This is a genomic window from Streptomyces sp. NRRL S-1813 (assembly GCF_000719605.1).
Lineage (GTDB): Bacteria > Actinomycetota > Actinomycetes > Streptomycetales > Streptomycetaceae > Streptomyces > Streptomyces decoyicus.
Window position 1 is genome coordinate 1 of record NZ_JOHB01000019.1, and the last position, 57,079, is coordinate 57,079.

The window sequence follows — 57,079 nt, forward strand, 5'->3', positions numbered from 1 at the left end:
TCATGATGCCGCCCTTGGTCTCGATACCGAGGGACAGCGGGGTGACGTCCAGCAGGAGGACGTCCTTGACCTCACCCTTGAGCACACCGGCCTGGAGGGCGGCACCGACGGCGACGACCTCGTCCGGGTTGACGCCCTTGTGCGGATCCTTGCCGGTCAGCTCCTTGACCAGTTCGGTCACCGCGGGCATACGGGTCGAGCCGCCGACCAGGATCACATGATCGATGTCCGAGACCTTGATCCCGGCGTCCTTCACCGCGTTGTGGAACGGGGTCTTGCACCGTTCCAGGAGGTCGGCGGTCAGCTGCTCGAACTGCGAGCGGGTGAGCTTCTCGTCCAGGTGCAGCGGCCCGTCGGCCGATGCGCTCAGATACGGGAGATTGATCGTGGTCTCGGTCGCCGCCGACAGTTCGATCTTCGCCTTCTCGGCGGCCTCGCGCAGGCGCTGGGTGGCCATCTTGTCCTGGGACAGGTCGATGCCGTAGGCGTTCTTGAACTGCTTGGTCAGGTAGTCCACGATCCGCTGGTCCCAGTCGTCGCCGCCCAGGTGGGTGTCGCCGTTGGTGGCCTTCACCTCGACGACGCCGTCGCCGATGTCCAGCAGCGAGACGTCGAAGGTGCCACCGCCGAGGTCGAACACCAGGATGGTCTGGTCGTTCTCCTTGTCGAGGCCGTAGGCCAGGGCCGCGGCGGTCGGCTCGTTGACGATCCGCAGTACGTTCAGGCCGGCGATCTCACCGGCCTCCTTGGTCGCGGTGCGCTGGGCGTCGTTGAAGTACGCAGGAACGGTGACGACGGCATCCGTCACATCCTCGCCCAGGTATTCCTCGGCATCGCGCTTGAGCTTCTGAAGCACCCGCGCGGCGATCTCCTGAGCGGTGTACTGCTTGCCGTCGATGTCGCCGCTCTCCGGGAAGCGCCACTGCGCCTCGCCCATGTGGCGCTTGACCGACCGCGCGGTGCGGTCGACGTTCGTCACGGCCTGCCGTTTGGCGATCTCACCCACCAGCACATCGCCGCCCTTGGCGAAGCCGACCACCGACGGGGTGGTCCGGGCGCCCTCGGCGTTGCTGATGACCGTGGGCTCACCGCCCTCCAGCACGCTGACCACCGAGTTCGTCGTACCAAGGTCAATACCCACTGCACGTGCCATGGTCTTCTCCTCGTCTTGCGGCCGACTCCCGGAGCGGCACCGCCCGGCACCGGCACCCGACGCCACGCCCGCAGGCCCCCTGGCGGAGGCCGGACCGGGTGCCCGGGTGGCCCCGAGTCTCGCCCCGTTGGCCCTCTCACCTGCTGTTATGGAGAGTGAGCCGGTCTGCGTCGCCGGTATACAACGTGCATAAAACGTGCCGACACATCTGTCAAGATATTCCTTTTCACGGCATATACACCGTATGCACCAACCGCGGTCGCGTTCCCGCTGGCCGTTGCAGTCGGGTGGCCCTGCCGGGAGAGCGAACCCCGCTCGGTGCGCCCGGCGGTTCACCGCGGACGCACCGAGCGGGGCGAGTCAGGCCGCTGTCACACGGGAGTTGAGGTCCAGGTGCCGAGGGCCATCTCGGCGGTGATGCCGGGGCCGAAGCCGGCCAGCAGACCGCGCTGGCCGTCGAGGGCCGACGCTTCGTCGAACATGCGCGCCAGCGCGTCGAGCACCACCGCACTGGCGATGTTGCCGTACTCGGTCAGTGTCGCGCGGCTGAACCGGAAGGCCTCCGGAGGCACGTCGAGGAAGCGGCACAGGTCGTCCAGGATGCGCGGACCGCCCGCGTGGACGATGTAGAAGTCCAGTTGGCTCGCGTCCCATTGGTGCTGCTCGGCGACGGCGCGCAAGGCGGGGGCGAGCGGTTCCATGGTCCCGGGGACGCGCTTGTCCAACTGGAAGTGGAAGCCCGTGGACCGGATCGCGTAGGAGATCCAGTCCTCCGTGTTCGGGATGAGGTACGAGCTGTTGCGTTCCAGCTGGACACCGGTGCCGCCGCTGCCGCGGACCACGGCGGAGGCCACCGCGTCACCGAAGAGCCCGTTCGACAGCAGCGACCCCACACCCAGGTCCGTGGGCTGGTAGCACAGCGAGCAGAACTCACACGCGACGATCAGCACGTTGGCTTCGGGGTACGCCCGGCAGAAGTCGTGTGCCCGGTTGATGGCGGCGCCCCCCGCGGCACAGCCGAGCTGGGCTATCGGTATCTGCCGTGTCTCCGACCGGAAGCCCAGGGTGTTGATGAGCCAGGCGGTCAGCGCCGGCATCATGAATCCGGTGCAGGACACGTAGACGATGAGGTCGATCTGCCGGGGTTCCAGTTCGGCCTGGTCGAGCGCCTTGCGGACCACGGCGGGGACGCGGGCCTTGGATTCCTCCTCGTAGACCGCGCTACGGGCGTCCAGCCCCGGATGCTTGAGCACCTTGTCGATCGGCTGTATCAGATGTCGTTTGAGTACACCCGTGTTCTCGATCAGCCGCAGTATCAGTCTCAGCTGCGAATGATCCTTGTGCAGCCGTCGCGCGAGTTCGAGGGTGTCGTCCTGGGTGATGACGTATTCAGGGACCGCGATTGCAGGTTTGCACAGAACCGCCATGGGATGCACTCCTTGCAGACTGTGGCCCGCCCAGTGAATTCCCTGTTCTGAAATTCGAGTCGCTATCGGCCGACGGTATCCGTCGCGGTGATTCGCCCGGTCAGTACGGGCAAGAAAACCAGGAGCGGATCCGGCGGCGAAATTGACGACTCCGGGAGGGAATCGAGCGGGCCAGCCGTCGAAGAATGAACTCTCCCCGTGCTGGTGGAACGATCTTTCCGAGTAGTAACCGTACGCCAGGCAGGTGCAATCGGCATGTCGCTGCCGTGACCCACGGTCACCAAGTGACGGGCAGCTCCAGGGGATAGCGCCAGATCGAGTTGGTGTTCCAGCGGATCTCCTCGGCCGGCTGTGCCAGCTTCAGGTCCGGGAAGCGCTCCAGGAGGGTTCCGAGGGCGACTTCCAGCTCCGTGAAGGCGAGCGGGGCACCCAGGCAGTGGTGTCCGCCCCAGCCGAAGGTCATGTGCGAGGTGCGGTCCTCGCGCTCCAGATCCAGCTCGTCGGGCCGGTCGAACTTCCGGCTGTCCCGGTTGGCCGTCAGATAGGAGACGTGCACGATGTCCCCGGCGTGGATCATCACCCCGCTCAACTCCACGTCCTCGGTGGCGACTCGGGGGATGCCGACGCCCTTGCGGAAGGGGATGAACCGCAGCATTTCCTCCATCGCCTGCGGGAGCATCTCGGGGCGGGAGCGCAGCATCGCGAGATCCTTGGGCCGAGTGAGCAGGGTGTAGGCGAGGTTGCCGATCTCGTAGGTGGTGGTGTCCTGGCCGGTGATGAGCAGGACCATGGCCATGACGGTGAGTTCCTGGTCGTTGAGGATCTCGTCCCCGTCGCGAGCGGTGGCCAGGGCGCTGATCAGGTCGTCGCCCGGGTGCTGGCGACGCTTCGCCGTCAGGGTCTTGAAGTAGTCGCGCATATCGGCCTTGGCCTGCACGGCGCGGTCCCGGTTCTCGACGGTGACGTTCATCATCGTCCGGGCGTGCCCGCGCAGCTGGGCGCGGTCGGACTCGGGGATGTCGAGGACCTCGCAGATCGTGGTCAGCGGCAGGGGGGACGCCAGGCTCTCCATCAGGTCGGCGGGGGAGCCGTGCTCGGTCATCCGGTCCAGCAGTTCGTCCACGACATGCTGGGTGCGGGTCCGCATCCGCTCCACGTGCCGCGGAGCGAACGCCTTGGAGACCAGGCTCCGCAAGCGGCTGCTGGCGGGCGGGTCCATCACGTTGATCGCCTCGTCCTGGACGATCGGCTCGGGGGTCATGCGGGGGAAGTCCCGGCCGATGACGGCGCTGCGGCTGAAGCGCCGGTCCGTCGTCACCGTGCGTACGTCGTCGTACTTGGTGACGAGCCATGCCTCGCCTTCTCCGTGGGGCAGCCGGATGCGGGCGACCGGTTCTTCGGTCAGCAGGCGCTTGAGAGTCGGATCGAATTCCAGGCCCTCGGCATAGTCGAATGGACAGTTCCAGACTTTAGAGCCGGATTCCATGGTGAGCTCCCGAAGTGAGATGTGACGAGCGGATGCACCGCCTGCGAAGTGAAGAACTCAAGCGCACGCATGCGGTCGTACCGGTTACCAGGCCGTCAGCAGGAAAGGCGCTCATTTATTTCCGGTCACCGTCGACGCGGAGATGTGGAGGTCCTTTTCTGCCCCGTTCGGCCGACGGACCGGCGGGGGTGGTTGCCCTGAGGTCCACAGTGACTTACGGATATCGGTGAGTGGTCGGTGAGATGCGCCGATCGGGTGATCTCTCGGCCGGGTTCAGAGGTGCCGTACCGCGTATTTCCCTAGGGAGAGCCGGGCCGCGGCTCATCGGAATCCGGAGAGCGAAGGCCCGCCCCGGCCCGCTTGACAAAAGTTGTTGCCAGGACGGCAAATAGAGCCATGGTGGACGATGACATTCCCGGCGTGCTGAACGCGGTCGGCCCGCGGCTGCGGGCGCTGCGGCGACAGCGCGGAGCGACCCTGGCGCAGCTGAGCGAGGTCACCGGCATCTCGCTCAGCACCCTCTCGCGTCTGGAGTCCGGGCAGCGCAAACCGACCCTCGAACTCCTGCTTCCGCTGGCCAAGGCCCATGGGGTGCAGCTGGACGAGCTGGTCGGGGCACCGGCCACCGGCGACCCGCGTGTCCATCCGCGCCCCTTCACCCGCGACGGGCAGACCTTTGTGCCGCTGACCCGGCACCTCGGCGGGCTGCACGCCTACAAGCAAATCCTCCCCGCCAGGAAAGCCACCGGCACTCGCCCCGAGGTGCGTACCCACGAGGGCTATGAGTGGCTCTACGTCCTTTCCGGCCGGCTGTGGCTGGCACTCGGTGAGCACGATCTCGTTCTCACCTCCGGGGAGGCCGCCGAATTCGACACCCACATCCCGCACGGCTTCGCCAATGCCGGCCCGCATCCCGTCGAGTTCCTCAGCCTCTTCGGGGCGCAGGGCGAGCGGATGCACGTCCGCGCCTCGCCACCGGCGCCGCACCCCGGCCAGGCCTGACCCTCAGCGCGGGCAGCGCAGGCCGATAAAGAATTGCCTTGCACGACGCGGCAGTTGAGGATCGTCGGCAGTAAAGGGGACGGTCCTGCGTACCGGCACGTTGCGCAGAACCGTGGCCGACGTACCACCACGTGAGGACACCCATGCGAGCAGCGGACCCGGACTTCGTCACTCCCACCGGAGAGGTATTCACCAGAACGCATGTGGGCGTGCCACAGGTGGACGCCGCGACCTGGTCGCTGACGGTGGAAGGGCTCGTCGCACATCCGCTGCGACTGGACCTGGAAACGCTGCACGCACTCCCGGCGACGCCCCTCACCGCCTTCCACGAGTGTTTCGGCAGCCCGTTCGCCCCTGATGTCCCGGTGCGTGCAGTGGCGAACGTGCGATGGCTCGGCGTCCCCCTCGCGCGCCTGCTGGACGACGCGGCGCCGCACGCCGGCGCCGCGCACCTCTGGTTCGAGGGCGCGGACCACGGCACCTTCCACGGCACACCGGATGTCAGATACCTCAAGGACCTGCCGCTGGAGACCGCCTACCGTGACGTCCTGCTCGCCTACGCGATGAACAGCGCACCGCTGGAGCCTGTACACGGCTTCCCGGTGCGCGCTGTGGTGCCGCGGATGTTCGGCACCAATTCGGTGAAATGGCTCCGCCGCATCGTCGTCTCGGACACCAGGCCCGATCACCTCTTCACCACCCAGCTCTACAACCGGCGGCAGCCCGGCAGCGAGCGCCTGCAACCGGTCCGGGACGTGGATGTCAACAGCGTCCTCGTCGCACCACGCGAAGAGGCTGAACTGGCGGCGGGGGTGCTGGAGGTGCGTGGCCGGGCGTGGAGCGTGACCGAGGTCGTTGCCGTGGAGATCGCCGTGGACGAGGGCCCGTGGGAGACCGCGCGGCTCGATGCACGGGGGCCGGAACCCACCTGGCAGCGCTTCACCCTGTCCCGGCGCTTCGTACCGGGGCGGCACCGGATCAGATGCCGGGCCCATGACCGCGCGGGCCGCGTGCAGCCTGGACCGGGCTCACGCAACTCGGTCCAGGAGATCGTCGTGCAGGTCCGCGCCTAGGTTCGCGCCTGGGCCCCGCGGCAGCGGGCACGGACCGATGCCGGCCCCGCTGATCACCTACGACGGGCGTACGAGGTGGGCGGTCGGCTGTCAGGTGTCAGGCGAGCCAGCTGTACGGCAGGCGGAGGAGGGCGGCGACACGTGCGGCAACGACCGACGCGTGCGGCGGAGCGCCGCCGTCGGCCAGGCCGCGGGTCAGATGGAGATGCAGGGACTGAAGCGTGGCAAAGGTGTTGAAGGCCCAGGGCGGGACGGGGCCGGGGCCTCCACCGTCGAGGGCGTCCGCCACCACGTTCAGCCAGCCGGTGGCCTGCTCGGCCGTCAGGCCGGGAGCGAGCAGAATGCGGCTGAAGGCATGGGCCAGGCGCGCATCCTCCAGCTGTGCGTAGCGGTAGTCGGCGTGTGCGGCCGTCATCCGGTGGGCACACAGCTCCAGCAGTGCGGCGCGGCGGGCGGGCAGCGCCCGGGCGAACGCCGCAGCCGCGTCGGCGCCATGGGCGACGGCGTGGAGCCAGCCCAGCGAGTCGTCCCAGCCGCGGGTGTCGCGCTCGGACGGGTACCAGGAGGAGAAAGCGGCGTACCAGCGCTCCGCGGCCGCGCCCGGGACGGCGTCGGGGACGGCATGCCCCCGCGTCAGCACACACCGGAGAACGAGCGGAGCGAAGGTGCGGGCCTGAATCTCCGGATGGGTGAATCGTTCCGCGGCAGTGTCACCGAGGTCCTCCAGGACCTCGTCGAGGTGCCCTTCCCGTATCCAGCGCGCGGTGGCGGTATAGGCCTGCTCGTCACGGACCTCGGGGTCGGGAGACACCAGCATGGCCGACAGCTCGTCCCGGAGCCGGGAAGCCGGTACGGCGTCAGGGAAGGGAAAACCCTGGGCGGCGATCGTCGGCCAGCGGACAAGATCGGTACTCATTGCGGCAGCTTTCCATGCGCCGCGGGGAGCGACAAGAGGCTCCCGAAGGCCGGAACCTGCCTGGCAGCCGCACTGCGCGCGGCGAGGGAAGCCCCGGCAGGGGAGACCCGGTAAGGGAAGCCCCGCCGTAACGAAACGTGACGGGGGGGGCTGCGTTCCGCGTCCGGGGAGGGGCGGCGGACAACGGGTCGGTGCCCGACCGGCCCCTGTCGCACCGGGGCTGAGATGCGGATGATCCCGTCGGCCCTCAGGCTGGACGTGGGGGAGTCTTCGGCCCATGGGTCATGGCGGCATGGGCATGGCGCATGGGTCGGAGACGTGCAGGAAGCGAGGGCTTGCCGCCCACTGCGCAGGTTTGTCGGAAACCTCGCAGGAGGGCGCAAGCCGGCGCCACCGCCCGGTGGGGCCAACAAGGGAGCAGACATGACAAAGGACCGGAAGTCTTCGCACCCGAAGATGGGCGAGGGCCCCAGCACGCACAAGGGAACGGAGCAACACGGCTGGTCGCCCGATGTCGACCAGACCGAGCAGCAGAAGAACGAGAGTGCGCACAGGTCGTTCCACCCCGAGCGCTACGCGCCGGAGAAGGACAGCAGCAAGGAGTCGGCCGAGCGGCAGGAGAAGGTGCCGCCGGCGAGCGAGGTGAAGAGCGAGACGCGCAGCGGCGAAAAGCACGCCGCCGAGGCCGATGAGAAGGGCATGCGGGACATGGGGCCGAAGGGGCCTTCACGCCGGCCCAGCGGGGGCAGGGACGCCGAAGCGCACACCGGGGTCGACCCGCAGAACCCTTGAGCGTGAACGCCGTGAGCGCCGTGCGCCGCACCACCGCAACAGCTTCGAGGCCTTCGCCGTAACCGTTCCTGAATGCCGCGCGGGCCGGGCACCCGAAAGAGGGACCCGGCCCGCGGCCCGTCGACTGCTCGCCCAGGTTGCCTGCGGGGTGTCCTGCGGGCGACGAGGAAGTGCAGGGGTGCCCGCTGTGAGTGGTTCGGCCGGGGCCAACTGGGCGGCGGCGCACGGGGGTCACGCCGTATCGCGGGGTGGGGCGAGGGCAAGGGGACCCGTGCGAGAGCCGTACGGGTGTCAGGAGAGCGTTACGGGGCGCCTGTTCGCTGCCGGGTGTGGTGCCGAGGGCCGGTCGCAGCAGTAAAGTCTGCTCCCATGTCGAAGCCCGACGCGCTGCTTGTCGACATCGCCACCATGGTGGAGTCGGAGCAGAGCAATCAGATGTCTCTCACTGTTGTTGTCCAAGGCGCTGTCCTCACAGGACGGTTGGCGCCCGAGGGCGTGTGGCGGCAACGCGTGGCCGAGGTCTTGCAGGAGTCGGAGCGGCTGGGCCCGTTTTCCGCGCTCTTCTCCTCGGCCGGCCCGGATTCCCGCTCGCCCGGCCGGAGCGGTCCACCCACGCATCTGCACTTCCACGTGGCGAGGATCCTCCAGGGAAGCATCGGCCTTCCCGAGACCGGCGGGATGTACCGCGTGGCGATCGAGGATGTGGGCGCCTGGACGGTGGGCGACTTCCGCTACTCCGACCGCTGAGCCCCGGCCCCGGCCCCGGTACGATCCACCGCCGCCGCTCGCGCCCTTGCCGTAGCGGCGCGACGATGATCACTCCGGTGCCCGGACAGTACGCCTGAACAGGGGTGTGGGCTCCGACCGCGGCGGTCGGAGCCCACACCCCTGTCAGGTTTCAGCTCTCGGGATCCCACTCAGGGGCCGCCGGCGCCTGAAGCATGGCCGACGCCTCTTCGAGCGGGGTGCGGGTTGCGGGGGGCGCGGAGCGGCAGGTGAATCCGAGCCGGGTCAGCGCCCGGGTCACCTCGCCGGCGCTGAAGTCACGGCGGTCCTGCCGGGTGATGATCTCCCCGACCTGCTTGACGGGGTAGTGACGGCTGCCGATGAGCACGGACTCACCCGTAATGGGTTCGGGTTTGATGCCCTTCATCGCATCCTGCACCTCGGTCTTGATCAGGTCGAAGGGGAAGCGGGCGATGACGACGCGCATAGTGCCTCTACAGGGTCGAAGAGAAGCCGGAAACGGATGGGTGACGCGGACGGTTCAGCATGCGAGGGAGATCACTCCCAAAGTGTGCCCGTCCTCGTCCACCACGGGCGAGGCGCGCAGCGCGCGACCTCGCATGGCGTGTTCCGCGTCGTGCACCGACGTCACGGACGACGTGAACGGTCCCCGGTCGTAGACGATGTCCCGCAACCGGGTTTCCTCTGTGTACCAGGAATCGCGCTGGTGGGCGGTCAGCTGGGCCCGGGTGATCAGGCCCGTGCACCGGCCGTCCTCGTCACGGACGAGGAGGTGGTCGGCGCGTGCACCGTTGAGGACGGACAGGGCCAGGTCGACGATCATGTCGTCGCCGACCTGCGGTCCCGGCGGGGTCATGGCGTTGCCGACCGTCCTGTCGGAGCGGTGCGGATGCCAGGGGCGGAGCTGAAGCAGCGTCAACGGAATCCTCCGTGGTGTGGTGATCCAGCGAGCCGGGCTGCCCGTGGGCGCCGGATCAGGACGCCTTGCCGACGGAGCGCTGCCGCTGCGACGTCCCGGTCGCGGTCCGGGGGGTTCCGCCGGACCGACGGGCCTGGGCGGAGCGGCTGCGACGGCCGCGCGTGGAGGACCCGCTGCGCTTGGGACGCTCGACGACCGGCGCGGCGATGGTGACGGGAATGCCGGAGGGCGTCTGGGCGCCGGTGATCCGGTTCAGGTCGGCCTCGCCGGCGCGGACCTGGGTGGACTGCGGGGTGATGCCCGCGTCGGCCATCAGGCGGTCCATCTCGCGGCGCTGGCTGGGCAGGACGAGGGTGACGACGCTGCCCGACTCGCCCGCACGGGCGGTGCGACCGCCGCGGTGCAGGTAGTCCTTGTGGTCCGTGGGCGGGTCGACATTGACGACGAGGTCGAGGTTGTCGACGTGGATACCGCGGGCCGCGACGTTGGTGGCCACCAGGACGGTGACATCGCCGGTCTTGAACTGGGCCAGGGTGCGCGTGCGCTGGGGCTGGGACTTGCCGCCGTGCAGGGCCGCGGCGCGCACGCCGCTGCTCAGCAGGTGCTTGGTGAGCTTGTCCACGGCGCGCTTGGTGTCCAGGAACATGATCGACCGGCCTTCGCGGGCGGCGATCTCCGTGGTGGTGGCGTGCTTGTCGGCGTCGCGGACATGCAGCAGGTGGTGCTCCATCGTGGTCACGGCGCCCGCCGAGGGGTCGACCGAGTGGACCACGGGGTCCGTCAGATAGCGCCGGACCAGCAGGTCGACGTTGCGGTCCAGGGTGGCCGAGAAGAGCATCCGCTGCCCCTCGGGACGGACCTGGTCGAGCAGGGCGGTGACCTGGGGCATGAAGCCCATGTCCGCCATACCGCCGACGACGGTTGCCAACCGCAGGGACAGCGACCGGGCGTAGGGCGTGAGCGCGTCGGTGACCTGCTGGGCCAGCTCCCGCGTGGGGACCAGGACCAGGGCCAGCGGCTGGCGGGGCTCGGCGCGCTGGCCGGCGGTACGGGCCAGCAGGGCCAGACCGAAGGCGAGCGTCTTGCCCGAGCCGGTGCGCCCGCGGCCCAGGACGTCACGTCCGGCCAGCGAGTTCGGCAGCGTGGCGGCCTGGATCGGGAACGGGGCCGTCATCCCTTCCGCGGTCAGCGAGGCCAACACCGCGGACGGCATGTCCAGTTCCGCGAAGGTCTCGGCCGCGGGCAGGGCGGGAGTGTGCGTGACGGGCAGCGCGAACTCGGCGGGCCGGGCGGCGGGACGACGTCCCTTGCCACCGGAGCGGTTCGACGACTGCGAGCGATAGCCGCCGCGGCCGGAGCCGGAGGAACCGGCGGAACGGGTGCGGGAGGAGCGGTCGTTCGGGCGAGCTGTGCGGTTCATGGAGAACCTTCCTCGATGCGGTACGTCGAAGAATTCCCGGCAGCTTTCAGCCACACAAAAGAATCGCAGAACGGACCGGAGAAAACAGATGGAACGTGGCGGGGCGGAATCGACCGCCGGCGCGTGAAGAAATGTCGCCGCAAAGGGAGGCGAGCACGGTGCCGGAGCAGAGAGCTGGGCGGACTGCCGTTCTGCCGCAGCACGCTGCGGTTCGGCACCGAACAGGCTGCCCCTTGTCGCCGGTGCGGCCGTGAGGGCACGCACAGCGCATTCCGCAAAGGGCAACGCGCTGGGGCCCGCACCCAAGGTGCGGGCCCCAGCTGCAGTCTGACGCGTCAGTGTCAGGCGGGGACGATGTTCTCGGCCTGCGGGCCCTTCTGGCCCTGCGTGACGTCGAAGGTCACCTTCTGGCCTTCCTGGAGCTCGCGGAAGCCCTGGGTGGCAATGTTCGAGTAGTGGGCGAAGACGTCCGCGCCGCCACCCTCCTGCTCGATGAAGCCGAAGCCCTTTTCCGCGTTGAACCACTTCACGGTGCCATTAGCCATGTCATATCTCCTTCGGGGCAGTGCCCGGGGCCGCACTGTGCGGACCCCGCGTCGCCGCGATGATTGCCCCTCCGGAAAACCCGGAAATACAAAAGCACTCCAACCGGCCTGGAAAGCCGATGAGGTAGCGAGAAGTCTTTGGGAACCACAACTGCAACTGAGATCGACAGTAGCACGGCACCAGCTGGCCTGCGCCGCCGTTGCTCCCGCCATTTCGGGGGCGCAAAAACCCCTACCGACGTGGCAGGTATTTCTGTAGTTGCGGCGCGAGATATTCACTACCGGAGCACCGACCATCCGGCCGGGAAACGTGGCTCGCGGCCCGCTTCGGCCCTGACGCCGCCCGCACTCCGGCGGTCTGCTCGCCGTGCTGCCGCACGTCCGCCCGCCCGCCGCCGGGCAAGCTGCCTGACCCTGTCGGGGCGAAGGTGCGGGGAGGGGGCGGCCCAGGCCCCTGCCTCGACCTCCCGCCGGGTCCATCTCACCGTCCCGCCTCGATCGATGCGACGCAAGAAATCTATTCCGAGGATGATAGATATTCGGGCTTAGTAGACCCGAGATTTTGCTCCTCATCGGCAAGATTTCAGATCGCCGCGCCGGGTCACCCGTAACCGCCGCCGGACCGCACGCATGGCCGGTTCTGGGCTGTCTCCGACTACGGTCACGACGGCGGTCGGCGCCATGTCCGGAGCGGTGTCGCGTGCCCCTGAGGGCTGTCCCGTACGGCATGGCAGGCTCATGCGATCGGGGCCACGATGGGGGCAGTGGAGCGGAGGCGTCGTACCCGGTCGGAGGGGCGGCATGAGCGACGCAGCCGGGTGCTCACCGCAGCGGCAGATCCGGGTGTATCTGCTCGATGATCATGAGGTCGTCCGGCGCGGTGTGGTGGAGCTGCCCGATGCCGAGCCCGATCCGGTCTCTTTCTGCGACCCGAAGCCGGTCCCCTTCTCCTACCCCGAAGGGAGAACGCCATGGAGCCGGAAGTCATCACCGTCGGGCTCGACGGCTCGCCGGAGAGTTTGGCAGCCGCGCTATGGGCCGCCGACGAAGCGGACCGGCGGCAGTCGGTGCTGCGACTTCTCCATGCGTGGATACTGCTGACCGCCGAGGCGCCGGACACACCCCCGGACCGGGACCAGAACGCCGGCGCCCGGCGGATCGTGCACCGGGCCCTGGAAGAGGTACGGGAACGTCACCCGCGTCTTTTGATCATCGAGGACCTGGTGGGGGCGGAGGCCGAACCGGCACTGCTGGGCGCGGCGGCCGAGGCGCAGATGATCGTGCTCGGATCGCGGGCCCTCGCGCCGTGGGAGAGCTATGTGCTCGGCGATGTGAGCCTGAATGTCGTGGGCCGGGCCAAGGGGCCGGTCGTGCTCGTCCGCCGGGACGGGCGCGCGAAGGCGCCGCGCCACGAACCGCCGGACAACCCGCCGCCCGCCCCCGACGCGCGGGTCGTCGCCGGCCTCAGCCTCAACGGCCCGTGCGATCGGCTGCTCGACTTCGCCTTCGACGCCGCGGCGAGCCGGGGTGTTCCGCTTCAGGCCGTGCACGGGCGTCCGCTCCCCGTGCACGCTTACACCCCGTGGGGCCTGGATCCCGATGCCGCGACGGAACTCACCAAGGAAGCGGCCGTCGAGCTGGGGGACGCCCTCCTCCCGTGGTGTGAGCGGTTCCCCGACGTGCCGGTACAGCAGACCGTTGTGTCGGAGACCCCGACCCGGGCCCTGGTCCAGGCGGTCTTCGGGGCCGAGCTTCTGGTGGTCGGCCGCAAGCTGCACCGTCCGCCGCTCGCGCCACGCGTCGGCCCGGTGGCGCATGCCGCCATCCACCATGTGGCCTGCCCGGTGGCTGTGATTCCGCACGAATGATGAGCAGGCAGGGGGAGGATGCGCCCGGACCCGCCCGTCCCTGCGCAGGAACCGCGGGCGCGAGGCAGGCTGGTCGGTACCGGATCCCCGCCCATGAGGCGGTTGAGATCCGGCACCTGCACACCCGGAGGGACTGGCCGAAGATGAGCCACCGCAGCGTTGCCGACCTGATGACGCCCCACGCCGTCGTCGTCCAACGGGGCACTCCGTTCAAGGAGATCGCGCACCTGCTCGACGAGTACGACATCACCGCCGTCCCGGTCCTCGACGAGGACGAGCGGCCGGTGGGAGTGGTGTCCGAGGCCGATCTGCTGCGCCGGCAGATCGCCAAGCTCGGAGCGAGCACCGCCGAAGGGATCATGACGAGCCCCGTGGTGGTGGCACGGCCCGAGTGGAGCGTCGTCGAAGCAGCCAAGACGATGGAGAAGCACAAGGTCAAGCGGCTGCCCGTGGTCGACGACACCGGCCGTCTCATCGGCGTGATCAGCCGCAGCGACCTGGTGCGGCTGTTCCTGCGCCGCGACCGCGCCATTCAGGAGGAGGTGCTGGAAGAGGTGCTGACGCGGACGCTCGGCGTGACACCGTCCGCGGTCACGGTCGAGGTCGCCGACGGCACCGTGACGCTCACCGGCACCGTGGAGCACGCAAGCCTTGCCCCGATTGCGGTGCGGCTGTGTGAAAGCGTCGACGGGGTGGTCGGGGTGGTCGACCGGCTCACCTGCCCGAGGGGCGGCGCCTCCACGCCCGGGCAGGAAGCGCCGGAGTAGCACGCACACGGCAAGCTGCGCCGCCGGACAACCGGCGCAAGGGCATGGTGTTGGTGTGCGCTAAATGCCCCCATTCCCGCATATCTTGGCCCTGAGCGGCGGGCCGAGCCGCACCGGACGCGGCGGAGGGACGCCATGGAGCCGAGCGACCACGACCAGGGGGACGGGCCGCGCCGCCCCACGCCCGGCCGTCGTCCCGACAAGGCGGCCGCCGCCGGTTCATCCCGGCTGGAACGCCCGGCGAAGCCATCCGCGGGCAAAGCCACCCGCCGGCACGCTGACGCCTCCTCACGGCCGGCCCGTGACCGACGCGGCCTTCGCCTCCCCGGCGGTCCGCCACCCGGTCCGGCTCGTCCCGGGTTCTGGCGCAGTCCCCTGCGGGGGCCGTGGCTGACCTCGGCGTTCGGGCTGATCCTGCTCGTCGGCATCACGGCGCTCTTCGTGACCGGGCTGCTGTCCTACGCCGCCTACAACCCCGATCTGGCTCCGGGCAACGACCGGACACCGGACAAGGGATGGCTGGGCTTCTACCTCTTCTCCTGGCCGACCAGCCCCTATTGGCTCTACCGCCTCACCCAGGGCATCCATGTGACGCTCGGTGTGGTGCTGATCCCCGTGCTGCTGGCGAAGCTGTGGTCGGTCATCCCGAAGCTGTTCTCCTGGCCGCCGCTGCGCTCACCGAGCCATGCGCTGGAACGGCTTTCGTTGCTGCTCCTGGTGGGCGGGGCGCTGTTCGAGTTCGTCACCGGCGTGCTGAACATCCAGCTGCACTACATCTTCCCGGGCTCCTTCTACACCCTGCATTTCTACGGAGCATGGGTGTTCATCGGTGCGTTCCTCGTCCATATCGCGTTCCGTATCCCCGTGATGGCAAAGGCCCTGCGCGGCCGCCGATTGCGCACCGAACTGCGCACGCCGCTCTCCCGGACGGTGAGTGAACCGGCCGACGACACCGGGCTGGTGGCACCTGACCCGGCGCCTCCCACCATGTCGCGGCGTGGCGCGCTCGGCCTGGTGGGTGCGGGGTCGGTGGGCCTGCTCCTCGTCACGGCGGGGCAGAGCATCGGCGGCTCCCTCCGCAGGACCGCGCTGCTGGCCCCGCGCGGGCAGGACCCGGGGGAGGGGCCCAACGGCTTCCAGATCAACAAGACCGCGGCGAGCGTGGGGATCAGGGCCCGCGATATCGGCCCCGACTGGCGGCTGGTCGTACGGGGCGACGGCCGCGAGCGGACCTGCACCCGCGCACAGCTCCTCACCCTTCCCCAGCACACGGCGGCCCTGCCCATTGCCTGTGTCGAGGGCTGGTCCACCGACGACCAGCACTGGAGCGGCGTCCGGCTGGCGGACCTCGCTGCCCTGGTCGGACTGCGTCACAACCCGCCGGGCATCTTCGTCGAGTCCGCACAGCGCGCCGGCTCCTTCCGCTCGGCGCATCTGCGCGACAACCAAGTACGCGATCCCAGATCGCTGCTGGCCCTCCGGGTCAACGGCGCCGCTCTCTCCCCGGACCACGGATATCCGGCGCGCATCATCGTCCCCGCCAACCCCGGTGTGCACAACACGAAATGGGTCACCCGCCTCACCTTCGGGAGCACCCCGTGAAGGGCCCCCGCGCACGCTACGGGGCGTCCCCTCTGCACCTCCTGCTGGTGCTGTGCTCCTTCTTTCTGGCCGTGTACGCGGGTGTCCGACTGCTCACAGGGGACACCCTCGGCGTCCTCATCTGGTTCGTCGGCGCGGCCCTCCTGCACGACCTGGTGTTCCTGCCCCTGTACACCGCCACCGACCGCGTGGTGCAACGCCTCTTCCGGCACCGGCACCGGCACCGGCGGCGCACACCGAACCCTTCCGCCCCGGTGGTGGCAGGCGGGATCAACTACGTCCGGGTGCCCGCTTTCGTCGCGCTCCTGCTGCTCCTGGTGTGGTACCCGCTCATCCTCCAGCGCGTCCAGGGATTCTCCCTGTACACCGGTCTGCCGTCGGGTCAGTTCTGGGACCACTGGCTACTGATCACCGCGGCGCTCTTCGCGGCCTCGGCGGTGTGTCTGCTGGTGGCCCTGTGGCGCACACACAGGGCCCGTCCACGCTCTGAAGATCCCCCGTCTCCCCCGTCTCCGCCGGAGGCACCTTAGGCAGCCGGCCCGCCGGTGGATGTGGTCACCAGCCGGTCAGCAACAGGTGGTTGACCAGCAGCGCGAGGAGGGCCTGCGCGGCCAGCCACCAGGAGTGAAAGCGGCGTGGCAGCAGGGCACCTGCGGGCAGCGTCCACACCGCGAAGGACAGCCAGATCCGTTCGGTCTCCGCCTTGCTCATCCCGGAGACATCCGCGAGCAGCATCATGCACAGCCCTGCCGCGACCAGCACGGCAAGCGCGCCCCGTCCGCTCGGTGGCTCGCGTCGCATCCTCCGCACCGCATGCCACAGCGGACCGGCGGCGCGGCGCAGCCCGGCGACGGTGGCCAGGCCCACGGTCAGTACCTGGGCCGCCAGGTTCGCCCAGAGGAAGTAGCTGTAGGGGCGTACTTTCGCGGCGCCCTGGTAGTAACGCTCGACCAGCGTCGTATAGCCGTCCAGCCACCAGAACCCGGCCCAGGTGAAGGCCGCCGCCCAGACCAGCGCGCCCAGCAGCACATACGGCAACGGGCGGACCGAGCGCGCGAGCAGCAGTACGGCGGCGCCGAGGACGACGAGAACGGTCAGCCCGTAGGAGAGATACCAGGCCCAGCCGAGCAGCAGCCCCGCACCCAGGGCGGCGAGACGCGGCCTGCGCGTACTGCGGGTGGCCGCCAGGGCCAGCAGGGCGACGGCCCAGGCGGCCACCCCCGCGAAGTAGCCGTCGGCGCTGACCCCGATCCATACCGCCGCCGGGGCCAGTACGAGGAACGAGGCGGCCCGGCGGGCCAGTTCCTCACCGCACAGTGCGCGGACGGTCACCATGACGGCCGCGGTGAGCGAGCTTCCGACGGTGATGCACCAGACGGCGGCCCAGGCGCCGCCGCCCAGCCCGATCCGGTCCAGCCCGACGAACGTCAGCAGAGCGCCGGGCGGATGACCGGCCACATGTGCCGGCCAGATGCCGGGCGAGCCGACCAGAATGTGGTGCGTGAAGTCGCGCAGGAAAGCGCCCACGTCGTGCACGTCGTCGACGGATTGCAGGTACTCCAGGCTGGTGGTCAGCCGCTCGGCGACGCCACGGCCCCACCCGTCCACGAGTGCCAGCGACCACGTCCAGGCCATCGCCGAGGCCCACACGGCCGGCACCAGCACCCGCCACGACAGACGCTGAGCGGTCGACGGACCGTAGGCCACCACCACCGCCGCGACGGCCACCGCCGCCGGGGTGCCGGGGCCGACATGCGGCAGCCACCAGGCGTGCAACGGCGGCCACCCCAGCCGCAGGATTCCCTCGGAACCGTAAACGGTCCGGTTGATGACGCGCCCGACGACTGCTGCCAGGACGAACAGTGCCACCGCACCCGCAGCCGCCCACAGGTCGCGGTGGCACTCCCGCTTCCGCACGCTCGCTGTCACCCGGCCACGGTAGGCCAGGCCGGCAGCCGGAGTGCTGACCGCCACCACTACGGCCGCGGGGAGTGGCGGCGTGCCGCCCGGGTGCCCCGCCCGATGCTCCGGGGGGTTACTTGGGGTGGATGTCGGCGGTGACGATCACGCCGTCCTCCACGGTGTAGGTGCCGGTGAAGTGGCGGTGGGTTTCGTCGGTCAGCAGCTGGTCGAGCTCGACCTCGACCTTGTTGCCGTCCACCGCTTTGATGGTGACGTCGTACTTGTTCGTGGTGTTGAAGGACTGCACGAAGGCGTCGAACGTGTTCCCCGCGATGTGCTGCTTCCCGCCCAGCGCCCAAGCGGCAATGTAGTCACCCTCGTTGACGGCACTGAAATACGTTTGGACCACGTCCGCGGGATCCGGCGTGGATGACTGCGTCGGCGAGGCCTGGGGGCGGGCGTGGACGGCTTGTGTCCAGGTGTGGCCGAGCGAGGGGCTGACTGCCCACCCCGCGACGCGGGTGGAGACCATAGCCGTTCCGGACCCAGGGCTGTTCGCCCGGGCCGGGCCGAAGAACGCGCCGGCACCGGTGAGGGCCACGACAAGGGCCATGACGAAGGACACCCGCACACCGGTCACACCAGGAAGGCGGTGTGGGTGGTCGAGTGGTGCGGTTCCCGTCGGCGCCCGCGCCGAGCGGTCCTGCGGTAGACGGCGGCCGTTCGCACGGTGAAGTCCTGCATGTTCTGTCATCGGTCACCCCGAAGCAGTTCGAGGATCTGGATCTTCTTATGTCCCATCGTGCGTGACGCATCTCCCGGATGCATCCGCTGGTCGAGTTGCGGGCTGTTCCCTTCGGGGCTACAGGCGGACGACGACCAGGGCGATGTCGTCGCTGGCGCCGGCGCTGACGCCGAGGCGTGCCAGCAGCGCGTCGGCGAGGCGTTGCGGGCTGAACCTGCTGTAGCGGGAGAGGGCGTCGGTGAGGCGGGCGAGGCTGGCGTCGATGTCTTCGTCGCGGCGTTCGATGAGCCCGTCGGTGTAGAGGACGAGGGTGTCGCCGGGGGTGTAGGCAAGGCGGGCCTGGGGGCGTGGCTCATGTTCGGGGTGGGCGCCCAGGGGCGGGTCGGTGGCCTGGTCCAGGAGCGCGTGGGTGCCGTCGGCGTGCAGCAGGACGGGGGGCGGGTGACCGGCGCTGCTGTAGGTCACCTCGTGACGGGCGGTGTCGATCAGTGCCTGGATGACGGTGGTGGCCAGCGCCTTCTCGACGGAGCGGGCGTACAGGCCCAGCACCTTCAGCGCCTGGGCGGGTCCCACGACCGAGCGTGCGGCGGCGCTGAGGGCGCTGCGGAGCATGCCCATGACGGCGGCGGCCTCCAGCCCGTGGCCGACGACATCTCCGACCGCGACGGCGAATGCCTCCCCCGGGAGGTCGACGATGTCGTACCAGTCGCCGCAGATGTTCAGTGAGCCGATGGCCGGGAGGTAGCGCACCGCGATGTCGCGGTGCCGGGCGAGGTCGGGGGAGTGGAGCATGGCCTCCTGGAGGGTGAGCGCGACCTGGCGTTCGCGGGCATGGGCCCGGCGCAGTTCCTCGTTGAGGTGTTGCAGCGCACGCGCCCGGACGTACAGCTCGGCCTCCATCGCCTCCTCGCGCTCGCTCAGCTGCCCGCCCGGCATCTGACGGGCCCGGCGGGAGTGCACGAACGCCGTCACGTCCTCCACCCGGTGGATGATCCAGGCCACCGTGCCGCCCGGACCGATGACGGGAGTGTTGATGGTGGACCACCAGCGCTCCTCGAACAGGCCCGGCTGGTCGGCCACGGGGATGTCGTACCGCTGGACCGCCATCGTGTCCGGCTCCCCGGAAGCCAGCACCCGGTTCAGCGAGGGATGCAGGTTCTGTACGCCTTCGGCGTCGGGGTCCGCGGGGTTGTCGGGGAAGGCGTCGAAGACGTACTGCCCGAGCAGATCGTCCCGGGTCCGCCCGGTTGCCTGGAGATACGCCTGGTTGACGTCCACGATCACCAGGTCCGGGTCAAGGACCAGGCAAGCGCTCGGTGTCGCTGCGAACAGCGCCGCATGATCGAGCTCCGGTCTCCGCACGCGCTCCCTGCCCATCCTCCTCCGGCTCACGGCCCCGCCCGTGCCAATCTATGAGGCGCCCGGCGCCCGCGCCCGCCGGGACACCTCCGCACCGCGCCGCGGCCCGTGCGGTGTCCTCCCCGCACGGGCCCCGGAGGCAGGGGGCACGGCGGCGGCCGGGCCCGGCCCGTCCTCGCCGTTCACCCGAATGGCTCGCGTGCTCCCGGGGCGGCGCCCGGCACCCTTCGTCCGCGCCTGCCCCCCCGGGGCCCGGCGGGGGAGGGGTCTCCTCGGCCGGTGGGAGTGCGGTGAGCGTGCCCGCCCCCTACGCCACCGGGCCGGCCTTCGGCGAACTCGGGAATTCGCCCGCTACGCGCCATCGGCACGTAGCGTCGGGGGCATGCGTGCCTTCATCGTCGATGCGTTCACCGACCGGCCGTTCGCCGGGAATCCCGCCGGGGTGTGTCTGCTGGAAGAACCTGCCGCCGCCGCCTGGATGCAGCGGGTCGCCGCCGAATTCAACTTGCCGGAAACCGCCTTTGTGCACCCCGTGGCGGAAAACACCTACGGGCTACGGTGGTTCACACCGACCGTGGAGGTCGATCTGTGCGGTCATGCCACCCTGGCCACCGCGCACGTCCTCCACGCGGCACAGGGCATCCCGTCCGGCGCTGCCCTGCGGTTCGACACCCTGAGCGGTGTGCTGACCGCCCGTCGGCACAGTCAGGGAGCATTCACGCTGGACTTCCCCGCGGATCAGCCGACCGCCGCCCCCGCGCCGGAGGGACTCGCCAAGGCGCTCGGGACCGAGCCGCGGTGGACGGGCAGCGCCCGGCACGATCTGCTCGTGGAGCTGCCGGAGGCGTCGGCGGTGCGTGATCTGGCCCCGGACATCGCCGCACTGGCCGAGTTCAGCGGCCGGGCGGTCATCGTGACCGCGCGTGCCGCCGCCGGTGCCGACCACGATTTCGTCTCCCGGGTCTTCGCGCCCGCCGCCGGCATTCCCGAGGACCCGGTCACCGGCGCCGCCCACTGCGTCCTCGCACCCCACTGGGCGGGCCGACTGGGGCGTACGGAGCTGACCGGTGTGCAACTGTCCGCGCGCGGCGGGCGGGTGGGCGTCGAGCTGCACGGTGACCGGGTCACCCTGCTGGGACAGGCGGTCACCGTGTTCGACGGCGAGCTGACGCCCTGAGGCGCGTAGGCGGCCGGAGTGCTCGTGAGCCCCGCCTCCCGGTGCGACCGGGGGCGGGGCTCACGAACGACACCGTGCTGCGCCGGTCTGACCGGCCGTCTCAGGCCGTGGACACGGCCTGCTGTGCCGTGAACTTGGTGCGGAGGCTTGCGCTGTAGCGGCGCAGGAGCAGGATGGCGGTGGCGGCGAGGCCGGTGAGCAGGCCGAGCCAGATGCCGAGGGTGTGGAGCCCGGCGGCGTAGCCCAGCAGCCATGCGGCGGGCAGGCCGATGGCCCAGTAGCCGACGAGGGTGATGCGGAATCCGCTCTTGGTGTCGTCGAGGCCGCGCAGGAGTCCGACGCCGATGTTCTGGGCGCAGTCGAAGAACTGCAACACCATGATCACCAGGAGCAGGTGGGTGGCGATCGACACCGCCTGTGCGTCGCGGGCGCTGCTGGTGTCGAAGAAGGGGCTGAGTACCAGGTCGGGCAGGGTGATGTAGACGACGCCCACCACGACCATGACGGCTCCGGCGCAGGCCAGAGCGGTGTTCTTGATGCGGAGTGCGGCCTCGGTGCGGCCGAGGGCGAGTTCCCGGCTGACGTTGATGGACGCGGCGTGGGAGAGGCCGACGGCGACCTGGAAGACGATGTAGACGAGCTGGTTGACGGCGGTGTGCGCGGCCAGGGCGGCGCTGCCGAACGAACCGGCCATCAGGGCGGTGACGGAGAAGAAACCGGCCTCGGAACCGTAGGTCGCCGCGATGGGTACGCCGAGCTGGACCAGGCGGCGGACGGTGGCGCGGTCGGCCTTGGCGATGTTGAGGCTGAGGAGGAGGCCGAGGACCGGGTCCTTCTTCGCCGACAGGTAGAGGGCCAGGAAGGACAGCAGGTAGACCAGGGTGGTGGCCACACCGACACCGGGCAGGCCGAGCTTCGGCAGGCCCCAGGTGCCGTGGATGAGGACCCAGTTGATGCCGGCGTTGACGGCGACGGAGGCGATGGTGATCTGGAGCAGCGCCTGCGGACGGCGCATACCGACGGTGAACTGGCGGATGGCCTGGAACCAGAGGCAGGGCACCAGACCGGGCGCGAGGGCCGGCAGCATGGTCTGCGCGCGGTCGACGACGTCGGCCTCCTGTCCCAGGAGGGTCAGCGCCTGCCCGATGAGCAGCATGAGCACCGCGCCGGCGATACCGGCGAGGGTGGCCACGGCGAGGCTGGCGCGGACGATCTCGCGCACCTCGTCGTCACTCTCGCCCTGCGCGGTGCCCGGCCCGGCGTCCTGGGCCGACTCCGCGCGTGCGGAGGCGGCGGCGATCTGGTTGCCGACGGAGGTGACGAGGCCGACGCCCATGGTGCGCAGCTGGTTGAAGAGGACGATGGCCAGTCCCCCCGCCGCGAGGTCGGCCGTGCCGAGCATCCCCATCATCACGGTGTCGGTGGTGGTCAGCGCGACCTGTGCGAGCTGCGTGAGGATGAGCGGGACGGCGAGGGTGGCCAGGGCGCGACTGTCGCGGAGGAGGGTGGTCAGCTGCATGGCGGGCATCAAATCCTGCGGAGTTTGGTGATCTTCTCGTCGGTCTCCTGCTCCAGGGCGGGATCGATGAGGTTGCGGGCGTTCATCCAGTCGTCGTTGAAGACGGTGTCCATGTACTTTTCGCCGCCGTCATTGATCAGGGCGACCATAGTGCTGCCCGGCGGGAGCGAGGGCAGGCGGATCAGTGCCTCGTGGACGACTCCGCCGGCCGAGCCGCCGATGAGCAGTCCCGTGCGGGCGAGCGCGCGAGCGGTGGCGAAGGCTTCGATGTCCCCGACCTTGACGCCCTCGTCGATCAGGTCGAAGTCGACGAGTGCACCGATCTCGGCGCCTTCGGGTGTGCCGGTGCCGGACTGGTAGTAGTCGTGCGCGGGTCCGCCGAAGGCGATCGACCCCTTCGGCTCGACGCCGATGGTGGTGAAGTCGGGTAGGAGCTTGCGCAGTTCACGGGTGGTGCCGCAGAGCATGCCGCCGGTTCCGACCGCGCCGATCACGACGTCGATCTTCCCGTCGAGGGCCTGGTGGAGTTCGTGGGCGACGGGGAAGTAGCCGATGCCGTTGGCCGGGTTGTTGTGCTGCTCGGTGAAGATGGTGTTGTCCTGGCCGCGGGCCATGTCTTCGGCGAGCTCTTCGCGGGCGGCGGTGGCCAGTTCCTCGGTGCCGTCGTCGACGACGTAGACGAGTTCGGTGCCCAGGGCTTTCATGCCGCGCAGTTTGTCGGCGGCGGCGTGGTTGTCGACGACGGCGGTGAAGGTGTAGCCGCGCTCGGCGGCGATGACGGCCAGGCCCAGGCCGGTGTTGCCGGAGGTGGATTCGATGATGCGGCCGCCTGGGCGCAGTGTGCCGTCCTGCTCGGCGGCGTCGACCATGGCCCGGGCCATGCGGATCTTGGCGCTGCCGGTGGGGTTGTACATCTCCAGCTTGAGCAGGAGGCGGCTGCCCGTTTCGGTGCGGCACAGCTCCAGCAGCGGGGTGTATCCGATGAGGTCGGATATGCGGGAGACCACGGCGGGGCGCGCGAGGGCCTCGTTCATGGGAACACTCCTGGGCGGGTCGAAGGTCAGTATGCGGGGCGGCGGTCCAGGCGCCAGCGCGGGCGGTTGCCCAGGCGGTCCAGCACGACCTTGGGCGGCAGCGGCAGGTCGTGGAAGGGGGACTCGTTGGAGTCCATCTGGTAGCCGGCCGTGTTCGGGTAGACGAGCAGGTCGCCGGCCCGCGGGCGGGCGGGGAGGGGGACCTTGCGCCAGGTGACCATGTCCGACTCCAGGCACGAGGCTCCGCCCACACACGCGGGGTGCGGCTCGCCGCCGGCCGGCCGGCCGGTGGGGGTCACCAGCTGCGGGTCGGGGAGGTATTCGCTGTTGAACCACTGCTCGGACAGGCTCAGGCTGGTGCCGTCGACGGTGAGAATCTGGTATCCGTCACGTTCCTTGATGCCCTGGACGCTGAAGACCGTGGCGCCCGCTCCGTCCAGCAGCGCGCGGCCGGGCTCCATCATCAGCAGCGTCCCGGTCTCCTTGAGGAGTTCGGCCAGGCTGGTCCGCCCGCCCTCGGGGACGGCGGCCAGGATGGTGCGCAGTGCGCCGGCTCCGGCGACGGGGGAGTGGTAGGGGTAGAAGTCGCCTGTCTGGAATGTCTTCTTCGCGTGGTAGTGCTCTGGCTTCTGCGCAGCGAGGAAGGTGTGCCAGTGGTCGGCGGGGCTGTAGTCGACGGCGAAGCCGCCGCCGATGCTGATCCGGTCGGCCTGAAGCCCCAGCACCCGGGCCTTCAGACACAGGTCGACGAGTTCGCCGGCGAGGTCGGCGCGCGGCTGGGTGGCATAGCCGGACAGATGGAAGCTGAAGCCCTCCATCCGTACCGCCTCCCCGGCCCGCACGCACCGGTCCAGCGCGGTCTCGATCTCGGCGGCGTCCATGCCGAAGCGGCTGTGCGGCTGGGCGGGCGGCAGCCGGCGCAGCAGCAGCCGGGCCGGGCGCCCCGTACCGGTCAGCGCGAGGGTGACCAGCAGGTCCAGTTCGTCGAGCGCGTCCACGGCGATCAGGCAGCCCTGGAGGAGGGCCAGCCGCAGCAGCTCGTCGCTCTTGGCCGGTCCGGTGACGACGATGTTCTCGCCGCGCACCCCGTGGCCGAGGGCCTCGCGCAGCTCCCCGACGCCGGCCACGTCGACGCCTGCCTGGTGGGCGGCGCAGCGCTCCATCCACACGGCCGCCTTGTTGGCCTTCTTCGCGTAGTACACCCGCCCCTCGGCCCCGGCGTCGCTCAGTGCGCTGCGGAAGGCGGCGAGGTTGGCGTCGAAGCGGTGCGGGAGCAGGAAGTGGAAGGGACCCCCGAAGGCGTAGGACAGCTCGTGCAGCAGACCGCTGTCCAGCACCCGGTCGGTGTCCGGGTCGGTGTGGGCGGGCAGGGTCGGCACCGGCGCGGTGGAGAGGCCGTTCACTGCCACACCGGCACCTGCACTCCCAGGCCCTGGTCGAGGGCGAGTTGGGCGAAGCGGTGCCCCAGCGCGATGTCGGTGACGACGAGTCCGCTGTTGTAGGCGAAGATGCGTTCCTGATCCGAGCGGCGGCCCGCAGTGATACCGGCGACGACGGGCGGGAACTCGGTGTCGACGGCCGGGAATTCACCGTTGTCGTCGGCCATGTCGGTGCCGGTGACCTTCATCTGCGCCTCGCTGGTCGCCACGATCCGGTCGGCGCGGTGCAGGGTGGAGGGCGCCAGCCCGTGACCCACGAGGATGGACAGCGCGCCGGGCTTGAGCCAGCCGGCCTCGACGGCTGCCGGGGTGTGCGCGCCGGCGGTGGCGACGACGATGTCGGCGTCGGCCGCCGCGGCCCGCAGATCGGTCACGAGCTCCACGTCGTGGTCCGGGAAGTGCGCGCGCAACTCCTCGCGTACGGCGTCGATGCCCTCGGGGTGGGTGCCGAAGAGCATCAGACGGTCCAGCTCCGGCAGGGTCGTCAGCAGGAACGGCAGGGCCAGCCGGCCTTGGGTGCCGGTGCCGATGACCAGGGCGCTGCGGGCGCCGGGCCGGGCGCACTCCCGGGCCAGGAGGGCGGAGACGGCGGGGGTGCGCAGCGAGCCGATGCGGCCGCAGTCCATCATCGCGACGGGCAGGCCGGTGATGTCGTCGTAGAGGGTGAGCGCGGTGTAGTAGTGCTGGTCGTCGCGGCCCTTGTCGAGTCCGTGCTTGTAGGAGGTCTTGATGGCGACGACATTGCGGGAACCGTCCCGGCCGAGCATCGCGTAGGAGACCGAGTGCCCGTCGTCGGGCTTGACGGTGAGTTTGCGGGGGTTGTCCGACTGGCCCGCTTGCAGCGTGCGGTAGGCGCCTTCGACGGTCGCGACGACGTCGGCCAGGGATATGTCGATCCCGGCGAGGTCCGTAGTCGACAGGATGCGCAGGTTCTTGTCGTCGGCGGGTATGGAGTGGGCTTCGCTGGCCACGGTGGTCTCGGTCATGTCCGTCCTTGGTGGGGCGTGGGGGCGGTCAGGCGGCGTGGGCTTCGATGGCGGCTTGACCGTAACCGTGCTCGTCCTGCTCGGCCACGGGGCGTGTCCGGCGCGCGGGGACACGGACGGAGGCGCGCTTGAGCCAGCGGTCGGTGCCGTCGTAGCGGGCCTGGAAGGCGACGCGGCCGTGCACGACGAGGTCGTTGTCGACGACCAGGACCTCACCGGGGCTCAGGCTCACGGCGCCCGAGACGCGGGCGAGTTCGGCCGACAGGTGCTCGTACGCGGCCCGGTGGGCGGGGGTCGCGTCGTCGAGCGGGGTGTAGGCCGGGTCGAAGCGGAGGGTGAGGCCGTCCACGGTGTGGAAGAGCGTGGGCACGCCGGCCGGCTTCCCGCCGTCGAAGCTCTGGGCCTCGGTGTAGGCGTCGTCCGGGAGGATCGGCAGCCGCGGGCGGGTCAGCAGCGCGATGTCCGCCTCGGAGAGCCGGACGTTGCGGATGCTGGCGGCGGTGGTGGCGATGTGGTCGTGGTTGCGCATGCAGCCGAGCATCAGCAGGTGGGCGCGCCCTGGGTGGAAGGCGTCCTCGGTGTGCGGGCTGAGCAGGACGGTGCTGCTGGCGCCGGTCTGTTCGTTCTCGTGCCCGGGGGCGGGGACGATGTTGTGCACGAATCGGCCGTCCTGCTGGCCTTCCCAGGCGATCGGGTTGCCCATGACGGTGGCGAGCAGCAGCAGGACGATGTCGTAGAGGGCGGCGCTGGCGCCGGCCGTGGCCCAGCTCGAAGGGGTGGGGCCTATCTCGGTGTCGTCGACCTCCAGCCCGCGCAGGACGAACAGGCCCGCGTCGGTGTCGACGGGGCGCAGCTCGTGGCGGGTGGACTCGCTCAGTTCGGCGGCGAATTCGGCGACGCGGGCGAGGAGTTCGGGGGAGGTGGCAGAGGTGCCGAATTCGGCGAGGATCTTCTCGGCGACCTGGCGCAATTCACCGACGCCGGTGGCGTCGAGCTGACGGACGGGTGCGGCTCCCGTGGTCATGTCGAGGTGGTCCGTTCCGTTGCGGGTGGGGACTGCGGGCCGGCTGACGGCGTGCGGATGTGGCGCAGCACTCGACAGCCCGGAAAAGCAGGGCGACTTGACGGTGGCCGCCCGGCCCGGAGTCCAGCGGACGCTGACGAAACTACCGAGGAGCATCAGGTAAGGCAAACCTAACTAAAGATTGGGTGCTCTGCGGTGTTTTGCTCAACTCGCTCCGGATAAAGCCCTGTTGACGCCAGTCAATCGATGTTTTCGGCGCCGCGCGCCCTTGCGGGAACGGCTGTCATTAGGGTAGGCAAACCTAAGCAAACGACCCTGAGTGGAACGAGGCAACGTGAACTGGAACAGGCGTCAGGTGCTCTGGGCCGGCGGGGGTATGGGTGCGGCGGCGTTGCTCGCCGCATGTGGAGGCGGCAACGACGCGGCGTCCTCCGGCTCCGGTGGCAAACCGAGAAAGGGCGGCACTCTCCGCATCGGCGCGCTCGGCCGGTCCTCGGCCATCGTCCGCGATCCGCACGGTGTCCAGGGCAACGAGAGCGACTACCTCGTCATCGCCCTCGTCCACGACACCCTCACCGCACCGGGCCTCAAGGACAACACCGTCGGCCGCCTCGCCTCCTCGTGGAAGCCGTCGAAGGACCTCAAGACCTGGCGTTTCACCCTCGCCGCGGGCGCGACCTTCCACGACGGGACGCCGGTCACCGCCGACGACGTGGTGTGGTCGCTGCGCCGCCTGCGCAACACCCCCGCCGGCGCGGCCCGACTGCCCGGCATCAAGCCGGACCACATCACGGCCGACGGCAAGGACACCGTCGCCCTCGTCTCCGACTACGCCAACGCCGAACTCCCCTCGATCACCCGCCTGTCGACGTTCATCGTCAAGAAGAACACCTCCGGCAAGGACATGGCCAAGGCCCCCGGAGCCGGTCCCTTCAAGCTCGACTGGTACCGGGGCGGCAACGCCCGCCTGTTGCGCAACGAGCACTGGCACGGCGGCCAGGTCTACCTCGACGCCATCGAGGTGGCCATGTTCGAGAGCCCGCAGGCGATGGCGAACGCCATGATGTCCGGTCAGATCGACGTGGCCTCCAACGCCGGTGCCGTCGCCGCCCGTACCGCCGACGCACGCAAGGACATCCAGATCATCCGGCGCCCCAACGACATGGCGATGCCGGTCGTGATGCGCACCTCCGGCGGCCCGTTCGCCGACCCCAAGGCCCGCGAGGCGATGAAGCTCATCGTGGACCGCGAGGCGATGGTCAAGCAGGTCCTGTCCGGATACGGCACGGTCGCCAACGACATCCTGGGCACCGCCGACCCCGACTACGCCAAGAGCATCCCGCAGCGCCACCGCGACCTGACCAAGGCCAAGAAGCTGCTCAAGGAAGCCAAGTTCGACCTCTCCCGGACCTACGAGCTGGTCACCACCGAGGACGTCCCCGGACTCGCGGAGTCCGCCACGCTGTTCGCCTCCCAGGCCCGCGAGGCCGGCGTCAAAATCAAGGTCGTCAAGCAGGAATCCGGCACCTTCTACCAGAAGACCTGGCTCAAGGGCGACTTCTACACCAACTACTGGGGCACCAACGACTCCCTGGTCTTCTTCGCCTCCAAGACCATGACCACCGGATCGGGCGAGAACGAAGCCGACTGGTCCGACAAGGACTTCGACGCCGCCTATCACAAGGCCATCGCCGCGGCCCGGCCCGCGGCACGCACGGCCGCGCTGCGCGCACTCCAGCAGATCGAACACGACGCCTCCGGCTACCTGCTGTGGGGCATGGCCGACGGCATCGACCTGGCCGCCCCCAAGGTCCACGGCCTGCCCAAGCTCCCCGGCTACGGACGAGTCCAGCTCGAAAACGTCTGGCTGGCCACGTGACCGACACGACCACGCGCCCGGCCGAAGCCGTCACCCGGCCCGTGGCGGCCTCGGCCGCGCGCCGCGCCGGCGTCCTCGGCCTGCGGGCCACCGCCCTCGTGGGCAAACGCCTCATGATGCTGCTGGTGCTGCTCGCCGTGGTGTTCGCCGCGATCGAGCTGCTGCCCGGCGACGCGGCCTCGGCCACCTCCGAACGCGGCGAGGGCGCCGCGGGCGTCGCCGCCCGCCGGCATCTGCTCGGTCTGGACCGGCCGGTGTGGGAACGCTTCTGGGACTGGATCACCGCCCTGCCCACCGGCGACCTCGGCACCTCGGCCCGCGGCGAGCGCGTCACCGACCTGCTCGCCGACCCCCTGCCCAACACCGTCCTGCTGGGCGGCACGGCATTCGTCCTGACCGCTCTCGGCGCGCTCGCCCTCGGGCTGTGGGCCGCCGCCCGCCCCCGGGGCACCGTGGACCGCATCGTGGACCTCACCTCCACCGCCGCCTTCGCACTGCCCGAATTCGTGGTCTCCATCGGCCTGTTGCTGGCCCTGTCCCTGTGGACGGGCTGGCTGCCGGCCGCCACGGTCACCAGCGCCGACGGCTCTCCCGCGAGCTGGACCATGCTGGTGATGCCGGTGCTGGCCCTGACCATCCCGCAGACCGGCTGGAACACCCGGATCGTGCGGGCCGCGCTCGCCGACCAGGCCGCGACACCACACGTGGAGGCCGCCCACCTCGATGGCCTGCCCACCCGGCGGGTCCTGCTGCGCCACGCCCTGCCCGGCGCCTGGCCCGCCATCGCCACCGGAGTGGCCACCGCCACCGGCCCCCTGCTCGGCGGCACGGTCGTGGTGGAGACCCTCTTCAACTACCCCGGCATCGGGGCCGTGCTGGCCGGTGCCGTCGCCGACCGCGACACCCCCGTCATCGCCGGCGTCGTCGCCTGCGCGGCCGCGCTGATCACCGTCATCCTCCTCCTCGCCGACCTTGTCCGCGCCCGCACCCTGGGAGCCCGCCCATGACCGTCACCGCGGTCCGCCACCCGGCGGCGCCCGCCCGCCGCAGCCGGCCACGGATCCTCGCCCCGATGGCGCCCGCCGCCCTGCTGGTCCTGGTGGCGGTGACGGGCCCGCTGCTTGCCGCCCACCCCCTCGACAAACCCGTCACCGAGCCCTACGCCGAAGCCGGCGGTGCAGCCCTCCTGGGCGGTGACCAGCTCGGCCGCGACGTCCTCAGCCGGCTGCTGCACGGCGGCAGCGCGCTGATCGGCAACGCCCTGATCGTGGCCGTCACCATCACGCTGGTGGCCACGCTGCTGGGCTGCTTCGCCGTCCTCAGCCCCCGCCTGGGACGACTCGTCGAACGCATCGCGGACACCGCGATCCTGCTGCCGCCCGTACTGGGCATCATGCTGCTCGCCCTCGCCTGGCCCGGCGGGGGCCGCCTCGCCATCACCGTGGTGGCGATCTTCCTGGGCATCCCCTACGCCGTCCGCATCGTCGCCAGCGCAGCCGCTCCGCTCGCCACCACGGGATTCATCGAAGCGGCCACCGCGAGCGGCGAACGCATCGGGCAGCTGGCCCTGCGGGAAATCCTGCCCAATCTCCGCGCCACCGTCCTGGCCCTGTTCGGCCTGCGCTTCGTCGACGCCGTCTATGTCATCTCCATGGCCGGCTTCCTCCAGCTCGGCCCGCAACCCCCCGAAGCCGACTGGGCACTGATGATCCGTGAGAACGGGCCCGGCATCCTCCTCAATCCCTGGGCCGTCGTCGCCCCCGGACTCGCCATCGGCCTGCTCGCCATCAGCGTCAACCTCGCCGCCAACGCGCTGGCACCCGCCACCGCCCGAAGGGCCGCCCTGCGATGACCACCACCGGGCGTTCCGCGCCCACACCCCAGGACACCTCCCCGGCCATGACCGACTCCCCGCCGCCCGTGACGGTGACCGACCTCGCCATCGGGCTCCCCGACGGCCCGGCCCTGCTCCGGAACACCGGCCTCAGCCTGCGAACCGGCCGGGTCACCGCGCTCACCGGCCCTTCGGGCTCGGGAAAGACCACTCTCCTCCGTGCCCTCATCGGAGACCTCCCCTCAGGGGCCCAGGTCACCTCCGGCTCCGTCGAGGTTCTCGGCCAGGACGTATTCACCCTCGCGCCCGACGCCCTGCGCGCCCTGCGCCGCCACCGCATCGCCTACGTCGGACAGGACCCCGGCTCCGCACTCAACCCCCGGATGACCGCCGGACAGCTGATCGCCGAAGTCGCCACCGACCCCGCGCCCCAAGCCGTCGCGGCCCTGATGACCGAGTGCCGGCTGCCCGCCGGACTCGCCCACCACCGCCCCGGCGCCCTGTCCGGCGGGCAGCAACGCCGGCTCGCGCTGGCCCGCGCCCTGGCCCGGCACCCCGATGTGCTGCTGCTGGACGAACCCACGGCCGGCCTCGACGCGGCCCTGCGCGACGAGATCGTCGCCCTGCTGCGCAGGCTCGCCACCGACCGTGGCATCGCCGTCATCCTGGCCTGCCACGATCCGCAGGTCGTCGCGGCCTGCGCGGACGCCGTCATCACCCTCCGCGCTCCCGTCACGGCCCCCACGGCCCCCGGGGCCCCGGTCCGCAAGCCCGGCCGCTCCCGCACCCCCGGGCCACCGGCCGCCCCGGACGACGGCCTGCGCGCCGCACGTCTGGACGTCGCCTTCACCCACCGGGGCCATACGTACCAGGCCCTGAAGGAGGCCGACTTCCACGCCCCGCCCGGCTCGGCCACCGGCCTCATAGGTCCCTCCGGATCCGGCAAGACCACACTGCTGCGGACCCTGGCCGGCCTCCAGAAACCCGATGCCGGCACCCTCACCTGGAACGGCCGGCCGCTGCCCGCCACCGCCCGCAAACGCAACCGTGACCAGCAACGGCGCATCCAGCTCGTCCCGCAGAACCCCCTGGGCGCCCTCAACCCCGCCCGCACCATCGGCGCGTCCCTCACCCGCCCCCTGCAACTCCACCGCACCGTCAGCAGGTCCGAGATGCCGGCCCGCGTCGGCGAACTCCTGGACGACGTAGGCCTCCCCGCCGGCTTCGCCCGGCGCTACCCCCATGAGCTGTCCGGCGGCCAGCGCCAACGGGCCTCCATCGCCCGCGCCCTGGCCACCGAACCCGACCTGCTGCTCTGCGACGAAGTCACCTCGGCGCTCGACCCGACGACGGCCATCGCGGTCATGGAACTCCTCACCCGCCTGCGTGCCGAACGTGGGCTGACCCTCGTCCTCGTCAGCCACGAAATCGACCTCGTCACCGCCTGCACCGACAGCCTCCACATGCTCCGCGAAGGACGCGTACACCTGGCGGGCGAGGGCGAGGGCGAGGGCGAGGGCGAGGGCGAGGGCGAGGGCGAGGGCGAGGGCGAGGGCGAGGGTGAGAACCAGGGCATTGCCGCGCAGCGGGCGTGACGCTGCCGCACGCCCCGGGCCCGCCGCCCGTCAGTGCAGGTCAGGCCAGTGCAGGCAGGTCGCGGATCATGTCCGCCGCCTTCTCCGCGATCATGATCGTGGGGGCGTTGGTGTTGCCCCGCACCACGGTGGGCATCACCGAGGCATCCACCACCCGCAGGCCGTTCACCCCGTGCACCCTGAGCCGGGAGTCGACCACCGGGCCGATCGAGCAGGTGCCCGCCGGGTGGTACAGGGTCTGGAGCTCACGACGGGCGAACTCCAGCAGCCCGGCATCGTCCGTGGAGCGGGGAACGCGGTGGTCGCCGCGGCGGTGCTTGCGCAGACTGGGCCGGTCGGCGATGTCCAGCAGCATCCTCAGTGCCCGCACCATCGTCGCGCGGTCGTCCTCCGTGGCCAGATAGTTGTGCAGGATGTGCGGTGCGGCACTGGGGATCGCCGACCGCAGCGAGACCTTGCCCCGGCTGGTGGGGGCGAGCAGGACCGCGCCGAACATGAAGGCGTGGTCGGTGACGGGGCTGATGCCCTCCTCGTGGAACATCACCGGGGCGGCGTGTACCTGGATGTCCGGCGCGTCCAGCCCCTCGCGGGTCCGGTGGAAGCCGCCGACCTCGCCGACGTTGGACGTGAGCGGGCCGCGGGCCTCGGTCTCCAGCAGGCGGACATTGTCCGGCGTCTCGGCGGTCAACAGGGTGGCGGTGTCGGTCAGATAGGACAGACCGACATGCGGGTGGTCCTGAAGGTTCCCGCCCACCGGGAGGTCCACCAGAGGCGTGATACCGCAGCCCGTCAGTTCCTCGGCCACGCCGATACCGGAAAGCATCAGCAGCTGCGGGGAGTTGTACGCACCGGCCGACAGCACCACCTCCCGCTCGGCACGCCGTTGCAGCAGCTCCCCGCCCTGCTCCAGCTCGACGCCCATGGCGCGGTCGCCGTCGAACAGGATGCGGGTGCACTGCGCGCCGGTGAGCACTTCGAGGTTCGGCCGGGTCAGCGCCGGCCGCAGATAGGCGACGGCCGTGCTACAGCGCAGGCCGTCGCGCTGGGTGAGGTGGTAGTAGCCGACGCCGTCCTGTTCCGGGCCGTTGAAGTCGGCGGTGAAGGGGTGGCCGGCCTCCTGGGCGGCCGCCACCCAAGCAGCCATCAGCGGATGCCGGGAGCGGCCTTCGCTGACGGTCAGCGGCCCGCCGGCGGCGTGCCACGGAGGCAGCTCGCCCTGGAAGTCCTCGGCGCGCAGGAAGTAGGGGAGAACGTCGTCCCAGCCCCACCGTTCGGCGCCGGCCGCGGCCCAGGCGTCGTAGTCGCGCCGGTTTCCGCGGATGTAGATCATCGCGTTCATCGACGACGAACCGCCGAGCATCCGGCCCCGGGGCAGAAAGCGCCGCCGGCCGTCGAGGCCCGGTTCGCATGCGCTGAGGTAGCTCCAGTCGTACTTCGTCTGGAACAGCTTGCTGAAGGCGGCCGGAACGTGGATTTCCTGGGCATCGTCCACCGGCCCGGCCTCGATGAGCAGAACCCGGGTGTTCTCGTCCTCACTGAGCCGGGCGGCCAGCACGCACCCCGCCGACCCGGCACCCACGATGATGTAGTCGTACACGTACACCCGTCCCTCTCAACCGGCCCGTTTCCCGACCCTGTTCACCCAACCTTCAGGGACAGGCCGCACCACACCGGGAAACAAGCCATTGTCACCGGGCGCCGGACTGCCGGGATCACGCGCGGGAGCGCGCGCCGCCGACGAGGACGAAGGCGCCGCACTCACCGTGATTCTTCGCAAACCAACACTGTCCGTTTTTGTCTGTGGTTTCGTGATACCTTCCTCCCGCTTCTTATGCTGCCGTTACATTCCTGGGCGGACCGCGGATGCGCCGTCGCCCTTCCCGGAAGGACCCCCGGTGACATCCCGTTCCCGCAGTCGGTTACGTGCTGTTGGAACAGACTGCCGTGCCCGGGCCCACGCCGAGAACGGCCAGGTGGCCTCGGCGGCCCCCGGCGTCCAGGCCCTGAAGACCGCGCGGCACGCCGTCAGTGCCGGCCGCGCCCACGCTGACGGCACGACCGATAACGCCAAGGTCTTCGGGCGCGGTCCCCGGGAACGGCCACCCGAGCGCCGGCGCTGACGGCGCCGACGACACCCCGGCCCTGCCGGTGAAGCTCCGCGTCAGGACCTGACGCGGCCACATCGATGTCACTTCTTCCATAGACAGGCTCATGAAACGAATAACCTGGGGGCGCGCCGCCGCCATCGGCGTCTGCGCCTCGATCGTTCCCGCCGTGCCGGCCGTCGCCGCTCACCCCTCGGCTCCGGCCGACGGGGGTGCGATCACGTACCACGGTGCCTACCGGTCGCTGCCGGGCGACCGGCCGTCGTCGGACTCCACCGCCGCCGCGGCGACTCCCGCACCGGACGACACGGCGAAGCCTTCCCAGGGCGTGACGCCGGAGGAGATACGCAAGGCCCAGGAGGCCGAGCGCTACTGGACACCCGAGCGCATCCGTGCCGCCGTCCCCGTGGACGCGGTGCGGGACGCCGGGAAGCTCCCGGACGGGCAGCGTCGCGCCGGTGCGGCGGCGGGCAACCGGTCGTCGGCCCAGCCGAGCCATCCGGCGAACGCCGGAGTCGCCACGGTCGGGGTGTTCCTGATCCGCAACGACGACGGATCGCCCACCCCCAACCAGTTCTGCACCGCCAGTGCCGTGACCTCGTCGACCAAGAGCCTGGTCCTCACCGCGGCGCACTGCCTGAAGAGCGACAGGCCTCCCCGCAATGTCGCGTTCGTGCCCGGCTACCGCACCGGCGCCTCACAGGCCGGTGAGTCCGGGGAGACCCCGTACGGCATCTTCCCGATGGAGCAGGGCAAGGTCTGGATCGACAGCCGGTACCTGGCCAAGACCCCCAGCGACGATGTGGACTTCGCCTTCCTGCGCGTCGGTCCCAACTCCCAGGGGCAGCTGCTGGAGGACGCCGTCGGCCGCGGCAACAGCCTCACCTCCGTCCCCGCTACCCAGCTGGCCCGCCGTGATGTCACGGTCATCGGCTACCCCGGCGGTCAGAAGACGCCGTTGCAGTGCACGAACGACACCAAGGCCTTCCAGGGCCGGTTCATGGAAATCACGTGTGCCGGCTACCGTTCCGGCGTCAGCGGCGGTCCGTTCCTGGAGAGCTTCGACGGCAGCCGCGGCAACCTCGTCGGCGCCATCGGCGGCTACAAGACCGGCGGAGTCAGCGACGACGTCTCGTACACCTCGCAGTTCGACAACGACGTCTTCCGTCTCTACCACCAGGCGGTCGACGACGCGGCGCCGGACACCGTCAACCCGCTGGGAAGCGCGTCCACTTGGCAGCACGCCACGGGCCTGACCACCGGCCGGTTCCACACCGACTCGGTGCGCATCGGCACCGGTGACCTGATCGTGCGCTGGTCCGACGGAGAGGTCTCGCTCTACCCCGGCAACCGCCGGTACGGCTTCGCCAAGGACATCCAGCTCGCCAAGAAGGACGGGCCCTGGAAGCAGGCGAAGGCCGTCACCGCGGGCGAATTCACCGGCAACACCACCGACGACCTCCTCGTCCGCTGGGCCAACGGCACGCTGACCCTCTACAAGGACGTCAACGAGACCAACAAGCTCACCCAAGCGGTCCAGCTCAAGGGACCCAACGACACCTGGACGCATGCCTCCGGCCTCACCGCCGGCCGCTTCGGCGGCGGCAACACCCGGCGCGACGACCTGGTGGTGCGCTGGTCCGACGGCGAGGTGACCCTCTACACCAACGTCGACGGCAAGGGCCTGCATGCGGAGAAGCGGCTCGAAAAGCGCAACACGACGTGGCCGCACGCCCGCGACATCGCCGCCGGCAACTTCGCCACCGAGTCCGGCGACCAGGACCTGTTCGTCGCGTGGTCCGACGGTGAAGTCACCGTCTACGAGAACACCGGGGCCAAAGGCCTCACCGCCGCCGCGGAACGCCGGCTCCGGCCCGCGAAGTCCGCGTGGCGCAACACCAGCCTTGTCGTCTCCGGTGCCTTCGGCGGCGGTACCCGCCAGGACGATCTGATCGCCCGCTGGCCCGGCGGACAGCTCGTCATGTACGGCGACACCACGACCAAGTCGCTGGGCCGTGAAAACGTCCTCGTTCCCCCGCAGATCAGCTGAACCACCACGTCTCGCGCCAAGAATGCCTTCCGGTTCTGCCCACAGAACCGGAAGGCATTTCGCTTTCCCCGCGGGTCTCGGCTGTCGCCGCCGGTCCTCTCGTGCCGTCGTCGTCCGCCGGCTCGCATCATTTGGCTCCGTTGAAGATGCACAGGTCACGAGGGCGACGAGACTTGGTGTATGGCAGAACAATCCCGAACGCGGGTTCGGTCGTCCTCGGCTGCCCGGAAAGACAAGAAGAAGCCGACGAACGATCCCGGTGCGGTGGCTCGCCGGGCCGCTGAAATGTTGCAGAGCCTGATCAGCCACCGGGTGGAAGGTGTCACGGCGGTACGGCGCACCGACGACGGCTGGTGTGTCGCGGTGGACGTGCTGGAGCTGGCGCGGATTCCGGACACCACGAGCCTTCTCGCGACCTACGAGGTGAAGCTCGACGAAGACGGCGAGCTGCTCGAGTACTACCGGACCCACCGCTACCGACGTGGTGCGGCCGACCAGTGAACGCACCGCGCTGACCAGCTGAAAGGGCACCCCAGATGGCCACCACGACTTATTCAGGCATGTCCGGCGAGGTCATTCCCTGCCCGCCGAGAGCCGGAACGCTCTACGACGTGATGGAACTCATCCTGGACCGGGGGATGGTCATCGATGTGTTCATACGGGTGTCCCTGGTCGGGATCGAGATCCTCAAGATCGATGCCCGCATCGTGGTGGCCAGCGTCGATACGTATCTGCGTTTTGCGGAGGCGTGCAATCGACTGGATCTGGAGCGCGATTCGGGCAGCGTGACCGTCCCCGAGCTCTTCAGCGGCCAGGCCGCCAAGAGCATCGGAAAGCGCAAGGCGGAAAAGGCGGCCTCGTCAATTGGCGACACCGTCCGCTCGGTGGTAGGTGGGGGCGACGACTCGGATGACGATTCCGAGGAGGAGGAAGCGCAGCCGAAGAAGAAGCGGCGCAGCAACTCCGCCCGGTCCGGAGCCGCTTCCCGCCGGCGGCAGTCAGAGGAGGAGTGACCAGTGACGGACGACGGCATCTACGTCTACGGCATCGTCCGGGCCGAGCACCCGCTGCCCTCGCACCCGGGCGGAGTGGGGGAGCCCCCGGGGGCCGTGGAGCGCCTCGTCGAGGGGCGCGTCGCCGCAGTCGTGAGCCAGGCGCCGCCGAAGCTGCGCGCCCGTCGCCGCGACCTCATGGCGCACCAGGAACTGCTGCTGGCCCTGGCCGAACACGGGCCGGTGCTGCCCATGCGTTTCGGCATGGTCGCGCCGGACGAAGCAGTGGTCCGCCGACAGCTTTCGGACGCCGAGGAGCGTCATCTGGCCGCCCTGGCGGACCTCGCGGGCCGGGTCGAGATCAACGTCAAGGCGATGCCGGCCGACGACTCGCTCGCCGCGCTGGTCACAGGCGACGCCACCATCCGCGGGCTGCGGGAAGCGGTGCGCCGGCAACCGAGCTACGAGGCGAACATGCGTCTCGGCGAGGCGGTGGCCACCGCGCTGTCGCGCCGGGCCGCCGAAGCGGGTCACGACATCGTGCGAGCGCTGACGTCCCGGGCGCACGCGGTCTCCGCCGGGCCGGAGGTTTCCGGGTGCCAGGTCAATATGTCCTTCCTGGTGGACCGGAGCGACAGCGCCGACTTCGTCGCGGAGGCGGAGCGTCTCGCCGGGCACCACCGCGATCGCGTCGCACTGCGGGTGGTGGGCCCGCTGCCCTGCTACAGCTTCCTCGAACCACGCGCGCTCGCGGGCCGGGCCGGAGGCTGAGATGGGGCTGATCAGCGGTGTGCTCACCCTGCCGCTCGCCCCCGTGCGGGGCGTGGTCTGGGTGGCCGACCAACTCGCCCAGGCGGCCGACCGTGAGCTGCACGACCCGTCCGTGATCCGCGCCCGGCTCGCCGCTCTGAACCATGAATTCGAGTCCGGGCACCTCAGCAAAGAGGCCTTCGAATACGAAGAGGAGCAGCTGCTCGACCTGCTGTACGAGAGCTGACCGGCCGCCGGGGAGAGGTGTCACGCCCTGGGCGACCGACGAGCGGGAGCCCGGCCGGCAGCCGCCCTGGCCGGCGGTCACCTGCCGCACGCGACCACGACGAAGAGGAAGGAGGGACCACGTGACCGACATCGATGAGCGATGGGGCGCTCCTCCTGCCAACGGCCCGACCACCTCGAACCTCGCCGACATCCTCGAACGCGTCCTCGACAAGGGGATCGTCATCGCCGGTGACATCAAGATCGACCTTCTCGACATCGAGCTCCTCACCATCCGGCTGCGCCTGTTCGTCTCGTCCGTGGAGACGGCCAGGAAGGCCGGTATCGACTGGTGGGAGACCGACCCCGCGCTCAGTTCCAAGGCGGCGCGGAACGAGCTGCGGGAGGAGAACCGCCGGTTGCGCGAGCGTGTGGACGCACTGGAGTCCGGCGACGGTGACGGCGACGGCTCGCCCGCTCACCGGTCGAAGGACACGGAAGGGGCGGGGACATGACGGCGGAGCGGCTTGATACCCCCACGAACGCCACCGCGACCTACGTCTTTGCCGTCTGCCGGCAGCTCGATCCGGGGGCCCTCACCGGACTCGCCGGCCTGGCGGACGGTTTCCCCGTGCGCGGTCTGCGGTTCGGGTCCCTCACGGCTGTCGTCCAGCACGTACCCGCTGCCGCGTTCACCGAGGACGCATGGCAGCAGCGGCTGTCGGACCGGGAAGAACTGGAGCACTGTGCCCGCGCCCACCACGACGTGGTGACCGCGGCCGCCGCCTGCGGGGCCACGGCGCCGCTGGCGCTGGCCACGCTCTACCGGGGCGACGAGCGGGCGCGGCAGGCCCTGGCGGCGGATGCCGACCGGTTCGCCGCAGTGCTGGCACGCATCGAAGGCCATGCCGAATGGGGGGTGAAGGTCTATCTGCCCGCGGCAGCTCCCGGGCCCGCCGCGGCCGCACCCCCCGGACCTCACGTGAGCGGCGGCGGGGCGGCAGGCGGAGCGGGCCGCGCCTACCTGGAACGGAAGCGGGGGCTGCACCAGGCACAAGAGCAGCACCATGACCGCGCGCTGCGGACCGCCGAGGACATCGACACCGCCCTGAGCCGCCTGGCCACCGCGACCCGCCGGCTGCGCCCGCACGGTCCGGAGCTCACGGGGGAGAAGCACCGCCTGCAGATCCTCAACGCCACCTACCTGGTGTCATCCGTGCGCGTCAGGAGACTGCTGGAGGCGGTGGCGGGCCTGCGACACCGCACCGGAGCGGACGTCGAGGTGTCCGGCCCCTGGGTCCCGTACTCCTTCGTCGGGGAGGTGTGAGCCGTGTCCGCTCCGCATCCCGTCCCCTGGGAGACCCCGGGCCCGCTCACCGGGCCCATCGGTGTCCCGTTGGTGGACCTTCTCGACCGCGTGCTGTCCACGGGGGTCGTCATCAGCGGGGACCTGGTCATCGCCATCGCCGATGTGCCTCTGGTGCGGCTCTCCTTGCACGCACTGCTGTCGTCGGTCAGCGAACGGGTGCCCGCGCCGTGGTCGGACTCGGGCCCGCTATGACGGAACGTACCGGTGCGCGTGAGGGCAGACTCGACATCGACCGTGAACAGATGGGCCGCGACCTGGTCTCGTTGGTACTCACCGTGGTGGAGCTCCTGCGGCAGTTGATGGAACGGCAGGCGATCCGCCGGGTGGAACAGGGAGACCTGAGCGACGCGCAGGTGGAACAGATCGGGGAGACCCTGATGCACCTCGAAGAGCGGATGACCGAGCTGTGCGATCAGCACGGCCTGCGCCTCGAAGACCTCAACCTCGATCTCGGGCCTCTGGGGTCCCTCCTGCCGCGGAACTGAGGGTCCTCAGCCGGCGGCCCTGGCCTCGGGGTCCGGTACGCCGCCGGCCGGGCTCCTGCCGGGGTCGCGCTTGCCCTTGGCCCAGGCGACCAGGACGAACGTCACGCTGATCAGGAGCGCCCAGGCTCCGATCTTCTCCACGGCGACGGGCTGCCAGCCGTGCAGCTGATCGGGGTAGCGCCAGGCGCCGAGGTATGTGGCGATGTTCTCCGCCAGCCACAGGAAGAAGCCGATCAGGGTGAAGCCGAGCGCAAGGGGCATGCGGTGGCGGGTGTGCCCGACGGTGAACGCCACCTGGGTCCCGGCCGTGGCCGCGAGCAGCGAGACGGCGAGGGGCCAGCGCAGGTCCGGGAGCCAGTGATGGCTGAAGAAGTTCACGTAGATCCCCACCGCCACCACCGAGGTGGCTCCGGCGCGGTAGCGCACCAGCTCCAGGTCCATCACATGCCAGGCGCGGCAGACGTAGCTGCCCACCGCGGCATACAGGAACCCGCCGTACAGGGGCACGCCGGCGAACTTCAGCACGGCCGGCTCCGGATAGCTCCAGGACCCGAGGGCGACCTTCACCACCTCGAAGGCCAGCCCGATCACATGGCACACCGCGATGACCGCGAGGTCGCGCCCGCTCTCCCAGCGGCAGGCCAGGAACACCGCCGTCAGCAGCACCCCGTAGGCGACCAGCAGGTCATACCGGGCGATCGGCAGCTGCGGCAGCGCCTGGGACACGGCCACGCCCGACAGCAGCGCGATGGCGAAGGCACAGCAGCGCGTCTCCAGCCAGGCGAAGAGGAGCGCCTTCCGCAGGAGGGAACCAACAGTCGACATATCTATGCCGACGCAGCGGGCCCGCGCAACGGTTGCCCCGACTCCGACTCCGACTCCGACTCCGACTCCGACTCCGGCTCCGACTCCGGCTCCGATCCCGATCCCGATCCCGACTCCGACTCCGACCCGGGTCCCTGCCCCAGCCCCCTTCCGTCTTCCGCACATCCGCCGGCCACGCGGCGGAGCGGCCGGCCGTCAGCCGAGACGGGCGACCGCCCGCCAGCCGGTGGCGAGCACCAGCACCGTCCCGGGGCGCAGCCGCTCCAGCGCGGGGGCGAGGTGCGGGGGAGTGACGGCGCGCGCGGTACCAGGCCGCGCCGGTCCGCCACGACGGCCGGACCGGTGAAGCGGTCCAGGGGCACCTCGTCCAGGGTGGGCCAGCGGTCGTCCACGTGGAAGGGGGCATCGACATGGGTGCCGGACTGTGAGCCGAGATGCAGCCGCTGCACGTTGATTGCCGTCGTCGGTGACGCGCAGCGCGGTGTCGATCTCGACCTCGGGGTCGCCGGGATAGACGGGCATACCGGTCATGAGAGGGACGGACAGGTCGACCCAGGTCGGCGAGGTGGTGGTCATGGGGAGCGCTCCGGGAGTCGGGTCAGGCTTCGGTGGGCGCGAGCCCGGCCGCGGGGGCATCGGTGCCCGGACCGGTGATCGGCGGGGCCGGGGTGTCGACCGTGCGGACGAGCCGGGCGTCTTGTGGGCCGTAGGCCGCACGGGGTTCGAGGAAGAGCGCCAGCAGCGACAGGAACGCCCCGACGATCCGGCCGTGCACACCGAGGTGTGCCGAGGAGGCGACGGCGTTGTTGGTGCCGTTGACCGGCCCGAAGACGGTCATGGGGCAGAGGATCAGCGCTCCGGCGACCAGGCCGAGCAGGGTGGCGGCGAGCCCCTGCCAGAAGGAGAGTCCGAAGAGGATCGGGAAGGCGCCGAGAACGCAGGTGGAGAAGGTGTTGGCGCCGCCGAAGGCCACCCGGAACAGATCCAGGGGCATCGCGGTGCGGTCGGCGTCCGGGATCCTGTCGACGCCGTACGGCTCGACTTCGGTGAGGGAGGGCGGGGCTTGCTGGGTCACGCGGACTCCTGCGGGCTTACGGGGGACAAGGGCTTGCTCGGGTGGCCGGCGACCCGATGACCAGCAGTGTCCGGGGGCGCGGGGCACGCGGCAACGCGTCGGAGAACGAGAATGCGGGGTTGCCCCTTGAGCGATCGAACAAGAGGAGTGGGCGATTGCCACAAGCCTGTATTGCCACCAGCCGGTGAGGAGCCTGCATGCGTGTGACCGTCGGCGACCTGGTGCGGATTCCGCATCTGCGTCTGGATCTCTTCGCCGGCGGGGGAGGGCTCGACCGACCGGTCTCCTGGGCGCACGCCTCCGATCTCGACAGCGTTCGTGACTGGCTGGCCGGCGGCGAACTGCTCATCCGCAACGGCCGCACCCTGCCACCGCTGGGCGCGGACCAGGCAAAACTGCTGCGGAACCTGACGGACGTCGGTGCCAGCGGCCTGGTCGTCGGGGAGGACCCGCAGACGCCCGCCCTGTGCGACGAGCTGGCCGCCGCGGCCGAGGACTGCGGCATTCCCCTCCTGGTGGCCCCGTACTCGGTGGGCTTCGCCGCCATCTCACGGGCGGTCGCCGACGCCGATTCCCGGGACGATGCCGCACGGGCCGGCCAGGTCGAGCGCGTCTACGCCGCCGTCCGCGACGCTCTGGGAGGCGTGCCCGCGGAGCCATCGGTGGCCCGGCTGAGCCGCGAACTGGGCTGCCGGCTGGCTTTTGGACGCGGCCTCGGCCCACCCCGTGGACCCCTCGGCGCCCGAAACCACCGCCCGAGCTGCGCGCGGCGGTCCGGGCGGCGGTCAGGGCCTGTGAGGGAAAGATCCCCGGCGTCCTCCGTCTGCCGTCGTCGGACAGCGGCACCTCGCTCGCGGTGGAAGTCCCCGCCGAGGAGCCGACCCTCCTGGTGGTCGAGGGCCTCCGCAGCGCCTCGTCCGACACCTCGCTCCTGCACCACCTGGCCACCGTCGCCGCCGTGGAAGTGGCCCGGCACGCGATGGCACTGGAACGCCAGCGCCGGGTCCAGGGCGAACTCCTCGCCCACCTGCTCGACGCGACTGGGGGCCGGCAACGCACTCGGCGTCCCCGACCGGCTTCCGACGGCGCACAAGGAGGCCATGTGGGCGCTGAACCTCGCCGCGATGCCGGAGGACCGGATGGCCCGGTACGGCGACGACTCCGCCCATACGGTCCTGCGGAGCATCGACGAGGCCCGCGTCGTGGTTGTGCTGGGAGCCCTGCTGGCCTACGACGCGGCCCACCGAACGGATCTGGTCGGCTCCTTGGACGTGTTCCTGCACTGCCGCCGCTCCTGGCAGCGTACGGCCGCTGCCCTGAACGTCCACAAGCAGACCGTGATGTACCGGATGCAGCGGGTCGAACAGCTCACGGGGCGCACCCTCGCCACGACCGGCGACCTCGCGGAACTCTGGCTCGCCCTTCAGGCCGGGGAACTCCTCGGCGGCCCTGCACGCACGGAGGGCCCTCGCTCCCACTTCCGTGGAGCCTTCCGTGGCGCGGGCATTTAGGCGCGGCGGATCCGGGCGGCCAGCATGTGGCCGATGCACAGGTAGACCACGGCGGGCAGTCCGTAGTTCAGCACGGTCCGCACCCATGCGGTGTCCATGGTGAACAGATCGTGCGACCACCCGGCCAGCCAACCGGCCACCGTGTGGACGAAGTTGACCAGATCGTTGGCGCGGTTTGCGTCGAGGAGAGCGAAGAGAATCCACAGACCGAGAATCAACGCAGTGAGGTCGGCGATGACGACGACGGCCTTCGCTGCTTCGTTGCTGCTGTAACGAGCGCGTCTGGACATGAACAACGCGTTACCGCTTTCCGCGCATTGAAACGCGCGACGGTCTCGATGGTGCGCTGAAGGCAGGCCTGGCGGTAATTGCCGCCCGGCGTGCAGGGGACGTTCTGGGCTGTCCTCAGCTGTCCTCAGCTGTCCTCAGCTGTCCTCAGCCGTTGTCGGCCATGGCGGCGATGTGGGCGCGGTAGGCGGCGATCTCGGCCTCGGTGAGCGCCAGACGGCCGGGGCCGGGCTGGTCGGCCGGAAGCTTGGTCGCCTGGACCGCGGCCTCGTACAGGGGGCCGGGCAGGTTCAGCAGCAGTTGTCCCTGCTCAGCGGTCTCGATCACCACCCAGGAGTCCGCGTTCTCGTCGTGAACATCCGTGACCCCGATGGTGCTGATAGCGGTCACGGTCAAAACAGGAGGGATATCGCTCATGCCACCTCCCTATCAGCCATCGCCCGCCACGGCGAATCGCTGGCGGCTACTTGCGAGTCCGTCCGGTACTCGGCCGCTGGGGTGTCGCTGCTGTTCCCCGGGCGTGACAGGGGCGAAGCCTGACAGGGACGAAGCGTGACAGGGACGAAGGGGCCCATGCGGGGACGGCGCCGAGAAGTGCCCGGACGGACCGAGTGGGTGCGGCAACAAGGCTGTTGCCGCACCCACTCGGTGCTGTCGACTCGGGAGTAGTGGAGAGCCGATTGCGCCGATGCCGGCCCTTGCCGTCAGGCGGGGCGGATCGGCCCTGGTGTCAGGCCCCGGTCCTAGCGCATGGCCCCGCCGCCGGTGTGCATTCCGCCGACCGGACGGTGGTGGTGCCTGTGGTGGCCGTGCTTGCAGTGGTGGTGCCTGTGGTGGCCGTACCAGTGGTGGTCGCGGTCGCGGTCACGGTCGCCCCTACGGTGATGGTCGTCGCCGTCGCCGTGTGCCGAGGTCGCGCTGACCGTGGCGCTGTCCTCGACCGTGGGCGCGGCGATCGCGGTGGGAGCCGTCACCGCGAAAACCGCGGTGATGACGGCTGAGGCGAACAGGGTGCGGGCAGTGCGCATGGGGCATGTTCCTTTCGGCCTACCGCGAAGGACGACACAGTGTCGGCCTCCTGAATCGCAGTAGTAGCGACATATGACCCGCACTCGGCTGTCTTGTCACGGCGCACCACTTGAGAAGGCCGCAAAGATCAGCTTTATGGGTGGTGTGAGGGGGAAGCCGACTCTTGGGACAGAGGGAGGAGAGGCGGGCGGAGTCCGGTCCGCCAGTTGTGCCGCGATGCGGTCTTCGCCGTCCGCCGCCGGTTGCCCACGGGCGGCTCGGCGGTGACCTCTCCTCCCTCATATTTGTATAGCGCATCGAATTCCGGATGAGTAATTGCCCCGTCGTGGCCCGCCGCGCCTCGCCAAGGAATACCACTATTCAGTCAACAGCTCGTCGCGGGTCCGGCAGCGCTGAATTCCTGGACCATCGGCGCGATCGCGGTGCTACTCCTGGCGCTGGTGCACGCCGAGCGCGGTGGCCTGTTCCCAGTGGCCTCGATCGAGGTCGAGGCCGTGATCGGTTACGCAAGTTACTGTCCTGCCCGAGTGAAGTAGCCCTCGGCGAAACCGACTTAGGAGTCGAAATACTCACGGGACGGCAGATCAGGGTGTGTTGAGGGCCTCAGCCCGCAAGTCCCCATGCGTGACGGTCCGTTACCCGGGTAGGGGAGGAGCGGGCCGGGGCGGGCCGCGGCGGCGGTCACCTCGCGGCAGCGCCCCGGCCCGCATCGCCACTCCCCGGCCCTTGCCGGCCTGGTTCGCACCCCACGCCCGCAGGCTGCTCAACAGCCCCCCATGGGAAGACAGGCCTAGAGCCGGTCGAGAGCCGCGCGCACCACGGTGTTCAGGTCCGCGCCCTGCAAGTCGAGGTGCAGGGCCGAATCCAGGACGTACCGCGGTTGCGCCTGCCAGCCGCGGGTGTGCAGGCGGGTGCGATGACGGGTGGTGTGCTGGTGCAGACCGCACAGGAAGTGCAGGCCCGTCACGTCCATGAACGGCACCTGCTGCATGTCCAGGACCACACTGGACAGCGTCGCGGGCAGTGCGGCGAGGGCGCGGTCGCATGCGGGATCGGCGGCGCGGTCGATCTCACCGCGGGCCATGAGCAGTACGGTGTCATCCAGATACTGGGTGCTGATGCTGAAAGGAATAACGCCCTCAAAGGTTTGGGGTGGCAGCCTCGAGCAGCCGAACACTGCGGGCACACGGCGGGCGCCGTGTGTGGTCCGGAGTTCGCGGGCCGCCAGGGCAGGTAGCTGCCGGGGGCCACATCCCGCCTCGCGGAGTGCCGCGCGAGCGAGGCTCACGAGCCGAACCAGGCTGTTCCGTCACCTCACTGTCCCATACCCCGTCGCCAAATCGTAACCGTCGGCATGTCCTCCGACCGGCATGCCGGGAGTGACGACGGGACGTGCGGGCGGTGCGCACGCGTCTCCGTGTCCTGGGGCGCTCGACGGCGAGACCGTGGCGCGAGGCCCTCGACTCGGCGAGCTGCCCCGCTCGTGCCGCTCGCCCCGCACGCCGTCGTCGTCGTGTACGTGACGCTGCCGAGCGGCAGGTCAACTCGGGTGGTCGGCAGCCGGGTTGCGTATGACGCGGGCGTTCCGGTGCTGCGTCGCCCAGTTGCTTGCGCGCGGGCAAGTAATTCGCCCTCTCTTTCTGCGTAAGCGGCAGGGCAATTACCTGGGCATCCGCGTCGGCCGCAAGGCATGGATTCCAGCCAATTAAGCGACCGTCGAAAGTAAGCCATGGGAGGAGGGGCCGCTCTGGCCGACGAGCAACCGTGGATGCCGGCCGCGATGGCCCATCGGCACCGTGGCAACGGTCTGGCCTGCCCGACCTCGATGCGGGCCGTCGGCCCGGTGAACGTCTTCGGGCTCACCGCGCCGGCCGTGGTCCTGGCCCGGATCTGCTCTTGAGGGCTTGCTCTCCCCGCAGTGGTTTGCCAAGGTCTGCTTCTTGCTGAAAGCGGTGGTGGCATCATCGTGCGGCGGGGACAGCGGGTTCCCTTGGAGAGCCGTTCCGCTCTCCGGGAAGCGCCCAATGCCCCTCTCTCCGCGTTCAGTTCGAACGGACAGTCGAACTCGCTTGCCTCAGGAGTAACAAAGGCCGCTTGCGGCCTACTGGCCGGCTAAGGCAAATGGGTTTAAAAATCACTCTCCGTCAGACTGCGGGGGGTTGCTATTATATGACGGGGAGTGAAGACTGTCGGTCAAGCTGGACTGGCGTGAAAGCGCTCGGGGGCCCGGCTCGCTGACAACAGCAAACTGTACCTACCGGTAATGTTTACGTTTCTCTCGTTCCCTTTTGGGCGCCGGTGGCTCGTGTGCGATTCGCCACCCTTTTACTTGCGCGGGGTGCCTGGCACGTGCCATGTGCGAGGGGGTTTTCAGTGGGGGATGTGTGGTAACGAGATGGTCAACGGCGGCTCCGCTGCCGTATGTCCGTGCAACGGTGAATGGCCGGGGAGGGGTTCTGCGGGCTTTTTCATCGAGTCGTGAGGCGGGTCCGTCGGCATGCTCTCAGCGGCCTGCGCCAAGGGTGAGGAAGGGGCTCGGTATGCGGAATTTCACGCCCGGCTCTGTCCGTAATGAGCCGACGTTCCGCCCGCGGTGGTGTTCCGGCCGGCCGTCACGACTGCTTATTTGTTGCTGTCGCCGCTGACCGCCCGCCGCGGCATCCCGGCGCCGTCGACGCCGATCGCTATGCAGTGAGGGCCGGCGCGGCCGTGCCCGCGCCGACAAATCCCGGATTCAGGAGCCTGTGCTGTCGTTCGTTGCGGGGTCCGGCGGTTGACCATATCGGCATGCCTTTAACCGGTGTTCACGTTCGCGTTTCTTTATGAGCGGTCGTGCCGTCGGGGGTTCTTGATGCCCTTTTGGGGATACTGCACCGACATCGTGACAGCCGTGCGCTCAAACCTGGCTTCGCCAATTCGCGCACAGGAAGTACAAAATTAATCAGAAGGCCGTCAATGTCATGAAAGGGCTGTGATAGTAAACCTGTTGCGTCACACGGCGATCCGTCTTTTCGAGGGGTATGGCCGCCGAACCAGTCCAGCGCTTAACTGCCGGGGAGGAACGAACCCTCCCGGACCCGCACTTCAGGGAGTACCGGTGACCAGCAACGAACTGAAAGAGGCACCTTTCGCCTTCGACGATCTGGTCGGCCGGTGGAGTGCCTTGAGCGAGGCCGCCCCCGTACGCCATGACGAGCGGCAGAACCTCTGGCAGGTGCTGGACCACCGGAGCGTCGCCGCCGTGCTGGCCGACCCGGCGACCTACTCCTCGGACTTCTCCGGGCTGACCCCCACCCAGCCGGACTTCGAGACCTTCCGCCAGGGCAACTTCGTCGGCATGGACCCGCCGGAGCACCGCAAGCTGCGCACTCTCGTCAGTCAGGCGTTCACCCCCCGCGTCATCGCCGGACTCGAACCCAGGATCCACGCCATCACCGCGGAACTGCTCGACGCCGTCGAGGACCGCGACCGGTTCGACGTGGTGGACGCGCTGGCCTACCCGCTGCCCATCCTCGTGATAGCCGAGCTGCTCGGGGTGCCGGCGAGCGACCGCGGGCTGTTCCAGGAGTGGGCGGCCACTCTCTTCGGCGGGGACGAGATAGGCGACGCGCTGGACATGAGCGATGTCGAGCGCGCGCTGGAGGCCATCGCGCCCACCGTGCGCGAGATGAACGGCTACATCCTCGAACACATCCGTCACCACCGGAAACATCCCGGGGAGGGCCTGACCAGCAGGCTGCTGGAGGCCGAAGTGGACGGGGTGGGTATGGCGGACCAGGAGATCGTCGGGTTCGTGGCCCTGCTGCTGGTCGCCGGGCACATCACCACCACCGCCCTGCTGGGCAACGCCGTGCTCAGCTTCGACCAGTACCCCGAGGCCGCCGCCCTGGTGCGCGCGGACCCGGGCAGGCTGCCGGACGCCATCGAGGAAGTGCTGCGCTGGCTGCCGCCCTTCCCCGAACTGGGGCGCCGCACCACCCGCGAGGTCGAACTCGGCGGCAGGACCCTGCCCGCCGACTCCATCCTGATGGCCAACCTGGCCTCCGCCAACCGAGACCCGGCACGGTTCGCCGATCCCGGCACGTTCCAGGTGAGCCGCAATCCCAACCCGCATCTGACCTTCGGCCACGGCATCCACTTCTGCTTCGGAGCCCCCCTGGCCAGGCTGGAGGCGCGCATCGCGCTGCGCCAACTGCTGGACCGCTTCTCCTGCATCACCGTCCCGAACCGCCGCGAGGTCGAGTTGCAGAACCCGGCCGTCATCGTCAGCGCGCGCCGTCTGCCGTTGGAGGTGCGGAGGGCATAACGCCGTTCGGACAGGAGGGCGCGCCCGGCTGCACGGGCCGGGCGCGCGTGAGGAGATCGGTCGCCGAGCGTCCTCGGCGATCAGGCCCAGGGGCTGGTTCGCCCACGCCGTGAGCGCGTTGGTTTCACGGTAGGCAGGCGTGTCATTCCCCGTGTTTCGAGTTCCGGGAGTTCTTTCTCATGCCGCATGCTTCGAGCGCTCCGGTCGCGAGCCGGCAGCCGACACACATACGACGCCTCTTACAAGAGCGCCTGGACACGCTCGCGCGTGCCCACCAGGTGCCGGGGGCCCAACTCGCCGTGCAGGTCGACTCGGTGACGTACACGGCCCAGACGGGCGAGGCGGACGCCGCCACGGGCGAGCGGTTCACCGCGGACACGGCGGTGCCGCTGGGCTCCGTCACCAAGCCCTACACGGCCGCGATCGTCATGCTCCTGGCCGCGGACGGAGACCTCGCGCTGACCGATCTCGTCGGTACGCATGTGCCGGAGCTGCGGCGGGCACCCCACCTCACCGTACGGCAGCTGCTCAGCCACACCGGGGGCCTGCCGGCCGGGCCCGACTCCGACGACGCGGCGGCGCTGACCCCCGCCCGCTATCTGTCCGCGCACTGCTCGGGCCGGGACACGGTGTGCGCACCGGGCACCGGTTTCTCCTACTCCAACGCCGGATACGTCGCTGCCGGCCGGCTGATCGAAGCGGTGACGGGCATGTCCTGGCAGGAAGCCGTCCGCGCGCTGGTCCTGGAACCCCTGGGGACCGTGCCCTCCTTCCTCGGGGATTCCGCGCCGACGCGTCCGGTGGCCCGTGGCCACTCCGTGAACGCGACCGCCGGACGCGTGCGCCCGGTGCAGCAGACCCTGGCGCCGGTGGAGGCCCCGGCGGGTGCCCTGCTGGCGAGCGCGCTCGACCTGGTCGCGCTGGGCCGCGCCGTGATCGGACACGGCCCCCGCGCGGTGCTGACGCCCGAGGACGCCGAGGAGATGCGGCGCCCCGTACCGGGGGCCGCTCCGGGCGTCCTGGCGGACGCCTGGGGCCTGGGCCTCGCGCTCTTCCAGCAGGGCACCCAGCAGTGGTGCGGCCATGACGGCAACGCCCAGGGCACCTCCTGCCATCTGCGGGCCGAACCGGACAGCGGTGCGGTGGTCGCCTTCACCAGCAATGCCAACAACGGCACCGACCTGTGGCACGAACTGGCCGAGGACATCGCCCTGATCACCGGGGTGCAGGTCCCGTCGGCCGCGCGCCCGATCGACCGCGGCCGCGCCGTCGCACTTCCCCAGTGCGCCGGGACGTACCACAACGGAACGGTCGAGTACCAGGTCATGACGGACGCGGAAGGATCCCTGGCGCTGACCGTGAACGGCGACACCCCCGCGCCCCTGGTCTGTTACGCGGATCTGACCTGCGACCTGGTGGATCCCGCGTCGGGCCGCCGGGTTCCCGGCGGACGCTTCGTGCGTGACCCGGACAGCGGCGCCATCGACCGCCTCCAGATCTCCGGTCGCACGGCACGCCGTACCGCCACCGCCTGAGTCGGGCCCGCCGCGGACGAACCCGGTGCGTCTCCCCGCTCCTTCGCACCCGGATCGCCCGATTGCTCCGGCCAGTACCGCCCGGCACCGCTCCGTCGGGCCGCCCGATGCCCTGCCCCACGCACGCCCCGTCCCCGCCTAGAAGGACCGACCTCCATGACGGACCAGCACGAGAGTTCAGCCCCGGAGTCCGCATCGCCGCAGGCCCGGACCGTTCCGCCGGTCCCTGAGGGCGGCCGGGTCCGTCCGGTGCCCGGGTTATCGCTCGGTGACCTCTTCGCCGCGTGGGCGGCCCGCACGCCGGATGCCCCCGCGGTGACGGACGGCCGGCGGACCTGGTCCTACTGTGAGCTCGATGCCCTGGCCAACCGCCTCGCGCACGACCTCATCGGACGCGGGGTGGGGCCGGAGCGGACGGTGGCGGTGGTGCTGCCCCGCTCGGTGGAACTCGTCGTCGCGGAACTCGCCGTGGCCAAGGCGGGCGGTGCGTTCCTGCCGGTCGACCCGGACTACCCCGCCGAACGCCGCACCCTGATGCTGTCCGACGCCGCGCCGGCGGCGGTCATCGACGACCCGGCGCAGACCCGGCCCGCAACGGGCCCGGACCACGCTCCGCAGGACGACGACCGGCTCGCGCCGCTCCACGCCGAGCACCCCGCCTACGTCATCTACACCTCGGGATCCACCGGAACCCCCAAGGGGGTGACGGTGCCCCACACCGGTCTGGGCGACTTCGCCGCGGCGGCCGCCGCGCAGTACGACGTCACGCCGGGCGACCGCGTCCTCCAGTTCTCGTCCCCGAGCTTCGACGCCTCCGTCCTGGAGTTGTGCATCTCCCTGCTGTCCGGCGCGACCCTCGTCGTGCCGCCCAAGGGGCCGTGGCTGGGGGACGAACTCGCGGCTGTCCTGCGGGACCACCGCATCACCCACGCGCTCATCCCGCCGGCCGCGCTCGCGACCGTGCCCGCCCCGTCGGACGGCAACGGCCTGCCCGAGCTGCGGACCCTGATCGTGGGAGCCGAAGCCTGCCCGGCCGAGCTGGTCGACCGCTGGGCCGCGGGGCGACGGCTGATCAACTCCTACGGTCCCACCGAGGCCACGGTGGTGGCGTCCTGGACCGGACCGCTGGCCGTCGGTGGCGGCACCCCGTCGATCGGCGGGCCGCTGCCCCATGTCCGGGTCCATGTGCTGGACGCGGCGATGCGACCGGTGCCGGTGGGAAGCAGCGGTGAGCTGTACGTGGGCGGCAGCGGGGTGGCACGCGGCTACCTCGGCCGCCCGGGCCTGACCGCCGCGCGTTTCGTGGCCGACCCGTACGGGCCGCCCGGCACCAGGCTCTACCGCACCGGAGACCTGGCGCGCCGGACCGCGGGCGGTGAGCTGGAATTCCTCGGACGGACCGACCGGCAGGTCAAGGTACGCGGCTTCCGCATCGAACTCGGCGAGATCGAGGCGGCGTTGACCCGCCACTCCCGCGTCGGCGAAGCAGTGGTCATCGTGCGTGAGGACGAGCCCGGGCGGCAGCGGCTCGTCGGCTATGTGACGCCGGGCGACCCCCTCCGGGTTCCGCAGCCCGCGGAGCTGCGCGCCGCGGTCTCGCGCAGTCTGCCGGTCCATATGGTGCCGTCCGCCGTCGTCGTCCTCGACGCGTTCCCGCTGACCGCGCACCACAAGATCGACCGGCGTGCCCTCCCCGCGCCCGGCCCGGCCCGTGTCCCCGACGCGGGTCACGTGGCGCCCCGGACACCCGCCGAGCGGGCCCTCGCCGCCATCTGGTCCGATGTCCTGTCGGTCCGCGGCATCGGTACCGGGGACGACTTCTTCGAGCTCGGCGGCGACTCGGTCCTCGCCGTACGGGTGCTGTCCCGCATCCGGGAGGAACTCGGCGACCGGCTGTCCGTGCGTGACCTGTTCACCGCCCGGACCATCGCCGCGCTGGTGCCGCTCCTGGGCGACCCGGCCGCCGCGGACCCGACGACACCGGTCACCCCGGTCCCGCGCGACCGTCCGCTGCCGCTGTCCGGCGCCCAGCAACGGCTGTGGTTCCTCGACGACTTGACGGCCGGCGGCACCGAGTACAACACCGGGGTCGGGGTGCGGCTGGGCGGTCCGCTGGATGCCGGCGCGCTGGGCCGCGCCCTGGACCGGCTCGCGGCACGCCACGACGCGCTGCGCACCACCTTCACCACGGCGGACGGGCAGGGCGTGCAACGGGTCGACGGCACCGCCTCGCTGCCGTTGCGCACCGTCGACCTCAGCGCCCTCCCGGCCGACGGCCGCGACGCGGAGGCCGAGCGGCTGCTCGCCGAGGAGCTGGAGACCCCCTACGACCTGAGCGAGGGGCCCCTCACCCGGGCCCTGCTGCTCCGGCTCGCCGGCGACGAGCACCTGCTGCTCCTGGCCCAGCACCACATCGTCACCGACGGCTGGTCGGTCGGTGTGCTGGTCCGTGAACTGGCCGCGCTGTACGCCTCCGAGGCGGACGGGAGCCCGGACGGCCTCGGCGAACCGATCCTGCAATACCCCGACTTCGCCGTGTGGGAGCGCGCGCACCCCACCCCCGCCCGGCACGCCGACGACCTGGCGTACTGGAAGCGGCATCTGAGCGGGATACCGCAGCTGGACCTGCCCACGGACCGGCCCCGGCCGCCGGTGCGCACCACCTCCGGCGCGGCACACCGCCATGAGCTGCCGGCGGACCTGGCCGGACGTCTCGGCAGACTCGCCCGGTCCAAGGGCACGACCGTCTTCACCCTGTTCGCCGGGGCGGCCTCGGTGCTGTTCTCCCGCTACACCGGCCAGCGCGACATCGCGCTCGGCACCGTCACCAACGGACGCAGCCGGCGCGAACTGGAGGAGGTGACCGGCTTCTTCGTCAACACCCTGGTGCTGCGCAGCGACGTCGACCCCGCCGCCACCGTCGACCGGTTCCTGGACACGATGCGGGCGACGCTGCTGGACGCCTTCAGCCACGACAGCGTGCCGTTCGACCGGGTCGTCGAGGAGCTGGCACCGCAGCGGGACCCCAGCCGCACCCCGCTGGTGCAGGTCCTCGTCGTCCAGCAGACCGCGATGGTGCACCCGCGGGAGGCCGGCGGCGTACGGATCGAGGAGCACCCGCTGCCGCGCCCGGCCGCACGGTTCGACCTCGTGCTGGAATTCCTGCCGCGCGGCGACGGGTCCTTCGGGCTGACCGTCGAGTACAACACCGACCTGTTCGACGCCCGGACCGTGGCCCGGATGAGCCGTCAGCTGCACCTCCTGCTGGAGGGCATGGCGGACGGACCGCACCGGAGGGTGGCCGAACTGCCGCTGCTGACGGACGACGAGCGGCGCACCATGCTCGACGCCTGGAACGCCCCGCAGCAGGAGGGCCCGGACACCACGCTGCCCGGACTCCTGGAGGCGCAGACCGCCCGCACCCCCGGCCGGACCGCCGTCGTCTGCGGGGACACCCAGCTCACCTACGACGAGGTGAACCGGCGCGCCAACCGCCTCGCCCGGCTGCTGGCCGCCCGTGGAGTGGGCGCCGAGACCCTGGTGGCGCTGGCCCTGCCGCGCTCGGCCGACCTGGTCGCCGTCCTCTGGGCGGTGCTCAAGGCAGGTGCCGGATATCTGCCGGTGGACCCCGGCTACCCGGCCGAGCGCATCCGGTTCATGCTCGCCGACGCCGGTCCGGCCCTCGTCCTGACCACCCGGGACACGGCCGGCTGCCTGCCCGAGGGCACCGAGCGGCTGGTACTGGACGACCCGGAGACCGCGGACCGGCTGGCCGGGCACGCCGAGGACGACCTCACCGATGCCGAACGGGTCCGGCCGCTGGATCCGGGCCACCCCGCCTACGTCATCTACACCTCCGGCTCGACCGGCCGCCCCAAGGGCGTGGTGGTCACCCACCGCAGCGTGGCCGACCTGGCGGTCTGGGCGGGAGCACAGTTCGGCCGGCAGCGGCTGACCCATGTGGTGGCCTCCACCTCGCTCAACTTCGATGTGTCCGTCTTCGAACTCCTCTGCCCCCTGCTGTCCGGCGGCAGCATCGAAGTGGTGGCCGACCTGCCGGCCCTCGCCGACCGGCCGGACGCCGCGCCACGGCAGGCCGGGCTCATCAGCGGGGTGCCCTCGGTGATCTCCCGGATGCTCACCAGGGGGGCCGGCACCGTCACGGCCGACACGGTGGTCCTGGCGGGCGAGGCGCTGCCCGCGCAGACCGTACGGGAGATCCGGGAGACGATGCCGTCCTCGCAGGTCGCCAACATCTACGGCCCGACCGAGGCCACGGTGTACGCCACGGCATGGTTCGCCGGCGAGGGCACGCCCGAGCAGGCCCCGCCCATCGGACGCCCCGTCGCCCGGACCCGCTGCTACGTCCTGGACAGCATGCTGCGCCCGCAACCCCCGGGGGTGACGGGTGAGTTGTACCTCGGGGGAGGGGGCCTGGCCCGTGGGTACCTCCGGCGTCCCGGGCTGACCGCCGCCCGGTTCCTCGCCGACCCCTTCGCCGGTCCCGGCAGCCGGATGTACCGCACCGGCGACCTGGTGCGGTGGACCTCCGACGGTGAGCTGGAGTACGTGGGCCGGGCGGACCAGCAGGTCAAGGTGCGGGGCTTCCGCATCGAGCTGGGCGAGGTCGAGGAGGCGCTGCTGCGCTGTGCGGGGGTGGCCCAGGCGGCCGCCGCCACCCGGGAGAGCGGCGGCCACAAGCGGCTGATCGGCTATGTCGTCCCGGCGCCCGGGGCGGAGCTCGTCCCGAGCGCGATCCGGCGCGCTCTGGGCCGCAGTGTGCCCGACTACATGGTCCCCGCTTCGGTCGTCGTCCTGGACGCGATGCCGCTCAACCCCAACGGCAAGCTGGACCGCGCCCGGCTGCCCGCCCCCGACTGGACGGCCGACGGCACGACGGACTACGTGGCGCCGCGCACCGCCACCGAACGGGCGCTCGCCGCCGTGTGGGCCGATGTCCTGCGGGTCGAGCGTGTCGGCGTCGACGACAACTTCTTCTCGTTGGGCGGCGACTCGATCCTCAGCATCCAGGTCGTCGCCCAGGCACGGCAGGCGGGGCTGGCCGTCACCTCGCGGGACGTCTACCGGCACCAGACGGTCGCCGCCCTCGCGCAGTGCGTGGACGCCGCCGGGCAGCCGGCCCCGGGCCCGGGCCCCGAGGCGGAGGCCACCGGTCCGGCGCCGCTGACGCCCATTCAGCACTGGCTGTTCGAGAGCGACGCCGCGCGGGCCGGCCACTTCGGCCAGACGATGTCCGTCGAGCTGGCCGATGACCTGGACGCCGCGGCGCTGGAAGCCGCCCTGCACGACGTGGTCGCCCACCACGACGCGTTGCGCTCGCGCTTCGTGCCGGACGGCGACGGCCGGTGGCGCCAGCACATCGACAGCGAGGCGCCCGGATGCGTGCTGGACCGCCACACCGGTCCCGAGGACGACGCCCCGCACCTCGGGCCGTTCGACCTGCGCCGCGGCCCCCTGCTGCGTGCGGTGCTCCACGACCGGGGTGACGGGCGGCCCCCCGTCCTGCACCTGGCCGTCCACCACCTGGTGGTCGACGGCGTCTCGTGGCGCCTGCTGCTGGAGGACCTCGACCGGGCTTACCGCGCACAGCGCGGGGGAGTGGGCACCGCGCTGCCGCCGAAGTCCTCCCCGCTGCGCCACTGGGCAGGCCGGCTGACCGGGCACGCCGAAACCGGCGGCTTCCAGGACGAGACCGCCTACTGGACGACCCTGGCCCGCACCTGTGACCCGGCGCTGCCGACCGACCTCGCGGGCGCCAACACCTATGCGTCGGCCCGCTCGGTGACCGTGCGCCTCACCCCGGGGGACACCTCCGTCCTCCTGCACACCCTGCCCGGGGCCTTCCGCACCCAGGTCAACGACGTGCTGCTGAGCGCGCTGGGACGGGTGCTGCACGAGTGGACCGGACACGACCGGGTCCCGGTGGACCTGGAGGGCCATGGGCGGGAGGAACTCTTCACGGACGTGGACCTGAGCCGTACCGTCGGCTGGTTCACGACCCGCTACCCGGTCGCCCTCTCCGTGGCCCGGGACGCGGACTGGGGCACCGTGCTGAAGTCGGTCAAGGAGCAGCTGCGCGCCGTGCCCCGCCGCGGTCTCGGCTACGGCGTCCAGCGGTATCTGACCCGGCCCGAAGACCTGCCGCAGCTGCCGACCGCGGGCATCAGCTTCAACTACCTCGGCCAGTTCGGCCTGCCGGGCGGCGACGGCTGCCTCTACCGCGGCCCGCACCGTGAGCTGGCGCTCGACGCCGCCCCCGCGGCGCCGCGGCCGCATGCGCTGGAGGTCGTCGGCCGGCTGGAC

50 protein-coding genes and 2 pseudogenes (1 of these 52 cut by a window edge) are annotated in these 57,079 nt (G+C 70.6%); 28 read left to right on the forward strand and 24 right to left on the reverse strand.

Annotated elements, in window-relative coordinates; translation table 11 throughout:
* The 3 genes from dnaK to IF67_RS0124210 all read right to left on the reverse strand — a co-directional run.
* On the reverse strand, positions 1 to 1,153 hold a 1,153-nt coding region (gene dnaK / locus IF67_RS0124200; RefSeq protein ID WP_030988991.1), incomplete at its 3' end, for a molecular chaperone DnaK.
* A 371-nt stretch (positions 1,154 to 1,524) separates the two neighbouring features.
* Positions 1,525 to 2,580 carry a type III polyketide synthase gene (locus IF67_RS0124205; protein WP_030988993.1) on the reverse strand — a complete coding sequence of 352 codons (1,056 nt, stop codon included), beginning with the start codon at positions 2,578 to 2,580 and terminating at the stop codon, positions 1,525 to 1,527.
* A gap of 277 nt (positions 2,581 to 2,857) precedes the next feature.
* The gene (locus tag IF67_RS0124210; protein WP_030988995.1) at positions 2,858 to 4,066 is read right to left on the reverse strand and encodes a cytochrome P450; all 1,209 of its coding nucleotides are present in this window, start codon (positions 4,064 to 4,066) and stop codon (positions 2,858 to 2,860) included.
* 396 nt (positions 4,067 to 4,462) lie between these two features.
* Here IF67_RS0124210 and IF67_RS0124215 point away from each other — a divergent pair, with 396 nt between their 5' ends.
* On the forward strand, positions 4,463 to 5,068 hold the full coding sequence (locus IF67_RS0124215) for a helix-turn-helix domain-containing protein (protein ID WP_030988997.1): 606 nt from the start codon (positions 4,463 to 4,465) through the stop codon (positions 5,066 to 5,068).
* Between the two features lie 143 nt (positions 5,069 to 5,211).
* A complete protein-coding gene (locus IF67_RS0124220) occupies positions 5,212 to 6,141 on the forward strand; it encodes a molybdopterin-dependent oxidoreductase (RefSeq protein ID WP_051818524.1) in 930 nt (309 codons plus the stop codon).
* Positions 6,142 to 6,238: 97 nt separating this feature from the next.
* Here the strand turns inward: IF67_RS0124220 and IF67_RS0124225 are convergent, their stop codons facing one another.
* Positions 6,239 to 7,057, reverse strand: coding sequence for a DUF2785 domain-containing protein (locus IF67_RS0124225; protein ID WP_051818525.1), 819 nt, complete (start codon positions 7,055 to 7,057; stop codon positions 6,239 to 6,241).
* 423 nt (positions 7,058 to 7,480) lie between these two features.
* Here IF67_RS0124225 and IF67_RS0124230 point away from each other — a divergent pair, with 423 nt between their 5' ends.
* Positions 7,481 to 7,849, forward strand: a complete 369-nt coding sequence (locus tag IF67_RS0124230) for a hypothetical protein (RefSeq protein ID WP_030989002.1) — start codon at positions 7,481 to 7,483, stop codon at positions 7,847 to 7,849.
* A 369-nt stretch (positions 7,850 to 8,218) separates the two neighbouring features.
* Entirely contained in the window at positions 8,219 to 8,596 is a 378-nt protein-coding gene (locus tag IF67_RS0124235; RefSeq protein ID WP_030989004.1) for a hypothetical protein, read from the forward strand.
* Positions 8,597 to 8,747: 151 nt separating this feature from the next.
* Here IF67_RS0124235 and IF67_RS0124240 read toward each other — a convergent pair whose 3' ends face one another.
* From IF67_RS0124240 to IF67_RS0124255, 4 genes are all read right to left on the reverse strand, one after another.
* Positions 8,748 to 9,062: an SCO5918 family protein gene (locus tag IF67_RS0124240; RefSeq protein ID WP_030989005.1), complete on the reverse strand. Its 315-nt coding sequence runs from the start codon at positions 9,060 to 9,062 to the stop codon at positions 8,748 to 8,750.
* A 54-nt stretch (positions 9,063 to 9,116) separates the two neighbouring features.
* Positions 9,117 to 9,515: a CBS domain-containing protein gene (locus IF67_RS0124245; RefSeq protein WP_030989008.1), complete on the reverse strand. Its 399-nt coding sequence runs from the start codon at positions 9,513 to 9,515 to the stop codon at positions 9,117 to 9,119.
* A 55-nt stretch (positions 9,516 to 9,570) separates the two neighbouring features.
* A complete protein-coding gene (locus IF67_RS0124250) occupies positions 9,571 to 10,935 on the reverse strand; it encodes a DEAD/DEAH box helicase (RefSeq protein WP_030989009.1) in 1,365 nt (454 codons plus the stop codon).
* 341 nt (positions 10,936 to 11,276) lie between these two features.
* Positions 11,277 to 11,480, reverse strand: a complete 204-nt coding sequence (locus IF67_RS0124255; protein ID WP_030989011.1) for a cold-shock protein — start codon at positions 11,478 to 11,480, stop codon at positions 11,277 to 11,279.
* Between the two features lie 801 nt (positions 11,481 to 12,281).
* Between IF67_RS0124255 and IF67_RS45175 the strand changes: the two are divergent.
* The 5 genes and pseudogenes from IF67_RS45175 to IF67_RS0124275 all read left to right on the forward strand — a co-directional run.
* Positions 12,282 to 12,392: pseudogene (locus IF67_RS45175) on the forward strand (DNA-binding response regulator); the annotation flags it as partial.
* A 59-nt stretch (positions 12,393 to 12,451) separates the two neighbouring features.
* A complete protein-coding gene (locus tag IF67_RS0124260) occupies positions 12,452 to 13,348 on the forward strand; it encodes a universal stress protein (RefSeq protein WP_030989013.1) in 897 nt (298 codons plus the stop codon).
* 143 nt (positions 13,349 to 13,491) lie between these two features.
* Complete coding sequence (locus IF67_RS0124265; protein WP_037839784.1) at positions 13,492 to 14,115, forward strand: CBS domain-containing protein; 624 nt, start codon at positions 13,492 to 13,494, stop codon at positions 14,113 to 14,115.
* A gap of 135 nt (positions 14,116 to 14,250) precedes the next feature.
* Complete coding sequence (locus IF67_RS0124270; protein WP_078889599.1) at positions 14,251 to 15,717, forward strand: molybdopterin-dependent oxidoreductase; 1,467 nt, start codon at positions 14,251 to 14,253, stop codon at positions 15,715 to 15,717.
* The gene (locus tag IF67_RS0124275; protein ID WP_037839786.1) at positions 15,714 to 16,247 is read left to right on the forward strand and encodes a hypothetical protein; all 534 of its coding nucleotides are present in this window, start codon (positions 15,714 to 15,716) and stop codon (positions 16,245 to 16,247) included. Before IF67_RS0124270 ends, IF67_RS0124275 begins: the two co-directional genes overlap by 4 nt.
* A 25-nt stretch (positions 16,248 to 16,272) precedes the next feature.
* On the opposite strand, the gene IF67_RS0124280 is transcribed toward IF67_RS0124275, so the two are convergent.
* From IF67_RS0124280 to IF67_RS0124295, 3 genes are all read right to left on the reverse strand, one after another.
* Positions 16,273 to 17,646 carry a hypothetical protein gene (locus IF67_RS0124280; RefSeq protein WP_234341292.1) on the reverse strand — a complete coding sequence of 458 codons (1,374 nt, stop codon included), beginning with the start codon at positions 17,644 to 17,646 and terminating at the stop codon, positions 16,273 to 16,275.
* Positions 17,647 to 17,752: 106 nt separating this feature from the next.
* A complete protein-coding gene (locus IF67_RS0124285) occupies positions 17,753 to 18,232 on the reverse strand; it encodes a hypothetical protein (RefSeq protein ID WP_158713156.1) in 480 nt (159 codons plus the stop codon).
* A gap of 249 nt (positions 18,233 to 18,481) precedes the next feature.
* Positions 18,482 to 19,741, reverse strand: coding sequence for a PP2C family protein-serine/threonine phosphatase (locus IF67_RS0124295; RefSeq protein WP_030989023.1), 1,260 nt, complete (start codon positions 19,739 to 19,741; stop codon positions 18,482 to 18,484).
* A gap of 364 nt (positions 19,742 to 20,105) precedes the next feature.
* Here IF67_RS0124295 and IF67_RS0124300 point away from each other — a divergent pair, with 364 nt between their 5' ends.
* Positions 20,106 to 20,900, forward strand: a complete 795-nt coding sequence (locus tag IF67_RS0124300; protein WP_030989024.1) for a PhzF family phenazine biosynthesis protein — start codon at positions 20,106 to 20,108, stop codon at positions 20,898 to 20,900.
* Between the two features lie 100 nt (positions 20,901 to 21,000).
* Here the strand turns inward: IF67_RS0124300 and IF67_RS0124305 are convergent, their stop codons facing one another.
* The 5 genes from IF67_RS0124305 to IF67_RS0124325 are packed head-to-tail and all read right to left on the reverse strand — an operon-like array spanning position 21,001 to position 27,058.
* Positions 21,001 to 22,419 (reverse strand): MATE family efflux transporter, encoded by a 1,419-nt coding sequence (locus IF67_RS0124305; protein ID WP_420708713.1) that lies wholly within the window; start codon positions 22,417 to 22,419, stop codon positions 21,001 to 21,003.
* Positions 22,420 to 22,427: 8 nt separating this feature from the next.
* Entirely contained in the window at positions 22,428 to 23,453 is a 1,026-nt protein-coding gene (locus tag IF67_RS0124310) for a cysteine synthase family protein (protein WP_030989029.1), read from the reverse strand.
* Positions 23,454 to 23,479: 26 nt separating this feature from the next.
* Entirely contained in the window at positions 23,480 to 24,862 is a 1,383-nt protein-coding gene (locus IF67_RS0124315) for an alanine racemase (RefSeq protein ID WP_030989030.1), read from the reverse strand.
* Positions 24,853 to 25,878, reverse strand: a complete 1,026-nt coding sequence (locus IF67_RS0124320; RefSeq protein ID WP_078889600.1) for an ornithine cyclodeaminase — start codon at positions 25,876 to 25,878, stop codon at positions 24,853 to 24,855. The genes IF67_RS0124315 and IF67_RS0124320 overlap by 10 nt, the downstream gene beginning before the upstream one ends.
* 28 nt (positions 25,879 to 25,906) lie before the next feature.
* Complete coding sequence (locus tag IF67_RS0124325; RefSeq protein WP_234341295.1) at positions 25,907 to 27,058, reverse strand: TauD/TfdA family dioxygenase; 1,152 nt, start codon at positions 27,056 to 27,058, stop codon at positions 25,907 to 25,909.
* A 178-nt stretch (positions 27,059 to 27,236) separates the two neighbouring features.
* Here IF67_RS0124325 and IF67_RS0124330 point away from each other — a divergent pair, with 178 nt between their 5' ends.
* From IF67_RS0124330 to IF67_RS0124345, 4 genes are all read left to right on the forward strand, one after another.
* Positions 27,237 to 28,781 carry an ABC transporter substrate-binding protein gene (locus IF67_RS0124330; RefSeq protein ID WP_030989035.1) on the forward strand — a complete coding sequence of 515 codons (1,545 nt, stop codon included), beginning with the start codon at positions 27,237 to 27,239 and terminating at the stop codon, positions 28,779 to 28,781.
* 116 nt (positions 28,782 to 28,897) lie between these two features.
* Positions 28,898 to 29,788, forward strand: a complete 891-nt coding sequence (locus IF67_RS0124335; RefSeq protein WP_037839796.1) for an ABC transporter permease — start codon at positions 28,898 to 28,900, stop codon at positions 29,786 to 29,788.
* On the forward strand, positions 29,785 to 30,633 hold the full coding sequence (locus IF67_RS0124340) for an ABC transporter permease (RefSeq protein ID WP_030989038.1): 849 nt from the start codon (positions 29,785 to 29,787) through the stop codon (positions 30,631 to 30,633). The genes IF67_RS0124335 and IF67_RS0124340 overlap by 4 nt, the downstream gene beginning before the upstream one ends.
* A complete protein-coding gene (locus IF67_RS0124345; protein WP_063754387.1) occupies positions 30,630 to 32,210 on the forward strand; it encodes an ABC transporter ATP-binding protein in 1,581 nt (526 codons plus the stop codon). Before IF67_RS0124340 ends, IF67_RS0124345 begins: the two co-directional genes overlap by 4 nt.
* A 40-nt stretch (positions 32,211 to 32,250) precedes the next feature.
* Here the strand turns inward: IF67_RS0124345 and IF67_RS0124350 are convergent, their stop codons facing one another.
* Positions 32,251 to 33,807, reverse strand: coding sequence for a GMC family oxidoreductase (locus tag IF67_RS0124350; protein WP_030989042.1), 1,557 nt, complete (start codon positions 33,805 to 33,807; stop codon positions 32,251 to 32,253).
* 614 nt (positions 33,808 to 34,421) lie between these two features.
* Between IF67_RS0124350 and IF67_RS40435 the strand changes: the two genes are divergently transcribed.
* From IF67_RS40435 to IF67_RS0124400, 9 genes are all read left to right on the forward strand, one after another.
* Positions 34,422 to 36,365, forward strand: coding sequence for a trypsin-like serine peptidase (locus IF67_RS40435; RefSeq protein WP_107050292.1), 1,944 nt, complete (start codon positions 34,422 to 34,424; stop codon positions 36,363 to 36,365).
* Between the two features lie 180 nt (positions 36,366 to 36,545).
* Positions 36,546 to 36,866, forward strand: coding sequence for a gas vesicle protein (locus IF67_RS0124365; RefSeq protein WP_030989048.1), 321 nt, complete (start codon positions 36,546 to 36,548; stop codon positions 36,864 to 36,866).
* A 35-nt stretch (positions 36,867 to 36,901) separates the two neighbouring features.
* Positions 36,902 to 37,378, forward strand: a complete 477-nt coding sequence (gene gvpJ, locus IF67_RS0124370; protein ID WP_030989050.1) for a gas vesicle protein GvpJ — start codon at positions 36,902 to 36,904, stop codon at positions 37,376 to 37,378.
* A gap of 3 nt (positions 37,379 to 37,381) precedes the next feature.
* On the forward strand, positions 37,382 to 38,128 hold the full coding sequence (locus IF67_RS0124375; RefSeq protein WP_030989052.1) for a GvpL/GvpF family gas vesicle protein: 747 nt from the start codon (positions 37,382 to 37,384) through the stop codon (positions 38,126 to 38,128).
* Position 38,129: 1 nt separating this feature from the next.
* Positions 38,130 to 38,354 (forward strand): gas vesicle protein GvpG, encoded by a 225-nt coding sequence (locus tag IF67_RS0124380; RefSeq protein ID WP_030077997.1) that lies wholly within the window; start codon positions 38,130 to 38,132, stop codon positions 38,352 to 38,354.
* A 121-nt stretch (positions 38,355 to 38,475) separates the two neighbouring features.
* A complete protein-coding gene (locus IF67_RS0124385; RefSeq protein ID WP_030989055.1) occupies positions 38,476 to 38,847 on the forward strand; it encodes a gas vesicle protein in 372 nt (123 codons plus the stop codon).
* On the forward strand, positions 38,844 to 39,659 hold the full coding sequence (locus tag IF67_RS0124390; protein WP_030989057.1) for a GvpL/GvpF family gas vesicle protein: 816 nt from the start codon (positions 38,844 to 38,846) through the stop codon (positions 39,657 to 39,659). The genes IF67_RS0124385 and IF67_RS0124390 overlap by 4 nt, the downstream gene beginning before the upstream one ends.
* 3 nt (positions 39,660 to 39,662) lie before the next feature.
* On the forward strand, positions 39,663 to 39,893 hold the full coding sequence (locus IF67_RS0124395; RefSeq protein WP_030077989.1) for a gas vesicle protein: 231 nt from the start codon (positions 39,663 to 39,665) through the stop codon (positions 39,891 to 39,893).
* Complete coding sequence (locus IF67_RS0124400) at positions 39,890 to 40,186, forward strand: gas vesicle protein K (RefSeq protein WP_030989059.1); 297 nt, start codon at positions 39,890 to 39,892, stop codon at positions 40,184 to 40,186. The genes IF67_RS0124395 and IF67_RS0124400 overlap by 4 nt, the downstream gene beginning before the upstream one ends.
* A 6-nt stretch (positions 40,187 to 40,192) precedes the next feature.
* Here IF67_RS0124400 and IF67_RS0124405 read toward each other — a convergent pair whose 3' ends face one another.
* The 3 genes and pseudogenes from IF67_RS0124405 to IF67_RS0124410 all read right to left on the reverse strand — a co-directional run.
* A complete protein-coding gene (locus IF67_RS0124405) occupies positions 40,193 to 41,011 on the reverse strand; it encodes a DUF817 domain-containing protein (protein ID WP_051818537.1) in 819 nt (272 codons plus the stop codon).
* A 2-nt stretch (positions 41,012 to 41,013) separates the two neighbouring features.
* A complete protein-coding gene (locus tag IF67_RS45180; RefSeq protein ID WP_234341296.1) occupies positions 41,014 to 41,460 on the reverse strand; it encodes a cyclase family protein in 447 nt (148 codons plus the stop codon).
* 287 nt (positions 41,461 to 41,747) lie between these two features.
* A pseudogene (locus tag IF67_RS0124410) lies at positions 41,748 to 42,005 on the reverse strand (cytosine permease); the annotation flags it as partial.
* A 278-nt stretch (positions 42,006 to 42,283) separates the two neighbouring features.
* Here IF67_RS0124410 and IF67_RS0124415 point away from each other — a divergent pair.
* Entirely contained in the window at positions 42,284 to 43,597 is a 1,314-nt protein-coding gene (locus tag IF67_RS0124415) for a PucR family transcriptional regulator (protein WP_030989064.1), read from the forward strand.
* Here IF67_RS0124415 and IF67_RS0124420 read toward each other — a convergent pair.
* From IF67_RS0124420 to IF67_RS46020, 4 genes are all read right to left on the reverse strand, one after another.
* A complete protein-coding gene (locus IF67_RS0124420) occupies positions 43,594 to 43,887 on the reverse strand; it encodes a hypothetical protein (RefSeq protein ID WP_030989066.1) in 294 nt (97 codons plus the stop codon). The two genes, IF67_RS0124415 and IF67_RS0124420, sit on opposite strands and share 4 nt — an antisense overlap.
* A 145-nt stretch (positions 43,888 to 44,032) precedes the next feature.
* The gene (locus IF67_RS0124425; RefSeq protein WP_158713157.1) at positions 44,033 to 44,302 is read right to left on the reverse strand and encodes a hypothetical protein; all 270 of its coding nucleotides are present in this window, start codon (positions 44,300 to 44,302) and stop codon (positions 44,033 to 44,035) included.
* Positions 44,303 to 44,628: 326 nt separating this feature from the next.
* On the reverse strand, positions 44,629 to 44,913 hold the full coding sequence (locus IF67_RS0124430) for a hypothetical protein (protein ID WP_030989070.1): 285 nt from the start codon (positions 44,911 to 44,913) through the stop codon (positions 44,629 to 44,631).
* A gap of 791 nt (positions 44,914 to 45,704) precedes the next feature.
* A complete protein-coding gene (locus IF67_RS46020; RefSeq protein WP_324608892.1) occupies positions 45,705 to 46,202 on the reverse strand; it encodes an STAS domain-containing protein in 498 nt (165 codons plus the stop codon).
* A 441-nt stretch (positions 46,203 to 46,643) separates the two neighbouring features.
* On the opposite strand from IF67_RS46020, the gene IF67_RS43865 reads away from it, so the two are divergent.
* The 4 genes from IF67_RS43865 to IF67_RS0124460 form a co-directional block, all read left to right on the forward strand.
* Positions 46,644 to 46,814, forward strand: a complete 171-nt coding sequence (locus tag IF67_RS43865) for a hypothetical protein (protein ID WP_158713158.1) — start codon at positions 46,644 to 46,646, stop codon at positions 46,812 to 46,814.
* Between the two features lie 1,197 nt (positions 46,815 to 48,011).
* Positions 48,012 to 49,220 carry a cytochrome P450 gene (locus tag IF67_RS0124450; RefSeq protein ID WP_030989073.1) on the forward strand — a complete coding sequence of 403 codons (1,209 nt, stop codon included), beginning with the start codon at positions 48,012 to 48,014 and terminating at the stop codon, positions 49,218 to 49,220.
* Between the two features lie 179 nt (positions 49,221 to 49,399).
* The gene (locus tag IF67_RS0124455; protein ID WP_030989075.1) at positions 49,400 to 50,755 is read left to right on the forward strand and encodes a serine hydrolase domain-containing protein; all 1,356 of its coding nucleotides are present in this window, start codon (positions 49,400 to 49,402) and stop codon (positions 50,753 to 50,755) included.
* Positions 50,756 to 50,911: 156 nt separating this feature from the next.
* A protein-coding gene (locus IF67_RS0124460) for a non-ribosomal peptide synthetase (protein WP_030989077.1) crosses the window boundary here: on the forward strand, positions 50,912 to 57,079 show its start. 12,474 nt of this gene lie beyond the right edge of the window; only the first 6,168 of its 18,642 coding nucleotides appear in the window; the start codon lies at positions 50,912 to 50,914; its stop codon lies off the right edge, out of view.

Excerpts from the sequence above, each read along its gene's own strand:
- IF67_RS0124270 (WP_078889599.1), top strand. The coding sequence starts at position 14,251 with ATGGAGCCGAGCGACCACGACCAGGGGGACGGGCCGCGCCGCCCCACG.
- IF67_RS0124415 (WP_030989064.1), top strand. The coding sequence starts at position 42,284 with ATGCGTGTGACCGTCGGCGACCTGGTGCGGATTCCGCATCTGCGTCTG.
- IF67_RS0124420 (WP_030989066.1), bottom strand. The coding sequence starts at position 43,887 with ATGTCCAGACGCGCTCGTTACAGCAGCAACGAAGCAGCGAAGGCCGTC.
- IF67_RS0124405 (WP_051818537.1), bottom strand. The coding sequence starts at position 41,011 with ATGTCGACTGTTGGTTCCCTCCTGCGGAAGGCGCTCCTCTTCGCCTGG.
- IF67_RS0124390 (WP_030989057.1), top strand. The coding sequence starts at position 38,844 with ATGACGGCGGAGCGGCTTGATACCCCCACGAACGCCACCGCGACCTAC.
- IF67_RS40435 (WP_107050292.1), top strand. The coding sequence starts at position 34,422 with ATGAAACGAATAACCTGGGGGCGCGCCGCCGCCATCGGCGTCTGCGCC.
- IF67_RS0124260 (WP_030989013.1), top strand. The coding sequence starts at position 12,452 with ATGGAGCCGGAAGTCATCACCGTCGGGCTCGACGGCTCGCCGGAGAGT.
- IF67_RS0124320 (WP_078889600.1), bottom strand. The coding sequence starts at position 25,878 with ATGACCGAGACCACCGTGGCCAGCGAAGCCCACTCCATACCCGCCGAC.
- IF67_RS0124430 (WP_030989070.1), bottom strand. The coding sequence starts at position 44,913 with ATGCGCACTGCCCGCACCCTGTTCGCCTCAGCCGTCATCACCGCGGTT.
- IF67_RS0124240 (WP_030989005.1), bottom strand. The coding sequence starts at position 9,062 with ATGCGCGTCGTCATCGCCCGCTTCCCCTTCGACCTGATCAAGACCGAG.
- IF67_RS0124265 (WP_037839784.1), top strand. The coding sequence starts at position 13,492 with ATGAGCCACCGCAGCGTTGCCGACCTGATGACGCCCCACGCCGTCGTC.
- IF67_RS43865 (WP_158713158.1), top strand. The coding sequence starts at position 46,644 with ATGGGAGGAGGGGCCGCTCTGGCCGACGAGCAACCGTGGATGCCGGCC.
- IF67_RS0124380 (WP_030077997.1), top strand. The coding sequence starts at position 38,130 with ATGGGGCTGATCAGCGGTGTGCTCACCCTGCCGCTCGCCCCCGTGCGG.
- IF67_RS0124285 (WP_158713156.1), bottom strand. The coding sequence starts at position 18,232 with ATGGCCCTTGTCGTGGCCCTCACCGGTGCCGGCGCGTTCTTCGGCCCG.
- IF67_RS0124205 (WP_030988993.1), bottom strand. The coding sequence starts at position 2,580 with ATGGCGGTTCTGTGCAAACCTGCAATCGCGGTCCCTGAATACGTCATC.
- IF67_RS0124345 (WP_063754387.1), top strand. The coding sequence starts at position 30,630 with ATGACCACCACCGGGCGTTCCGCGCCCACACCCCAGGACACCTCCCCG.
- IF67_RS0124310 (WP_030989029.1), bottom strand. The coding sequence starts at position 23,453 with ATGAACGAGGCCCTCGCGCGCCCCGCCGTGGTCTCCCGCATATCCGAC.
- IF67_RS0124305 (WP_420708713.1), bottom strand. The coding sequence starts at position 22,419 with ATGCAGCTGACCACCCTCCTCCGCGACAGTCGCGCCCTGGCCACCCTC.
- IF67_RS0124255 (WP_030989011.1), bottom strand. The coding sequence starts at position 11,480 with ATGGCTAATGGCACCGTGAAGTGGTTCAACGCGGAAAAGGGCTTCGGC.
- IF67_RS0124210 (WP_030988995.1), bottom strand. The coding sequence starts at position 4,066 with ATGGAATCCGGCTCTAAAGTCTGGAACTGTCCATTCGACTATGCCGAG.
- IF67_RS0124340 (WP_030989038.1), top strand. The coding sequence starts at position 29,785 with ATGACCGTCACCGCGGTCCGCCACCCGGCGGCGCCCGCCCGCCGCAGC.
- IF67_RS0124225 (WP_051818525.1), bottom strand. The coding sequence starts at position 7,057 with ATGAGTACCGATCTTGTCCGCTGGCCGACGATCGCCGCCCAGGGTTTT.
- IF67_RS0124300 (WP_030989024.1), top strand. The coding sequence starts at position 20,106 with ATGCGTGCCTTCATCGTCGATGCGTTCACCGACCGGCCGTTCGCCGGG.
- IF67_RS0124230 (WP_030989002.1), top strand. The coding sequence starts at position 7,481 with ATGACAAAGGACCGGAAGTCTTCGCACCCGAAGATGGGCGAGGGCCCC.
- IF67_RS0124325 (WP_234341295.1), bottom strand. The coding sequence starts at position 27,058 with ATGCTCCTCGGTAGTTTCGTCAGCGTCCGCTGGACTCCGGGCCGGGCG.
- IF67_RS0124235 (WP_030989004.1), top strand. The coding sequence starts at position 8,219 with ATGTCGAAGCCCGACGCGCTGCTTGTCGACATCGCCACCATGGTGGAG.
- IF67_RS0124400 (WP_030989059.1), top strand. The coding sequence starts at position 39,890 with ATGACGGAACGTACCGGTGCGCGTGAGGGCAGACTCGACATCGACCGT.
- IF67_RS0124250 (WP_030989009.1), bottom strand. The coding sequence starts at position 10,935 with ATGAACCGCACAGCTCGCCCGAACGACCGCTCCTCCCGCACCCGTTCC.
- IF67_RS0124295 (WP_030989023.1), bottom strand. The coding sequence starts at position 19,741 with ATGGGCAGGGAGCGCGTGCGGAGACCGGAGCTCGATCATGCGGCGCTG.
- IF67_RS0124220 (WP_051818524.1), top strand. The coding sequence starts at position 5,212 with ATGCGAGCAGCGGACCCGGACTTCGTCACTCCCACCGGAGAGGTATTC.
- gvpJ (WP_030989050.1), top strand. The coding sequence starts at position 36,902 with ATGGCCACCACGACTTATTCAGGCATGTCCGGCGAGGTCATTCCCTGC.
- IF67_RS0124425 (WP_158713157.1), bottom strand. The coding sequence starts at position 44,302 with ATGAGCGATATCCCTCCTGTTTTGACCGTGACCGCTATCAGCACCATC.
- IF67_RS0124215 (WP_030988997.1), top strand. The coding sequence starts at position 4,463 with ATGGTGGACGATGACATTCCCGGCGTGCTGAACGCGGTCGGCCCGCGG.
- IF67_RS0124335 (WP_037839796.1), top strand. The coding sequence starts at position 28,898 with ATGCTGCTGGTGCTGCTCGCCGTGGTGTTCGCCGCGATCGAGCTGCTG.
- IF67_RS0124365 (WP_030989048.1), top strand. The coding sequence starts at position 36,546 with ATGGCAGAACAATCCCGAACGCGGGTTCGGTCGTCCTCGGCTGCCCGG.
- IF67_RS0124455 (WP_030989075.1), top strand. The coding sequence starts at position 49,400 with ATGCCGCATGCTTCGAGCGCTCCGGTCGCGAGCCGGCAGCCGACACAC.